Source organism: Pseudomonas fluorescens, from assembly GCF_002837185.1.
GTDB classification, from domain to species: domain Bacteria; phylum Pseudomonadota; class Gammaproteobacteria; order Pseudomonadales; family Pseudomonadaceae; genus Aquipseudomonas; species Aquipseudomonas fluorescens_AM.
In genome coordinates, this window is record NZ_KZ478026.1 from 1 (window position 1) to 45,083 (window position 45,083).

The 45,083-nt window shown below is 60.9% G+C and carries 32 protein-coding genes and 1 pseudogene; 19 read left to right on the forward strand and 14 right to left on the reverse strand.

Annotated elements, in window-relative coordinates; genetic code table 11:
• Nucleotides 1-173: 173 nt before the first annotated feature.
• The 3 genes from glgB to CIB54_RS24820 all read right to left on the reverse strand — a co-directional run bounded on the left by glgB (nucleotide 174) and on the right by CIB54_RS24820 (nucleotide 7,830).
• On the reverse strand, nucleotides 174-2,411 hold the full coding sequence (glgB, locus tag CIB54_RS24810; protein ID WP_101221237.1) for a 1,4-alpha-glucan branching protein GlgB: 2,238 nt from the start codon (nucleotides 2,409-2,411) through the stop codon (nucleotides 174-176).
• A complete protein-coding gene (gene treS / locus CIB54_RS24815) occupies nucleotides 2,408-5,755 on the reverse strand; it encodes a maltose alpha-D-glucosyltransferase (protein ID WP_101221238.1) in 3,348 nt (1,115 codons plus the stop codon). Before treS ends, glgB begins: the two co-directional genes overlap by 4 nt.
• A gap of 86 nt (nucleotides 5,756-5,841) precedes the next feature.
• On the reverse strand, nucleotides 5,842-7,830 hold the full coding sequence (locus CIB54_RS24820) for an alpha-1,4-glucan--maltose-1-phosphate maltosyltransferase (RefSeq protein WP_101221239.1): 1,989 nt from the start codon (nucleotides 7,828-7,830) through the stop codon (nucleotides 5,842-5,844).
• 205 nt (nucleotides 7,831-8,035) lie between these two features.
• Here CIB54_RS24820 and CIB54_RS27520 point away from each other — a divergent pair, with 205 nt between their 5' ends.
• Nucleotides 8,036-8,212: a hypothetical protein gene (locus CIB54_RS27520; RefSeq protein WP_163001629.1), complete on the forward strand. Its 177-nt coding sequence runs from the start codon at nucleotides 8,036-8,038 to the stop codon at nucleotides 8,210-8,212.
• On the opposite strand, the gene CIB54_RS24825 is transcribed toward CIB54_RS27520, so the two are convergent.
• Complete coding sequence (locus tag CIB54_RS24825; protein ID WP_101221240.1) at nucleotides 8,190-8,681, reverse strand: MgtC/SapB family protein; 492 nt, start codon at nucleotides 8,679-8,681, stop codon at nucleotides 8,190-8,192. The two genes, CIB54_RS27520 and CIB54_RS24825, sit on opposite strands and share 23 nt — an antisense overlap.
• Before the next feature lie 121 nt (nucleotides 8,682-8,802).
• On the opposite strand from CIB54_RS24825, the gene CIB54_RS24830 reads away from it, so the two are divergent.
• The 4 genes from CIB54_RS24830 to CIB54_RS24850 all read left to right on the forward strand — a co-directional run bounded on the left by CIB54_RS24830 (nucleotide 8,803) and on the right by CIB54_RS24850 (nucleotide 14,161).
• Nucleotides 8,803-9,042: a DUF3203 family protein gene (locus CIB54_RS24830; protein WP_101221241.1), complete on the forward strand. Its 240-nt coding sequence runs from the start codon at nucleotides 8,803-8,805 to the stop codon at nucleotides 9,040-9,042.
• Between the two features lie 249 nt (nucleotides 9,043-9,291).
• Nucleotides 9,292-10,701: a cytochrome c oxidase accessory protein CcoG gene (gene ccoG, locus CIB54_RS24840; protein WP_101221243.1), complete on the forward strand. Its 1,410-nt coding sequence runs from the start codon at nucleotides 9,292-9,294 to the stop codon at nucleotides 10,699-10,701.
• A 95-nt stretch (nucleotides 10,702-10,796) separates the two neighbouring features.
• Nucleotides 10,797-12,206: a GntR family transcriptional regulator MpaR gene (mapR, locus tag CIB54_RS24845; RefSeq protein ID WP_065950381.1), complete on the forward strand. Its 1,410-nt coding sequence runs from the start codon at nucleotides 10,797-10,799 to the stop codon at nucleotides 12,204-12,206.
• Between the two features lie 113 nt (nucleotides 12,207-12,319).
• Nucleotides 12,320-14,161 (forward strand): AAA family ATPase, encoded by a 1,842-nt coding sequence (locus CIB54_RS24850; RefSeq protein WP_157829753.1) that lies wholly within the window; start codon nucleotides 12,320-12,322, stop codon nucleotides 14,159-14,161.
• A gap of 25 nt (nucleotides 14,162-14,186) precedes the next feature.
• Here the strand turns inward: CIB54_RS24850 and CIB54_RS24855 are convergent, their stop codons facing one another.
• Nucleotides 14,187-16,283 (reverse strand): putative bifunctional diguanylate cyclase/phosphodiesterase, encoded by a 2,097-nt coding sequence (locus CIB54_RS24855; protein ID WP_101221245.1) that lies wholly within the window; start codon nucleotides 16,281-16,283, stop codon nucleotides 14,187-14,189.
• A 322-nt stretch (nucleotides 16,284-16,605) separates the two neighbouring features.
• Here CIB54_RS24855 and proP point away from each other — a divergent pair, with 322 nt between their 5' ends.
• Entirely contained in the window at nucleotides 16,606-18,108 is a 1,503-nt protein-coding gene (gene proP / locus CIB54_RS24860) for a glycine betaine/L-proline transporter ProP (RefSeq protein ID WP_065885310.1), read from the forward strand.
• Between the two features lie 52 nt (nucleotides 18,109-18,160).
• Nucleotides 18,161-18,667 carry a GAF domain-containing protein gene (locus tag CIB54_RS24865; protein WP_065950378.1) on the forward strand — a complete coding sequence of 169 codons (507 nt, stop codon included), beginning with the start codon at nucleotides 18,161-18,163 and terminating at the stop codon, nucleotides 18,665-18,667.
• On the opposite strand, the gene CIB54_RS24870 is transcribed toward CIB54_RS24865, so the two are convergent.
• Nucleotides 18,642-19,565, reverse strand: coding sequence for an AraC family transcriptional regulator (locus tag CIB54_RS24870; RefSeq protein ID WP_101221246.1), 924 nt, complete (start codon nucleotides 19,563-19,565; stop codon nucleotides 18,642-18,644). The two genes, CIB54_RS24865 and CIB54_RS24870, sit on opposite strands and share 26 nt — an antisense overlap.
• A 176-nt stretch (nucleotides 19,566-19,741) precedes the next feature.
• Here CIB54_RS24870 and CIB54_RS24875 point away from each other — a divergent pair.
• Together CIB54_RS24875 and CIB54_RS24880 are read left to right on the forward strand one after the other, a co-directional pair.
• Nucleotides 19,742-20,211, forward strand: a pseudogene (locus tag CIB54_RS24875) (alpha/beta hydrolase).
• A complete protein-coding gene (locus CIB54_RS24880) occupies nucleotides 20,208-21,398 on the forward strand; it encodes an MFS transporter (RefSeq protein ID WP_101221247.1) in 1,191 nt (396 codons plus the stop codon). Before CIB54_RS24875 ends, CIB54_RS24880 begins: the two are co-directional and overlap by 4 nt.
• On the opposite strand, the gene CIB54_RS24885 is transcribed toward CIB54_RS24880, so the two are convergent.
• On the reverse strand, nucleotides 21,391-22,212 hold the full coding sequence (locus CIB54_RS24885; protein WP_065950373.1) for an AraC family transcriptional regulator: 822 nt from the start codon (nucleotides 22,210-22,212) through the stop codon (nucleotides 21,391-21,393). The two genes, CIB54_RS24880 and CIB54_RS24885, sit on opposite strands and share 8 nt — an antisense overlap.
• Before the next feature lie 97 nt (nucleotides 22,213-22,309).
• On the opposite strand from CIB54_RS24885, the gene CIB54_RS24890 reads away from it, so the two are divergent.
• The gene (locus CIB54_RS24890; protein WP_101221248.1) at nucleotides 22,310-23,521 is read left to right on the forward strand and encodes an MFS transporter; all 1,212 of its coding nucleotides are present in this window, start codon (nucleotides 22,310-22,312) and stop codon (nucleotides 23,519-23,521) included.
• A 252-nt stretch (nucleotides 23,522-23,773) separates the two neighbouring features.
• Nucleotides 23,774-25,480, forward strand: coding sequence for an amidase (locus CIB54_RS24895; protein WP_198557220.1), 1,707 nt, complete (start codon nucleotides 23,774-23,776; stop codon nucleotides 25,478-25,480).
• 329 nt (nucleotides 25,481-25,809) lie between these two features.
• On the opposite strand, the gene CIB54_RS24905 is transcribed toward CIB54_RS24895, so the two are convergent.
• Entirely contained in the window at nucleotides 25,810-26,016 is a 207-nt protein-coding gene (locus CIB54_RS24905) for a DUF6434 domain-containing protein (RefSeq protein WP_101221251.1), read from the reverse strand.
• 156 nt (nucleotides 26,017-26,172) lie between these two features.
• On the opposite strand from CIB54_RS24905, the gene CIB54_RS24910 reads away from it, so the two are divergent.
• Nucleotides 26,173-26,604, forward strand: coding sequence for a nuclear transport factor 2 family protein (locus tag CIB54_RS24910; protein WP_065950369.1), 432 nt, complete (start codon nucleotides 26,173-26,175; stop codon nucleotides 26,602-26,604).
• A 29-nt stretch (nucleotides 26,605-26,633) separates the two neighbouring features.
• On the opposite strand, the gene CIB54_RS24915 is transcribed toward CIB54_RS24910, so the two are convergent.
• Nucleotides 26,634-27,959 carry an aminotransferase-like domain-containing protein gene (locus CIB54_RS24915; RefSeq protein ID WP_101221252.1) on the reverse strand — a complete coding sequence of 442 codons (1,326 nt, stop codon included), beginning with the start codon at nucleotides 27,957-27,959 and terminating at the stop codon, nucleotides 26,634-26,636.
• Nucleotides 27,960-28,047: 88 nt separating this feature from the next.
• Between CIB54_RS24915 and CIB54_RS24920 the strand changes: the two genes are divergently transcribed.
• Both CIB54_RS24920 and yghX read left to right on the forward strand, forming a co-directional pair.
• Nucleotides 28,048-28,938 carry a DMT family transporter gene (locus CIB54_RS24920; RefSeq protein WP_065950367.1) on the forward strand — a complete coding sequence of 297 codons (891 nt, stop codon included), beginning with the start codon at nucleotides 28,048-28,050 and terminating at the stop codon, nucleotides 28,936-28,938.
• A 69-nt stretch (nucleotides 28,939-29,007) separates the two neighbouring features.
• Entirely contained in the window at nucleotides 29,008-29,895 is an 888-nt protein-coding gene (gene yghX / locus CIB54_RS24925; protein ID WP_101221253.1) for a YghX family hydrolase, read from the forward strand.
• A 39-nt stretch (nucleotides 29,896-29,934) separates the two neighbouring features.
• Here the strand turns inward: yghX and CIB54_RS24930 are convergent, their stop codons facing one another.
• Nucleotides 29,935-30,807 carry a LysR family transcriptional regulator gene (locus CIB54_RS24930; RefSeq protein ID WP_065950365.1) on the reverse strand — a complete coding sequence of 291 codons (873 nt, stop codon included), beginning with the start codon at nucleotides 30,805-30,807 and terminating at the stop codon, nucleotides 29,935-29,937.
• Nucleotides 30,808-30,931: 124 nt separating this feature from the next.
• Between CIB54_RS24930 and ampC the strand changes: the two genes are divergently transcribed.
• Nucleotides 30,932-32,089: a class C beta-lactamase gene (gene ampC, locus CIB54_RS24935; RefSeq protein WP_420094173.1), complete on the forward strand. Its 1,158-nt coding sequence runs from the start codon at nucleotides 30,932-30,934 to the stop codon at nucleotides 32,087-32,089.
• A gap of 308 nt (nucleotides 32,090-32,397) precedes the next feature.
• Entirely contained in the window at nucleotides 32,398-36,300 is a 3,903-nt protein-coding gene (locus tag CIB54_RS24940; protein ID WP_101221254.1) for a hypothetical protein, read from the forward strand.
• Between the two features lie 31 nt (nucleotides 36,301-36,331).
• Here CIB54_RS24940 and CIB54_RS24945 read toward each other — a convergent pair whose 3' ends face one another.
• Together CIB54_RS24945 and CIB54_RS24950 are read right to left on the reverse strand one after the other, a co-directional pair.
• Nucleotides 36,332-37,618, reverse strand: coding sequence for an ATP-binding protein (locus tag CIB54_RS24945; protein WP_101221255.1), 1,287 nt, complete (start codon nucleotides 37,616-37,618; stop codon nucleotides 36,332-36,334).
• Nucleotides 37,619-38,326: a winged helix-turn-helix domain-containing protein gene (locus tag CIB54_RS24950; RefSeq protein WP_065950361.1), complete on the reverse strand. Its 708-nt coding sequence runs from the start codon at nucleotides 38,324-38,326 to the stop codon at nucleotides 37,619-37,621.
• A gap of 157 nt (nucleotides 38,327-38,483) precedes the next feature.
• Between CIB54_RS24950 and CIB54_RS24955 the strand changes: the two genes are divergently transcribed.
• Nucleotides 38,484-39,683, forward strand: coding sequence for an MFS transporter (locus CIB54_RS24955; RefSeq protein WP_101221256.1), 1,200 nt, complete (start codon nucleotides 38,484-38,486; stop codon nucleotides 39,681-39,683).
• Here CIB54_RS24955 and CIB54_RS24960 read toward each other — a convergent pair.
• Nucleotides 39,639-40,241, reverse strand: coding sequence for a MiaE family protein (locus CIB54_RS24960; RefSeq protein ID WP_065950359.1), 603 nt, complete (start codon nucleotides 40,239-40,241; stop codon nucleotides 39,639-39,641). The two genes, CIB54_RS24955 and CIB54_RS24960, sit on opposite strands and share 45 nt — an antisense overlap.
• A gap of 146 nt (nucleotides 40,242-40,387) precedes the next feature.
• Here CIB54_RS24960 and CIB54_RS24965 point away from each other — a divergent pair, with 146 nt between their 5' ends.
• A complete protein-coding gene (locus CIB54_RS24965) occupies nucleotides 40,388-41,251 on the forward strand; it encodes a universal stress protein (RefSeq protein WP_101221257.1) in 864 nt (287 codons plus the stop codon).
• 134 nt (nucleotides 41,252-41,385) lie between these two features.
• Here CIB54_RS24965 and CIB54_RS24970 read toward each other — a convergent pair whose 3' ends face one another.
• Nucleotides 41,386-41,856, reverse strand: a complete 471-nt coding sequence (locus tag CIB54_RS24970) for a DUF1289 domain-containing protein (protein ID WP_065950187.1) — start codon at nucleotides 41,854-41,856, stop codon at nucleotides 41,386-41,388.
• A gap of 395 nt (nucleotides 41,857-42,251) precedes the next feature.
• Here CIB54_RS24970 and acnB point away from each other — a divergent pair, with 395 nt between their 5' ends.
• Entirely contained in the window at nucleotides 42,252-44,861 is a 2,610-nt protein-coding gene (acnB, locus tag CIB54_RS24975; RefSeq protein WP_065950188.1) for a bifunctional aconitate hydratase 2/2-methylisocitrate dehydratase, read from the forward strand.
• Nucleotides 44,862-45,083 lie beyond the last annotated feature (222 nt).

Here is a 45,083-nt window from a genome sequence, read left to right on the forward strand (position 1 = left end):
TGGCCCAGTGCGGCTAACCCGGCGTCCTGCCGGGTTACCCACGGATTCAAGCCTGCGTTCGGCCAGCGTGGTTTAACGGGGCGCCTAGGATCAAAAGCAGATCAAGATCAAGATCAAGAGCGACTCGCTTCGCATCGTGGTTACGTTTTGGCGTTGCAGCGTTTTGTAGATACCTATGCCTCTTGTGGTCGCAGAATCAGCACGCCCAAGGGAGGCAGGTTCAACGACAGCGACGCCGGTTGCCCGTGACGAGGTTCATCCACGGTCTGTACCGCACCGCCATTACCGTAGTTGGACCCGGCATACATGTCGGCATCACTGTTGATCACTTCGCTCCAGCGCCCGGCAAACGGTACGCCGACGGCGTAGGCCTCACGCGGCACCGGGGTGAAGTTGGCGACCACCAGCACCGGCTTGCCGTCCTTGCTCCAGCGCAGCCAGGCGTAGACGCTGTTGATGGCGTCATCGCCAATCAGCCACTGAAAGCCCTGGGGCGCGTCGTCCTGCTCGTGCAGCGCCGGTTCCTCGCGGTACAAGCGGTTCAGGTCGCCCACCAGCTTTTGCACCCCACGGTGTTCCGGGTATTGCAGCAGGTACCAGTCCAGTTGCTGGTCGTGATTCCACTCGCGCCACTGACCGAACTCGCAGCCCATGAACAGCAGTTTCTTGCCCGGATGCATCCACATGAAACTCAGGTAGGCGCGCAAGTTGGCGAATTTCTGCCAGCGGTCGCCAGGCATCTTGTCTATCAGCGAGTGCTTGCCGTGCACCACCTCATCATGGGAAATCGGCAGGATAAACCGCTCGGACCAGGCATACACCAGGCCAAAACTCAGTTCGTTGTGATGATGGGCACGGTACACCGGGTCTTGCTGGATGTAATGCAGTGAGTCATGCATCCAGCCCATGTTCCATTTGTAGTTGAAGCCCAGGCCACCTTGCTGGGTGCTTTGACTCACACCTGGCCACGCAGTGGATTCCTCGGCAATCACCAGCGCGCCCGGCGCTTCCAGCGCGACCACGTCGTTCAGATGGCGCAGGAAATCGATGGCTTCCAGGTTTTCCCGGCCGCCGTGGCGGTTGGGCACCCATTCACCGGCTTTGCGTGAATAGTCGCGATACAGCATCGAGGCCACCGCGTCCACGCGCAGGCCGTCGATATGGAAGTGCTTGAGCCAGTGCAGCGCCGACGCCAGCATGAAACCGTGCACTTCGGTGCGGCCCAGGTTGTAGATCAGCGTGTCCCAGTCCTGGTGAAATCCCTCCAGCGGGTTGGCGTATTCGTACAACGCAGTGCCGTCGAATTGCGCCAGGCCGTGGGTGTCGGTAGGAAAGTGCGCCGGCACCCAGTCGAGGATCACGCCGATATCCGCAAGGTGGCAGGCGTCGACGAAGTAGGCGAAATCTTCCGGCGAGCCAAAGCGTGCGCTTGGCGCGAACTGGGACAAGGCCTGATAGCCCCAGGAACCGCCGAAAGGATGCTCCATGATCGGCATCAGTTCGATGTGCGTGAAGCCCAGTTGCTGCACGTAGGGAATCAGCCGCTCGACCAGTTCGCGCCAGCCGTATTGGCGTGACACTTCGCCGGCCTCGTCCAGCTCGCACTGCCAGGACCCGACGTGCAACTCATAGATCGACAGCGGCGCGGTGGATTTCTGTTTGTCGCCACGCGCCTGCATCCACTCATGGTCCCGCCAGTCCACTTGCAACGGCGCGGCGACTTTCGAGGCAGTATCCGGCGGCAGTTGGGTGGCCAGGGCCATCGGGTCGGCCTTGAGCGGCAGGATGCCGTGAGCGCCAAGAATTTCATATTTGTAGGCCGCGCCCGGTTGCAGGCGCGGGATGAAGATTTCCCATACGCCTGAGGGATGGCGCAGGCGCATCGGGTGACGGCGACCGTCCCAGATGTTGAAGTCGCCGACCACCGAAACGCGTCGGGCGTTCGGCGCCCACACGGCAAACCGTACGCCCTGCACACCGTCCACCGTGGTGACCTGGGCGCCCAGGCAATTGCCCAGGTCACGGTGGTTGCCTTCGGCAAACAGGTACAGGTCCATTTCACCCAGCAGCAATTGACTGAAGCTATACGGGTCTTCGGTGATTTGCTCGCCGCCGGCCCACTGGATTTTCAGCAGGTAATCCTGGCGCGTGCCAAAGTGCCCGACGAACAGGCCCGGCACCTGGGTCGCGTCAAGGCTGCCGATTGGCTCGCCACTGTCACGCGCCAGGACCTGGACACTCAGGGCTTCAGGCAGGAATGCGCGGATAAATTGCCCGCCCTGTTCATCATCGTGCGGCCCAAGGATCGAGAATGGATCGTGGTGCTCGGCACGCACCAGCGCTTCGACGTCCTTGGACACCGGCATTGCAGTCAACTTGGGCTGCAGCGGTTCTCTATGCGTAAAACTCATGACGTCTCCCCACCGCGTGCAGTTGTCGATTCAGGTGTAAGCCCGCTGAGCAAACCGTGCAACCCTTGCAAGGGCACCGGCAACCAGCTCGGGCGATTTTCCGCTTCGTAGGCCACTTCATACGCGGCCTTCTCCAGGCTGAACAAGGTCAGCGCGGCGTCCTGGCCGTTGGCATCCTGCCAGTCATGCGCCAGTGTAGCCGTCGCGGCCTGATAAGCCTGGGTAAATGCCTGGCGCGCTTCACTCAGGTAGCGCTCGGTCACGCGTCGCCGCGAGGCCTGCGCTTGCGGCGAATGATCAACCCCCTGCACATTCAGGGCCATGGCCGCCGCGTAATCGAAGGAGCGCAACACCCCGCTGACATCCTTGTACGGGCTGTGCTTGCCACGCCGTTCATGCAGCGGTCGCGCCGGCTCGCCTTCAAAGTCGATCAAATAAGCGTCGCCCTTGACGACCAATACCTGGCCCAGGTGCAAGTCACCGTGGACGCGAATGCGTAATCCGCCCAGCGTGGCTTTCGCCAATGCCTGGACGTGGCTGCCGATGGCTTTTTTCTGCGCCAGTAATTCACTGACCAGTGCCTGATCGGCGGGGTTCAACTGGCTTTGATTTAGTTTGAGCAGGTGCAAGGCACGCTCGATCTGCGCGCCCACGTCCTTGGCCCAGGCCTGGGTGTCCCTGGCCGAGGTGACTTCGGGCTTGAAGTCCTTGTTCTGGGTGGGCGCGCCCAGCACCACGTGCATCTCACCCAGTCGCTGCCCCAACAGGCCGGCGAAATCCGCCAGCTCGCCGAGGGCGTTGTAGTGCTGCTCCTGTTCGGAAATCGCTTCGGCCAACTCGTCGCGAATGGCCCGCTCGAGGTTGTTCTGGGTCCAGCTCCAGGCATCGCCCTGGTTGCTCAGATAGCCCTGGGCAATCATCAGCAGGCTGTCCTGGCCCTGTGCGTCGCGCCGGCTCATCGAGCCCATCAGCGGCGAAATGTTCGGGTAGGCGGCTTCGGTCAGATAGGCGCTCATTTCCAGTTCCGGGTGGACCCCGGCGCTGACTTTGCGGATCAGCTTGAGCACCAGGCTCTCGCCGACCACCACCGAACTGTTGGACTGCTCGGCAGACAGGTAGCGCACCGCTGATTCATCGGTCAGTTGCAAGGCGGCCAGGTGCGGGGTCGCTTCGAAGCGCAGGTCACCCTCGCTGCAATTGAGCACGGTAGCGGCCTGCATGCCTTGAATCACACTGCGGACAAAATGCTCGAGGCTGAACGCGTCGGTAACCAGCCCCACCTGGCGGCTACGCCGTACCCGCGCCAATGCCAGTTGCTGCGGCAAGGCGCTGGTGAGCTGGTCTTCGCCGAGGAAACCGAACGGCAACTGATAGCGGCTGGTCTGCCCCGCGCTGGTGACGTCGATCTCGCTGAGCAGCACCGGGTGCTGCTCATCGCCAAAGCGCACGCCGTAGGCAATGTGCACGCTGTCGATGGTGGCGTCCTTGCCGGCAAACCAGCGGCGCTTGGGCAGCCAGGCCGGCAACGAAGTGTGTTCCAGGGTGGTGCGACAGGGTTCTTCGAGCAACTCTTCCATACGTTTTTTCAACACCAATGTCGTGAAGTCGGGAATGCTCTGGGCCGGTTCCACATGCCAGCTGGGCATCTGGTTTTCCGCCGCCAGCACGAACCAATAAAAGCCATAGGGCGCCAGGGTCAGCAGGAAATTCAATTGGCCGATGGGCGGGAATGCGTTACCGCCCAGCATCTCCACCGGCACCATCCCGGCGAATGCCGACAGGTCCAGTTCCGCCGCCTGGGCGCTGCGCGAGACGTTGGCCACGCACAGGATGATTTCGCTGCGACCGTCCTCCCCGGTGTACTCACGGGTATACGCCAGGATGCGGCGATTGCTCGGCGACAGCATTTTCAGGCTGCCGCGACCAAACGCCTTGGACTGCTTGCGCACAGCCAGCATGCGCCGCGTCCAGTTCAGCAATGAATGCGGGTCCTGGGCCTGGGTTTCGACGTTGACCGACTGGTAGCCGTACTGCGCGTCCATGATCGGCGGCAATACCAGGCTGGCCGGGTCGGCGCGGGAGAAGCCGCCATTGCGGTCGATGGACCATTGCATCGGCGTACGCACGCCATCGCGGTCGCCCAGATAAATGTTGTCGCCCATGCCGATTTCGTCGCCGTAATAGAGGGTCGGCGTGCCAGGCATCGACAGCAACAGGCTGTTGAGCAGTTCCACGCGCCGCCGGTCACGCTCCACCAACGGCGCGAGGCGCCGGCGGATGCCGAGGTTGATGCGCGCACGGCGATCTGCGGCGTAGTAGTTCCACAGGTAGTCGCGCTCTTTGTCGGTGACCATTTCCAGGGTCAGTTCATCGTGGTTGCGCAGGAAGATTGCCCACTGGCAATTGGCCGGAATTTCCGGGGTCTGGCGCAGGATGTCGGTGATGGGGAAGCGATCTTCCTGGGCCAGGGCCATGTACATGCGCGGCATCAACGGGAAGTGGAAAGCCATGTGGCATTCATCGCCATCGTCGCCTTTGCGGTCACCGAAGTAGAGTTGTGTGTCTTCCGGCCACTGGTTGGCTTCGGCCAGCAGCATGCGATCAGGATAATTCGCGTCGATTTCAGCGCGGATCTGCTTGAGCACCCCGTGGGTCTCAGGCAGGTTCTCATTGTTGGTGCCGTCACGCTCGATCAGGTACGGAATCGCGTCGAGGCGCAGGCCGTCGATGCCCAGGTCGAGCCAATAGCGCATCACCGACAGCACGGCCTTCATGACCTGCGGGTTGTCGAAGTTCAGGTCCGGCTGGTGCGAATAGAAACGGTGCCAGAAGTACTGGCCGGCCACCGGGTCCCAGGTCCAGTTGGACTTCTCGGTGTCGAGGAAAATGATCCGCGTACCGTCGTATTTCTGGTCGTCATCGGACCAGACGTAGAAGTCCCGCGCCGCCGAGCCCGGTTTGGCCTTGCGGGCGCGCTGGAACCACGGGTGCTGGTCGGAGGTGTGGTTGATTACCAGTTCGGTAATCACGCGCAGTCCGCGTTTGTGGGCCTCGGCGATGAAGCGCCTGGCATCGGCCATGGTCCCGTAGTCGCTGTGGACGCCACGGTATTCGGCGATGTCGTAGCCGTCATCGCGGCGTGGCGAGGGGTAGAACGGCAACAGCCAGATGGTGTTGACGCCCAGGTCGGCAATGTAGTCGAGCTTGGCGATCAGCCCGGGAAAGTCACCAATGCCATCATTGTTGGAGTCAAAATAGGATTTGACGTGCACCTGATAGATCACCGCGTCCTTGTACCAGAGCGGGTCTTGGATAAAGGTGGCTGCCTTGGGTTTCTTCGCCATTGGAAACTCCTGAAATGCTGCAGACGCAAATGCGATCAATGCGGGAGGGGGGGCTTGTCCCCTCCCACACTCTGTTCTCCAGTCGTTTAGGAAGCAGTGATGCGCCAGATCCCGAACGGCATCTGCGGCTCCAGCCGGGTCCACTGGTCCTTGCCGTACCAGGTCCAGCGATGGCCGTTCATCAAGTCTTCACCCTGGGTCTGGGCATCGTCCGGCAAGCCCATCTCCCACAGCGGCAACTCGAAGTGCGCCTCCTGGGCGTTATGCGGGTCGAGGTTGACGGCCACCAGCACGAAATTGCTGCCGTCCTCGCTGCGCTTGCCGAAGTACAGGATGTTGTCGTTCCAGGCGTTGTAGAGCTTGAGCCCCAGGTGCGTCTGCAACGCCGGGTTCTGACGACGGATACGGTTGAGCTGGGCGATCTCGGCAATGATGTTGCCGGGCGCGGTGAAGTCGCGAGGGCGGATCTCGTATTTCTCCGAATCCAGGTACTCCTCCTTGCCCGGCACCGGTGCGGACTCGCACAGTTCGAACCCGGAGTACATGCCCCACAGGCCCGAGCCCATGGTGGCCAGCGCGGCGCGGATCAAGAAGCCCGCCCGGCCGCACTCATGCAGGAAGCCCGGGTTGATGTCCGGCGTATTGACGAAGAAATTGGGGCGGTAGCACTCGCGCCACGGCGACTGGTTCAACTGGGTGAAATACTCACTCAGTTCGGCCTTGGTATTGCGCCAGGTGAAATAGGTGTAGCTCTGGGAATAACCGACCTTGCCCAGGCGCGCCATCATGGCCGGGGTGGTAAAGGCTTCGGCCAGGAAGATAACCTCCGGGTATTGGCGACGCACATCGCTGATCAGCCACTGCCAGAACGGCAGCGGCTTGGTGTGCGGGTTGTCCACGCGAAAGGTCTTCACGCCCTCTTCCACCCAGCCCACCACGATGTCGCGCAGTTCGGTCCACAAGCCGGGAATCGCATCCGCCGCATAGAAGTCGACGTTGACGATGTCCTGGTACTTCTTCGGTGGGTTTTCCGCGTATTTGATCGTGCCGTCCGGGCGCCAGTTGAACCAACCCGGATGCTGTTTGAGCCACGGGTGGTCCTGGGAGCACTGGATGGCGAAATCCAGGGCGATTTCCAGGCCGTGGTCGGCGGCGGCCTTGACCAGGCGGCGGAAATCCTCGCGGCTGCCCAACTGCGGGTGAATCGCCTCGTGCCCGCCCTCCTCGCTGCCGATTGCATAAGGGCTGCCAGGATCATCGGGACCGGCGGTGAGGGAGTTGTTCTTGCCCTTGCGATGACTGCGGCCGATGGGGTGGATCGGCGGGAAATACAACACGTCAAACCCCATGTCGTGGATCATCGACAGGCGTGAATGCACATCGTTGAACGTGCCATGACGGGCCGGATCATCGGTGATCGAGCGGGGAAACAGCTCGTACCAGCTGGCGAACTGGGCACGCTCGCGCTCCACGTCGATCGGGTAGACCGTGCTGATGCTCAAATAGGCGCGGTGGTCGGCCTGGGTCATCAGGTGTGCACTGTCTTCGTGCAGGAACTGCGCAACCTGCTCGGTTTCCAGCAGGCCGGAGAGTTCGTGGTGCAGCAGCATCAAGCGGTCACGCAACTCGTTGTCACTGCGCTCGGCGGCCTGCAACACCAGGCTGCGGCCTTCCTGCAGCTCCAGGCTGACCGGCACCCCGGCTTCATGCTTTTTACGCAGCTCATAGCAGAAGCTGGCGAAGGTATCGATCCAGGCCTCAATGCAAAACTCGTGGGGCCCTTGGGTGGTGACGGTAAATGCACCTTCCCAGCCGTTGTTGCCCACATCATTCATGACCACGCTGTGCCAGTTTTCCTGCCCGAGCGGGCGCCAGCGCACCAACACCGCCAGCTTGTCATGACCGTCGGCGAATACTTTACTGGTGGCATTGACCTGCTGGCCCACCACCGCCTTGACGGCAAATTCACCACCGTCGATCACCGGCATGGTGCTTTCAATGGCGATTCTGGGTAACAGCAGTGCCTGGGACAACGGCAACAAAGAATGTTCTGGAACCAGTGTTTCAGCAGTCATCGAGCATATTCCCCTTACGCCCAGTGGACGCTCTGTGCTTGATCCGAATTCGTAAGATGGCGGCGCACTCCCTGAGCAGGCCCGTATTAGGTCCGAGCCTGGGCTGCGGGCAAAAGTTCAGGCGGATATGTCGCCACCGGGCGGGGAATCAATTCCCTCCCGGGGCTGTCCACCGATAGAGCAAAGCACAAAGGAGGCCACACCCATGACTATCCCGATCCCGGCAGAGACGCCCGATCCGAATATCGACAACCCGACCCTGCCACCCACCGAGCCTGCGCCGATTCCGGAACAGGAACCGCCGGAGAACGAGCCGCCACCGGTGCAGGAACCACCCACCACCATGCCGCCGGTTATCGTCAGTCCTTCTCGAAACGCCTGACGATCTTCGGCATCACACTGAACACCACCAAGGCCAGCAACGTACTCAGGACCGCTGTCGATTCCCGACCCAAACCGGCCGAGACCCCAATCGCAGCGGTCATCCACAGTCCGGCGGCGGTGGTCAGGCCTTTGACGTGGCCGGCGTCCTCATCCTTGCCCTTGATAATGGTGCCGGCCCCCAGGAAGCCGATCCCGGCAATCACGCCTTGCACCACCCGGCTCATCGCATCAGCCTGATTGCCGGACATCTGCGGCACCATCACGAACAGTGCGGCGCCCAGCGCCACCAGCATATGGGTGCGCACGCCAGCGGCTTTGCCCTTGCTCTCGCGTTCAAACCCCAGGATGCCACCGAGGATCGCGGCCATCAGCAGGCGCACCGTAATCTGAGTGAGCTGCCTGGCGTCGCCGATATCGGCAAACTCAGCCTGCAGGGTTTGCCACGCTTCCTCTAGCCAAGCGTCCATGGATGCTGCCCTTTTGTGATTATTGATAAAGGATGGACAGCGGCGACCGTCAGTCAGTTGCGTGGAACCCTCACGCCTGGTTGGCTCCTAAATGATCAGAGCCCATGAAAAGGAGACCGGTATGTCTATCCGTATCGACAACCAACTGTGCTATTTCACGCTTAATGACAATGGCCAGGAACAGAGTGTGCCCGCGACCCGCGTCACTGTCGTGACCGATACCGAGAAGTCCATGTCGTACGTGGAACTGGCGGCTGAACGGATCTACATCACCGAGGCCGAGGCCGATGCACTGACCGTCGCGGGCGCCCATGACGGGCGTCAGCATGTGAAGGCCGACGAACCGGGTTCGGTCATTTAATTGATCTGTATGCCCTGATGCCTCTGTAGGAGCGAGCTTGCTCGCGAAAAACGTCAACGATAACGCGTGCTTTCTGAATCAACGCGGTGCCTGTGAGTTTTTCGCGAGCAAGTTCGCGCCTGCAAGGTCTCGCATCAAGGCTCGGATTGCCCATCTGATCCGCTTTTTAACCGCCAACCTGAGTCTGTTACGCAAACAGCACGCCGCGCATAGTTCATCCGCCTGATCGAGGCTGATGAGCGAATGACCATGAGCGAACGAATCCCCACCGTGGAAACTTTTGAGCCCATTCATCCGAAGAAGGTGAAGGCCGCAGCCCGCGATAACCTGATCCATACCCGCAGCTTCACCGGCCTTTACCGCACCTTGCGCATGAGCGGTGGCGCTTTGCTGTTCCTCGCTTTTTTCGGCACCGTGTGGCTGAACTGGGGCGGGCGCCAGGCAGTACTGTGGGATCTGGCCGAGAGCAAATTCCATATTTTCGGCGCAACGTTCTGGCCCCAGGACTTCATCCTGTTGTCGGCACTGCTGATCATCTGCGCCTTTGGCCTGTTTGCGGTCACGGTGTTCGCCGGCCGTGTGTGGTGTGGTTACACCTGCCCGCAAAGCGTGTTCACCTGGCTGTTCATGTGGTGCGAAAAAATCAGCGAAGGCGAGCGTAACCAACGCATCAAATTGCACGCCGCGCCGTGGGGCCTGAACAAGCTGGCACGGCGTTCGGCCAAACACACACTGTGGCTGGGCATCAGCGTGCTGACCGGGCTGACCTTTGTCGGCTATTTCACGCCCATCCGCCCGTTGGCCGCTGAACTGCTGACCTGGCAACTGGGCGGCGTCAGTCTGTTCTGGGTGCTGTTCTTTACCGCGGCCACCTACCTCAACGCCGGCTGGCTGCGCGAAGCGGTGTGCATGCACATGTGCCCGTACGCGCGCTTCCAAAGCGTGATGTTCGATAAGGATACCCTGGCCGTTGCCTATGACGCCGCCCGTGGCGAGCGCCGTGGCCCGCGTAGACGCGAGGTCAGATCGGCGGATGTCGGCCTCGGCGATTGCATCGACTGCCAGCTGTGCGTGCAAGTGTGCCCCACCGGCATCGATATCCGCGACGGCCTGCAAATGGCATGCATCGGTTGCGCGGCGTGCATCGACGCGTGCGATTCGATCATGGACAAAATGGGTTATGCCCGTGGCCTGGTGAGCTATACCAGCGAACATCAACTGCAAGGTGGCAAGACCCGGCTGCTACGGCCGCGCCTGATCGGCTACAGTGCCGTGCTGCTGGTCATGATCGCCGCGTTGGTGCTGGCCCTGGTCGAACGGCCGATGGTCTCGCTGGACGTGACCAAGGACCGGGGCCTGTTCCGCGAGAACAGCGAGGGCTTGATCGAAAACATCTACAGCCTCAAGGTCATCAACAAGACTCAGCAGCACCAGGATTATCGCCTGGCGCTGGTGGACGCCGAAGGTTTCCGGTTGCAGGGCGAGACCCGAATCAGCCTGGCGCCGGGGGAAATCGTGAATGTGCCGGTCTCGGTAGCCCTGCTGGCGGACACACCGGCGAGCAGCTCACAGACCTTGCGCTTCAAGGTGATGGATGTGGATGAGCCGTGGATTTACAGCGTTGCCGACAGCCGTTTCGTCGCACCACTGAACCGCTGATAATCCCCTGAATGTATAGAGTGCCAATGTGGGAGGGGGCAAGCCCCCTCCCACATTGGCCCGGCGCATACACTGAAAACTGTTCAAGGCTCCCCATGAAACGCTACGAAAAATTCGCCGATGACATCGCAGAACTGATCCGCTCGGGCGTGCTTGGCCCCGGCCAGCGCGTGCCCTCGGTGCGCTACGCCAGCCAGACTTACGGCGTCAGCCCGTCCACGGTATTCCAGGCCTACTACCTGCTGGAGCGACGCGGCCTGATCCGCGCGCGGCCGCGCTCCGGCTACTTCGTCAATGCCCACGCGCCCAGCCCGTTCTCCGAGCCGGTAGTGAGCGAGCAGGTGCACGAATCCACCGAAGTCGATGTGAGTGAACTGGTGTTTTCAGTGCTGGATTCGATCAAGGACCCGAACACCGTGCCCTTCGGTTCGGCCTTCCCCAGCCCGATGCTGTTCCCGCTGCCGCGCCTGGCCCGCTCCCTGGCCAGTGCCAGCCGCGAGATGGACCCGCGCCTGGTGGTCACCGACATGTCTCCCGGCAACCCGCAACTGCGCCGCCAGATTGCGCTGCGCTACATGGTCGGCGGCCTGATGCTGCCCATGGAAGAACTGCTGATCACCAATGGCGCCCTCGAAGCGCTGAACCTGTGCCTGCAAGCCGTGACCGAGCCCGGCGACCTGGTGGCGATCGAGGCCCCGGCGTTTTATGCCTGCCTGCAAGTGCTCGAGCGCTTGAAACTCAAGGCTGTGGAAATCCCCGTGCATCCGCGCGACGGCATCGACCTCAACGCCCTGGCGCAAAGCCTATCGCGTTACCCGATCAAAGCCTGCTGGACCATGACCAGCTTCCAGAACCCGATGGGCGCGACGGTACCGGAAGAAAAAAAACAGGCCCTGGTGGAACTGCTGCGCGGCCACCAGGTACCGCTGATCGAAGACGATGTTTATGCCGAGCTGTACTACGGGCAACACGCGCCAAAACCAGCCAAGGCCTTCGACACCGAGGGGCTGGTGATGCACTGCGGCTCCTTTGCCAAGAGCCTGGCGCCAGGTTACCGCGTTGGCTGGGTGGCGGCCGGTCGCTTCGCGCAGAAGGTCGAGCGCCTGAAACTGATGACATCGCTGTGCCCGTCGATGCCGGCCCAGGCCGCGATTGCCGACTACCTGCAACACGGCGGCTACGATCGGCACCTGCGCAAACTGCGCTACGCCCTGGAAGAACAGCAAAGCGCGATGCTCGCCGCCATCGCCCGTTACTTCCCGGCGCAGACCCGCGTCAGCCAGCCGGCCGGCGGGTATTTCCTGTGGCTGGAACTGCCGGAGCAAACCGATTCATTGAAGCTGTTCCAGATGGCCCTGGCGCAAGGCATCAGCATCGCGCCGGGGCCGATCTTTTCGGCGACCCGACGCTTTCGCAACTGCATCCGCTTGAACTACGGTAGCCCGTGGACCGAAGCATCGGAGAAGGCGATGGAGACGCTGGGGCGGATTGTGCGCTCGTTTTGATAACGAATAGTGGCTTTTCGCCCTTACCCCTAATAAAGTCGAAACCCTGGCTTCTTCTGCTGCCCGCGTGCCCGCGCGGCATGCCAGCTATCGTCGCTAACATGGAGGTAAGGATGAACGACCCGATTATTCTAAAAGGATTGGCACTGTCTAACTACAGAGGCGTGGGCAACACCCTGCAAAAGATGGCACCCTTTGGCAGATTCAATTTCTTTGTGGGTGAGAACAACTCAGGCAAATCTATAATTCTCAACTTCATATCGGAACATGGCAGGCACCTTGACCCGCCCTCGAGACGTAGCGACAAAGATCCCTTCCTGAAGTTGTCGGGTCTGGACATTAATATCAACACCAACAACGCGCACCCTTCACTGGGTGTCGGCTGTTCCGTGCGTGAACTCCTGGAGTTTACATCAACCTCCAGTTCCAGCCTTTCAGAACATTCCAGCCACCCAGACTTTATCGCCACCTGCAAGCAACTCCTCGCGCCCTTGAGTGACAACGGATGGGTGTGGGTCAGCCCCTATAAAACTGACAACAACACACGACGGCCCTTGCAAACCAATATCAATACCGCGGCCGCCAGCATTCCAGTAACTGTCGCGCAGCGCATCCATGACATCGTGAAGGCATCCTACGGGAAAGACCACACGCCCGGCCCGCACAATACGGTTGAGCGTTGGATGGAACGTCTGCTTGAAGGCGTCAATGTAAAAATAAAAAAACAACCCATACTTATTCCCGCGCTGCGAAAGATAACCAAGGACGAAAGCGTCACCGACCAACACTCCGGCGCAGGCCTTATAAATAAAATCTTTGAGCTTCAGCTCCCCGACACGCATGGACTGCAAACCCACGCCGACTTCAACAAACTAAACAAGCTTTTAAAATCTGTGCTTCGCAACGACTCGGCGCAGATCCATATCTCACACAAGCTGAATATATCGGTGAAAATCGATGGCAAAATGCTTCCCTTGCATCTGCTAGGGACGGGCTTGCACGAGATTATCATCATCGCCGCCTCCTGCACTTTAATGGAGCATCAAATCATCTGTATTGAAGAGCCCGAGCTTCATTTGCACCCCACATTGCAGCGCAGGCTAATGCAATACCTCCTCGACGAAACGACAAATCAATATTTTATCGCGACTCACTCCGCCTCGATTATGGACATGAGTAACGCCTCGGTCTTTCATGTCAGGACCCAGAAGACAATGCATCAAGACGGCTCGTACTCCGCGACTGACGAGACCTCTATTTCCCATGCGTTCTGCGCCTCATCAAAATTCAGCGCCATTCAGAACCTCGGCTATAAAGCATCTGACATACTTCAGTCAAATTTTGTGATATGGGTAGAAGGCCCGTCGGACCGAATCTACTTGAAACACTGGATAAAACACTACACCGCCGAACACAACATCGAGATCAAGGAAGGCATTGACTACTCCATCATGTTTTACGGCGGAAGACTTTTAAGCCACCTCAGCGCAGATGAAGCGGAGGATGCGAGCGAAGATATCAAAGCCCTGATCGATGTTAAAAAACTCAATCGCCACTTGGCCTTTGTTATCGACAGCGACAAAAAAACGGCAGACGACCCCATCAACCTCACCAAAACCAGGATTCAACAGACGCTCGAGAATAATCAGTACGACACCCATAGTGACTTATGCTGGATCACCGCCGGTAGAGAAATTGAAAACTACTTGGACCCGGAGAGCGTACTGGATGCCTTGAAGAGCACCTACGCCTCAACATTCAAAGACCGGCCAGCGTCCAACGCTTTTGTCCATCCGCTGTATTTCACGCGAACAGATGACGTCTTATTCAAAAAAGCCGACAAAGTTAAAATTGCCAACTTTATATGCGCCAAGGATGCCAACCTCGACATCCTTGATTTGCGAGAAAGAATAACTGAGCTGGTGGACAGAATCACGCTAACCAAGCATCACTAGGTGCGCGCTTTTTCCCTATGACTCGTTACGCACGGCCCTTGTCAGGCGCCTGCGCGCCCTGGGCGCGCTGGATATCGGCCATGAACCCGTCGGCCGGCAGCGGATGGCCCAGCAGATAGCCTTGCAGCGAGTTACAGCCCAGGCGGGTCAGGAAGCGCTGCTGCGCATCGGTTTCCACGCCTTCGGCGACGATCCGCAAACCCAGGGCCTGGCCCAGCGCAACGATGGCCGACACGATGGCGGCGTCGTCGCTGTCGTGCTCCAGGTCGCGCACGAAACCACGGTCGATCTTCAGCTCATTGGCCGGCAGGCGCTTGAGGTACATCAGGCTGGAATAGCCGGTGCCGAAGTCATCGATGGACAGGTCGACGCCCATGTCCGAGAGCCGTTGCAACACCGTCATGCTCGCGTCTGCATCGCTCATGGCGGTGGTTTCGGTGATCTCCAGGGTCAGGCTGTTGGCCGGCAATTGGTGCCGCTCAAGGGCGGCGGCCACGCTGGCGACCAGCCCGGCGTGGCAGAACTGCAACGCCGACAGGTTCACCGCAATGCGCCAGTCTTCGTAGCCCTGGGCGTACCACAGGCGCATCTGGCGACAGGCTTCATCGAGTACCCACTCGCCGATGGGAATGATCAGCCCGGTTTTTTCCGCCAGTTCAATGAACGTGGCCGGCAGCAACAGGCCTTGCTGTGGATGCTCCCAGCGCAACAGCGCCTCTGCCCCTACCGCAACGCCGCTGATCGCGTCGAACTTGGGCTGGTAGTACAAACGAAATTGCGCGTTGTCCAGAGCGTTGCGCAGGTCCTGCAATAACTGCAGCTGTTTGCGCGCGTTGGTGTTCATCGACACATCGAAGAACCGGTAGCCGTTCTTGCCCATGCCCTTGGCGTGGTACATCGCCGCATCGGCATTCATCAACAGCTCCTGGGGGTTGCTACCGTTGCCCGGGAAGATGGCAATGCCGATGCTGGCGGAGATTTTCAGCTCGTGTTCGGCGACCGTGAATGCACGGTTGATCAGGCCGACCTGGCGTTCGGCCAGGCCCATGGCGTCGTCCGGCTGGGTCAATTGCACCATCAATACAAACTCGTCACCGCCGATGCGCGCCAAGGTGTCCTGGCTGCGCAGGTCCTCGCGCAAGCGCAGGCCGACCTCGCGCAGCAACTGGTCACCCATGTGGTGACCAAAGGCATCGTTGACCGGCTTGAAGCCATCCAGGTCGATAAACATCAGCGCAAAGCAACCGCCCTGCTCCTTCACCGCCTGGATACCTTGTTGAATTCGGTCTGCCAGCAGCGTGCGATTGGGCAGGCCGGTGAGCATGTCGTGCAGGGCCAGGTGGGTCAGTTCCTGGTTGGCCAGGGTCAGGGAGTCAGCCAGCACGGCGGTACGCGCTTCCAGCCGGGCGTCGAGCAGCGAGGTCAACAGGGCGATGACCAGCACGGCCAGCGAAGTCACCAGCACCAGGTTATCCAGGCCCTTGCCGCTCAAGCCGGTCTGTGCGGCGGTGCAGAAGCTGTCGTCGGCAAAACGCGCGGCGGCCATGCCGGTGTAATGCATGCCGACGATAGCCACGCCCATCACCACCGCCGCGCCACTTCGCGCCAGGCGCACATAAGGCGTATGGCGGCGCAGGTTGAAGGCGATCCACAGCGCCGCGCCGCAAGCCAGCACCGCGATCAATAACGATGCGCCGAACAATGCGGGATCGTAATCAATGCCCGGCGTCATGCGCATCGCGGCCATACCGGTGTAGTGCATGCTGGCGATGCCCGCGCCCATGACCAACGCGCCGAATGACAGTTGCCAGGCCGGCAGGCGCGGCTGGCTGACCAGCCATAACGCAAACCCGCTGGATAACACGGCAATCAGCAATGACAGCGCGGTAAGGTCCAGGTCGAAACCGAGGGCGAACGGCAGGCGCAGGGCCAGCATGCCGATAAAGTGCATCGACCACACCCCTACGCCCATCGCCACGGCACCCCCGGTGATCCATAGATAAACCGTACGTCCCTGGGCGGTGGCGATCCGGCCCGCCAGGTCCAGCGCGGTGTAGGACGCCAGGATGGCGACACACAGGGACATCACGACAAGGGAGGTGGTGTAGCTACCAGTGAGCATGGGGTTTCTCGCGGTTTGACAGCCCGGGCCGGGTGGCAAAGCGGCGGATTGTAGCGAGAATATTTCTGGACAGGTGATTAATTGCTTGCTGGATACGGGCGAGTTTCCAGGGTCAAAATAAGTGGCTTTGCCAGGCGCTGTGCAACGCTGGATTGCCCAGCACAGCGCGCACATTTTCGCGGCGCTGCTGACGCATGCGGTGCCCGCCGTGAGAAAAAATCTGCCGAAGGGTGAATTATTTCGTGTCCGCTTGTATCTGAAGTGACAGAGCGGTGCCATCGCCACGATGGCACCTCCCCGTTCAGCTTCTAGAGTGGCCCGCATGAAATTACGTAAGAAACGCGTCAGTCCGATCGGATTGAACGACATCACCATTGTCGACGATAACAAGATGCGCAAGGCGATCACCGCCGCCGCATTGGGCAACGCCATGGAATGGTTCGACTTTGGCGTCTATGGGTTTGTCGCCTATGTGCTGGGCAAGGTGTTCTTCCCGGACGCGTCCCCCAGCGTACAAATGATCGCTGCACTGGCCACGTTCTCCGTCCCCTTCCTGATCCGCCCACTGGGTGGCCTGTTCTTCGGCGCCCTGGGTGACAAATACGGGCGGCAGAAAGTCCTCGCCGCCACTATCGTGATCATGTCCCTGAGCACCTTCGCCATCGGCCTGATTCCCGGCTACGCGTCCATTGGTATCTGGGCGCCGATCCTGTTGCTGCTGTGCAAAATGGCCCAGGGCTTCTCGGTGGGCGGCGAATACACCGGCGCGTCGATTTTCGTCGCCGAATATGCCCCGGACCGCAAGCGCGGCTTTTTGGGCAGTTGGTTGGATTTCGGCTCGATTGCCGGCTTCGTGCTCGGTGCGGGCGTGGTGGTTCTGATTTCCACGGTGCTCGGCGAGGCGGAATTCGAGGCCTGGGGCTGGCGCCTGCCGTTCTTCCTGGCGCTGCCGCTGGGCATTATCGGCCTGTACCTGCGCCACGCCCTGGAAGAAACCCCGGCGTTCCAGCAGCATGTCGACAAGCTCGAACAGGGTGACCGCGAAGGTCTCAGCCATGGCCCCAAGGTGTCGTTCAAAGAGATCGCCACCAAGCACTGGCGCAGCCTGCTGACCTGCATCGGTATCGTCGCGGCCACCAACGTGACCTACTACATGCTGCTCACGTACATGCCCAGCTACCTGTCGCACAACCTGCATTACGCCGAAAACAGCGGCGTGCTGATCATCATCGCGATCATGGTCGGCATGCTGTTCGTGCAACCGTTCATCGGTTTTGTCAGCGACAAGATCGGGCGCAAGCCGTTCATCATAGCCGGCAGCATCGGCCTGCTGTGCCTGTCCATCCCGGCGTTCATGCTGATTACCAGCGGCAAGACCGGGCTGATCTTCAGCGGCCTGCTGATCCTGGCGATCGTGCTGAACTTCTTTATCGGCGTGATGGCCTCCACGCTGCCCGCTATGTTTCCGACACATCTGCGCTACAGTGCATTGGCCAGCGCGTTCAACGTCTCGGTGCTGATTGCCGGCGTCACGCCCACCGCAGTGGCGTGGCTGGTGGAAAGCACCAACGACCTGTACATGCCGGCTTATTACTTGATGGTATTCGCCGTGGTGGGCCTGGTTACCGGCCTGACCATGAAGGAAACCGCCAATAAGCCACTGCGCGGCGCGGCCCCGGCAGCTTCCGATATGGAAGAAGCCAAGGAATTGCTGCAGGAGCATCATGACAATATCGAGCAGAAGATCGAGGACATCGATGCCGAAATTGCAGCCCTCCAGGCCAAGCGCGAAAACCTGGTGCAGCAGCACCCGCGGATTAATTAAGACCTGACTGTGCGTGGTCGCGGCCCGCGGCCACGCACATTGGAGTGATCACATGGTTCCAAGCGTCAACTACGCACAATCGCTGCTGAGCGCCGATGAACGCGCGGCCATCGCCGAAATCGAAGCGAGCACCAATATTCTCAAGCTGGTCACCCGCCTGACCGGCATGCGCTTTGCCGGCATCGCCAAATTCACCGACCTGGAGTGGGTGGTCTGCTCGGCCTACGACCCTATGCAAATGGGCATCCACGTCGACGACGTACTCGACCTGGAAACCACCCTGTGCAGTGAATTCTGCGTCAATCCCCAAACCCTGTTCGTGCCGCAAATCAGCGTCGACGGCCGCTTTGCGTCGCGCCCGGTGGTCAAGCAATACGCGATCGAAAGCTATGCCGGTGCGCCGATTTTCCTGCCCGACGGGCGCCTGTTCGGTGCGCTGTGTGCGCTCGATTCACGCGCCACGCTGTTCGACGATCCCAACCTGCCGGAAACCCTGAGCCTGTTTGCCCGACTGATCGGGTGCATCTTCTACGCTAACCTGGCCCCGGCAGATCAGTGACAGCTACCCCGCCCCGCAGCGCAGCGATGTCGCGCCTGGGTGGCACGCCAAACAGCCGACTGTACTCACGGCTGAACTGCGACGGGCTTTCATAGCCAACCTTGAACGCGGCACTGGACACGTCCTGGTGCTCGTTCAACATCAATCGTCGAGCCTCGTTCAAGCGCAGCCATTTCTGATACTGCAACGGGCTCATCGAGGTCAGTTGCCGAAAGTGATGATGAAAGGTTGCCGCGCTCATTTGCACGCGCGCCGCCAGTTCTTCCACGCGCAATGGGCTATCGAAATTCAGTTTCAGCCAATCGATGGCCTTGGCGATCCGATAGCCCTGCCCGTCCACCGAGCAGATCTGGCGCAGCCGGCCGGCCTGGTCGCTCTGCAATAAGCGGTAGTGAATCTCGCGCTGGATCAACGGCGCCAATACCGCTATCGCTTCGGGCTCATCGAGCAGCGCCACCAGGCGCGCGAAGGCCGCCAGCATGCCACCCGTCACCGAGCCGATGCCAACGCCCTTCATCATCGCGCGCTCACGCGTGGGCGGCAGGTCGCCCTGGGCGATCAGCTCGGCCAGCATGCGCAGGTCGAGTTTGAACGTCAGCCCCAGGCACGGCTGCTCGACGCTGGCGGCCAGCACTTCGGAGTTGGCCGGGATGTCCAGCGAAGTCACCAGAAATCGTGACGTGTCGTAGGGATAGCCCTCACCGCCGACCCACAACTGTTTCTTGCCCTGCACCACCAGCACGATGCTCGGTTCGACCATGCACACCACCGGTGCGGCCGGCTGTTCACGCCGATAGAAGCCCAGGCCGGGTATCGGCATTGGGCAATCCCCTGGCGCCTGGATGCGCGAGTCAATGGACTGGATCAGCGTGTCCAGCGCCGGTGGATTGATCGTCATGGCGGGCTCTTCCAATGCATCAATGAATGTCTTGACAGGACTGTACCCGCACCGGCTACCGACGTCTGCGCCACAGCATGAAACTCAGAGGATCAGGCAAGTAATCCGTTCAAATGCACTACAGAAGCTCTGCTGGCACCGGGAAAATGCTCGGACACTTCGCAAGGAACTTCCCGATGAAACGCCTTCTGCTTGCTCTGGGTTTGCTGGTGACCTCCCTGTCCTCATCAGGAGCCGATATGTCCAACGGTGCTGATAACTTCTACACAAGCGATAAGGTGACCGCCGAGAACGTCACCTTCAATAACCAATATGGGATGCAGGTCGCGGGCACGTTGTTTGCGCCAAAAAATCGGGTTGCTGGTTCAAAGAACCCGGCCATTGTCGTCGGTCATCCAATGGGCGCCGTCAGGCAACAAAGCGCTAACCTCTACGCCACCAAAATGGCCGAACACCACGTCCACTGTTGTTGATTGCCGGGGCCGACGCGCATTCCCGTGAATTCAGCGAAGACGCCTTTGAGCGCGCTGCCGAGCCCAAGCAATTGCTGATCATCCCGAATGCGGGGCACGTCGATCTCTATGACCGGATCGACGTGATCCCATTCGCCACACTCACCACCTTCTTCCAGAGCCATTTGAAATGATCCCGGCCTCCCCTCACCCCCAACGCTGGGGCGCCGTACTGGCCATGTCGCTGGCGGCATTCGCCCTGGTCGCGTCCGAGTTCATGCCGGTCAGCCTGCTGACCCCACTGGCCGCTGACCTGCATATCACCCAAGGCCAGGCCGGCCAGGGCATTTCGGTGTCCGGGGTGTTTGCCCTGCTCACCAGCCTGGTGATCGCCTCGATTGCCGCGCGTGTGGATCGCAAACGCCTGCTGATGGCGCTGACGCTGCTGATGATCGTCTCAGGCAGCGTGGTGGCATTCGCCCCCAATTACCTGGTGTTCATGCTTGGGCGTGCGTTGATTGGCGTGGCGATTGGCGGCTTCTGGTCACTCTCGGCAGCCACGGCGATGCGCCTGGTACCGGAGCCTCAGGTGCCACGTGCCTTGGCCATCGTCAACGGCGGCAATGCGCTGGCAACGGTGATTGCGGCGCCGCTGGGCAGCTTTCTCGGCGGGATCATCGGCTGGCGCGGCGCGTTTTTCTGTGTAGTGCCAGTGGCCGTGATCGCATGGCTATGGCTGCTGATGAGCCTGCCCACCCTGAAAAACCGGGCCGAGGCAAAAACCGGCAATGCACTGCGCTTGATGAAAAACCCAACGCTGGCATTGGGCATGGCGGCCATCAGCCTGTTCTTCATGGGCCAGTTCATGCTGTTCACCTATCTGCGCCCGTTCCTGGAAAGTGTCACCAGGGTCGAGGTGTCCACACTCTCGTTGATGCTGCTGGTGCTCGGCCTGGCGGGTCTGGCGGGGACGTTCCTGATTGAACGCTTGCTCAAGCACAACCTGTACCCGACGCTGATTGCCATCCCGCTGATCATGGCAGGCATCGCGCTCGGATTGCTGGAGTTCGGCGAATCAACCCACATGACCGCTGTATTGCTGGGCAGCTGGGGCCTGGTGGCGACCGCCGCACCGGTGGGCTGGTGGACATGGTTGTCGAGAACCTTGCCGGATGACGCCGAGGCCGGCGGCGGGTTGATGGTTGCCATTATCCAATTGGCGATTGCCGCGGGCGCCACGGTCGGCGGCGCGGCCTTCGACCTGAGCGGCTACCGGGCAACCTTTGAGCTCAGCGCAGGATTGCTGGTGGCCGCCACGTTGCTGGCCTACCTGGCATCACGTCGCCCACTGCATGCTCGTGTTGTCAACAGCGCTACTTGAAGAAATGACTCGGCGTCTTGCCAAACTGTTTCTTGAACATGCTGGTAAAGGCGCTCGGGCTGTCATAGCCCAACTCGAGGGCCACATCGATAATCTTCTCGCCCACTGCGATGCGCTCCAGCGCCAACAGCAAGCGTGCCTGTTGGCGCCACTGGCCGAAGGTCATGCCGGTTTCGCGACGAAACAGGCGCTGGATGGTCGTTTGATCCAGGTCCAGGCGCGCGCTCCAATCGGCGACCGTGGACGCATCACCCGGGTCTTGCTGCAAGGTCAGGCAGATGCGGTTGATACGCGGGTCGGCGGGCTGCGGCAGGGATAATGGCAGCGCAGGCAGGATCGCCAGCTCATCCAGCATCAGGCGCATGATCCTGGCGTCGCGCGAGTTCTCGGCATAGGGCGGTTTCAAGCTGACCGAGGCTTTGATCAATTCCCCGAGCAACGGCGAAACCGTCACCGTCTTCGGCTCGGTCGGCAGGTTCGCAAAGCTGTCCGGGCGCACGAAGACGCTGCGCATTTTCAACGTGCCCACACAGCGCAGCGCATGCACATGCCCACAGGGCATCCAGAAGCCCCGATTGGGCGGCACCGTCCATTGGTTCAGCGCCGAATGCACCACCATCACGCCCTCGATAGCGTAGAGCAGCTGATGTTTGTTGTGGCTGTGTTCGGGAATCACCCAGTTTTGCGGATAATCAGTGGCCGAGCTGATGACGGCCCAATCGCCTTCATCGATCTCGTTTAGGAATTCGTCGAGGGATTTGATGGTTTCGCCCTTTTTGCGATGTTTTCTGCCCGAATTTCGCGAGACAGGCATTTTTGTCGACTCTAGCATAGTGCCCGAAACAATTAGAAATGGGCCGTCAGCTCAAGTACTGTCTGCCTCTGTTAGCTGCCTTGTATGGAATGCATGAATGTCGACCCTCACCGCGACACCCGCCGCTGCAACCACTACGCCCCAAATAAGCCCGCTGGTCATGCGCGTGCTCGGCGCCTGTGCCCTGGCGCACCTGATCAATGACTTGATCCAGGCCGTGCTGCCGTCGATCTACCCGATGCTCAAGGCCAACTATGGCCTGACGTTTACCCAGGTCGGCCTGATCACCCTGACCTTCCAACTGACCGCATCCCTGCTGCAACCGTGGATCGGCTACCACACCGACCGTCACCCCAAGCCCTGGCTGTTGCCGGCGGGTATGGTCTGCACCTTGATCGGCATCCTGATGCTGGCATTTGTCGGCAGCTTCCCGGCGATCCTGCTGGCGGCGGCGCTGGTGGGTGTCGGCTCATCGACGTTTCACCCGGAAACATCCCGCGTGGCACGCCTGGCCTCCGGCGGCCGCTACGGTTTGGCGCAATCGACGTTCCAGGTCGGCGGCAACACCGGCAGCGCCTTCGGCCCGTTGCTGGCGGCGGCCATCATCATTCCCTACGGCCAGTCCCATATCGCCTGGTTCGGCCTGTTCGCGGTGTTCGCAATCGGGGTGCTGTACGGTTTGAGCCGCTGGTACCGTCACCACCTCAACCTGTTCAAGCTCAAGCAAGGCAGTCAGCCGACCCACGGCTTGTCCAAAGGCCGCGTGACCTTTGCCCTGGTGGTACTGGCGCTGTTGGTGTTCTCCAAATACTGGTACATGACCAGCCTGACCAGCTACTTTACGTTCTACCTGATCGAAAAATTCCAGCTGTCGGTCGCCAGCTCCCAGATGTACCTGTTCCTGTTCCTCGGCGCGGTGGCCGTGGGCACCTTCGCTGGCGGGCCGATCGGCGACAGGATCGGCCGCAAGAAAGTCATCTGGTTTTCGATTCTCGGCGCCGCGCCGTTCACCCTCGCCCTGCCCTACGTCGACCTGTTCTGGACCGCCGTGCTCAGCGTGGTCATCGGTTTTATCATCGCTTCGGCGTTCTCGGCCATCGTGGTGTTCGCCCAGGAGCTGGTGCCGGGTAATGTCGGCATGATCGCCGGGATATTCTTCGGCCTGATGTTCGGTTTCAGCGGAATCGGCGCGGCGTTGCTGGGCTTGCTCGCGGATCACCACGGTATCGAATACGTCTACAAGCTCTGCTCGTTCCTGCCGTTGGCGGGTATCCTGACGATCTTTTTGCCCTCGACCAAAGGCGTCTGAGCCTGCCGCTGACCAGTGGGTGCACACTTGAACAATGTGGGAGGGGGCTTGCCCCCGATAGCGATGTGTCAGTCGACATCTACTTGACTGAAACACCGCCATCGGGGGCAAGCCCCCTCCCACATTGGTATGTTTCTCCTCTTTGGGGCGCGATGTGGATGATCAGGCCGCTTACCTTAGCGGTAAGCTGGCACTGGCAAATATCTGTACGTAGACTGCCGCCATACCCCCATTTGAAGGCGGCGAAAAAACGTGATGCAAGTTACCGAAGTCTCCATTGCCCAATTGCGCGCTGCGCTTGAATCCGGCCACACCACTGCCGTTGAACTGGTCCGCGCCTACCTGGCACGGATCGAGGCCTATGACGGCCCGCAGACCGCTACTGCGCTGAACGCCGTGGTGGTGCGCAATCGCGAAGCCTTGAAGGAAGCCCAAGCGTCCGATGCACGCCGGGCACAAGGCCAGACCCTGGGGCCGCTGGATGGCATTCCCTATACCGCCAAGGACAGTTACCTGGTCAAGGGCCTCACCGCCGCGTCCGGCAGCCCGGCATTCGCCAGGCTGATCGCCCAGCGCGATGCCTTCACCATTGAGCGCTTGCGCGCCGGCGGTGCCATCTGCCTGGGCAAGACCAATATGCCGCCCATGGCCAACGGCGGCATGCAACGGGGTGTATATGGCCGTGCCGAAAGCCCGTACAACGCCGCTTACCTCACCGCACCGTTCGCCTCGGGTTCGTCCAACGGCGCCGGCACGGCGACAGCGGCAAGCTTCGCCGCGTTTGGCCTGGCCGAAGAAACCTGGTCGAGCGGTCGCGGCCCGGCCTCCAATAACGGCTTGTGTGCGTACACGCCTTCGCGTGGGGTGATTTCGGTGCGCGGCAACTGGCCGCTGACCCCGACCATGGACGTGGTGGTGCCCTATGCGCGCACCATGGCCGACTTGTTGGAAGTGCTCGACGTGGTGGTCGCCGACGACCCCGACACCCGCGGCGACCTGTGGCGCCTGCAGCCCTGGGTGCCGATCCCCAGCGTCAGCTCGGTACGCCCGGCGTCTTATCCCGAACTCGCAGAGGGCAGTACGGCCCTCGCCGGCAAACGCTTCGGCGTGCCGCGCATGTACATCAACGCCGACCCCGAGGCCGGCACCAGCGAAAAACCGGGAATCGGTGGGCCGACCGGCCAAAAGATCCACACCCGCGCCTCGGTGATCGAGCTGTGGCAGGCCGCGCGCCAGGCCCTGGAAGCCGCCGGCGCCGAAGTCATCGAGGTGGATTTCCCCTTGGTGTCCAATTGCGAAGGCGACCGCCCCGGCGCGCCCACGGTGTTCACCCGTGGCCTGGTGTCCAGGCAATTTCTGCACGATGAGTTATGGGAACTCTCGGCCTGGGCTTTTGATGATTTCCTGCGCGCCAACGGCGACCCGGCCCTGAATCGCCTGGCGGATGTCGATGGCGCGAAAATTTTCCCCCACGACCCCGGCACCCTGCCCAACCGCGAAGACGACCTGGCCGCCGGCATGGACGAATACGTGCGCATGGCCCAGCGCGGCATCACGCCGTGGAACGAGATCGGCACCTTACCCGATGGCTTGCGCGGTCTTGAGCAAACCCGTCGCCTGGACCTGGAAGACTGGATGGAGACCCTGGGCCTCGACGCAGTGCTGTTCCCGACGGTGGCTGATGTCGGCCCCGCCGATGCGGATGTCAACGAAGCCTCTGCCGATATTGCCTGGAGCAATGGCGTATGGGTGGCCAACGGTAACCTTGCCATCCGCCACCTCGGCGTGCCCACCGTCACTGTACCGATGGGCGTGATGGCGGACATCGGCATGCCGGTCGGGCTGACGTTTGCCGGGCGGGCCTATGACGATTCGGCGCTGCTGCGCTTTGCCGCGGCGTTTGAAGCCACTGGCAACAAACGCGTAATCCCGCCGCGCACACCGCCGCTGCAAGCCTAACAGCCAACGTGTATCCAGCTGATGCTCCGAGGTCCAAATGTGGGAGGGGGCTTGCCCCCGATGGCGGTGTGCCCTCTCTGCGGCCAGCGTGGTTTGACGGGGCGCCTGAGATCAACAGCGACTCGCTTCGCATCGTGGTTACGGGTGGGCGCTGCAGCGTTGTGTAGGAGCGAGCTTGCTCGCGAAAAATTCACAGGCACCGCGTTCATTCAGGAAGCACGCGTTATTGTTGACGTTTTTTGCGAGCAAGCTCGCTCCTGCAGTGGGCGCTGTACGTTAATCGAGTGGTACCAGGGCAGGCCCCCTCCCACACGCGTGCTGTATTCACCTCAAGCAGCGCGACGCTGCCACTCGTCCACCACATCGCCCAGCGTCTTGGGCACGCCATTGCGTATCCAGGCCATGAATGGGCGGTTGAACTTGAACGCCGGGCCGCAGTGCTCAAGCATGAAGCGGCGCACGTTCTGGGTATTCCTGTAGCTTGGGGTTACGGGTGTAGCGCGGGTGATAACGCCACTGTGCCAGTCAACATCCATTTTATGCCTCGCGAGTGGGGATGCTGGTCACCCACATAACCGCAAAGGCGACCAGATCTCTGCAAAATTTCACTTTCCTTCTCCCTCGCACTTAATGCATGGTTGTACGACGACATACCTCGTCGTATTTACACCCACAAAAACAAGGAAACACTCATGCCCAACTTCAAAGTGCTGATCGCTTTCCTGTGCCTGTTCTGCGGTTACGTCACAGCCGCGCCGGCTCCCGCCGAGAAGGATGTGGCCCAGGCGGTCGATCAACTGACCCAGGCCATGTTGCACCTGGATCTCAAGCAACTGCAAGCGCTGACCTCGGACACCCTCACCTACGGCCACTCCAGCGGTAAGGTGCAGAACAAGGCGCAGTTCATCGCTGATCTGGAAAGCCATACCAGCGCGTTCAAGACCCTGGAAATGCAAAACCAGACCATCACCCTGAACGGCGACACCGCGCTGGTGCGCAACCACTTTCACGCCCTGGCGGTGAACAGTGGCGTGGAGGTGCCGACCGATATCGACAACTTCCAGGTCTGGCAGAAGCAGCAAGGCAAATGGCTGCTGATCGGTCGCCAGGCTTATAAATACTGATCCTCGCCGGTGAGCCGTTCAGCCGCGGCTCACCATTGCACCACCTTGCGCACCGTGATCAACGCCTGGTGTAACGCCGTCATCGACACCGACCCCAAGGCCAGGCGCAGGGCATGGGGCACCTGTGCGCAGACGGCAAACGGTTCGGCGGTGGAGACGCAAATACCCTCGTGCTGCAAGCTCATGGCCACCTGATCGGCGCGGGCGTCTTCGGTCAGCGGTAGCCACAAGAAATACGATGAGGGGTGACTGATATAGCTCAGCCCCGCCAGCACTTGCGCCGCCAAACGTTGCCGCGCCTGGGCATCTTCGCGTTTTTGCGCCTCCAGCCGCGCAACAGTGCCATCTTCGATCCAGGCCACCGCGATCGCACTCATCACCCCCGGTACATTCCAGGTGGTTGCCATCAGGGTGCGCTCCAAACGCTTGACCCAAGCCAGGGGCGTCGCGACAAAACCCACGCGCAAGCCAGTGGCGACACTCTTGGAAAACCCGCCGACGTACACCGTGCGCTCAGGCGCCAGCGTCGCCAGCGGCGGCGGTGCGTGTTCGGCGAGAAACGCGTAGGCGGCGTCCTCTATGATCATCAGCTGATGCTGTCGGGCAATCGCCACCAAGTGCTCGCGTTGCGCCAGGCTCATCACCCAGCCCAGCGGGTTATGCACGGTCGGCATGCTGTAGACCGCGCGTACCGGGCGCTTGCGGCACAGGGCCTGCAGGTGATCCAGGTCCGGGCCGATGGCGCTCGCGGGGATTGCGACGATTTCCAGGTGCAGGGTTTCGGCCAGCACTTTCAAGCCCGAATAGGTCAACGCGTCCACGGCAATCACGTCGCCGGGTTTGAGCAGCGCCATCATCGTGACTGCCAAGCCGTGCTGGGCGCCGCTGACCAGCAACACCTGTTCGGCCTGCACCGCCAACCCGCGATGCAACAGGTGCCGCGCGACCACCGCACGCTCATGCAGGCGGCCGGCATGGGGTTGATAACGCAACAGCGCTTCGAGGTCGCCCGACAACGCCAGCTGGCGCAGTGCGTTACGTAACAGGTCTGTCTGGCCGGGCAAGGACGGGTAGTTGAAATTCAGGTCGAGCATGCCCGCCGCCACAGGCATCTGCCCGCTGCCCTGCCCCGGCGGCAACGCTATCTCGCGCACGAAGGTGCCACGCCCGGTCTCACCACTGACCAGCCCCATCGCCTCCAACTCGCTGTACACCCGGCTCGCCGTAGCCAGCGCCAGCCCATGGTCGGCGGCGAGCTGGCGGTGCGTAGGCAGGCGTGTGCCGGGCGGCATGTTGCCCGAGCGAATGCCTTCGGCGAACGTATCGACCAGCGATTTGTAACGAGCGCGCGGCATAGTGGATGTATCCATGACAATTTTTTGATTGCCCCAATCTTCAGCCCTAGGATGGCGCCTACGCAACTACCCTTTTCTGGACCGCCCCATGGCACGCAGCTCGTTTCTCGGCACTCTGGACACCCGCACCCAGGGCTGGATCAACGGTTTTATCGGCGTGCTGATTTTCAGCGGATCGTTGCCGGCCACGCGCCTGGCGGTGATGGCGTTCGACCCGGTGTTCCTGACCATGATCCGCGCGACGCTCGCGGCCATCCTGGGGTTGTGCCTGCTGCGGCTGTTCAAGGAAAAACGCCCTACCCGCCAACAATGGGCGCCCTTGGCCATCGTCGCACTCGGGGTGGTGATCGGGTTCCCACTGCTGACCGCGCTCGCGCTGCAATACGTGACCTCGGCGCACTCCATTGTGTTTATCGGCCTGCTGCCACTGGCAACGGCGATTTTCGCCGTACTGCGCGGCGGTGAGCGGCCAAGGCGGGTGTTCTGGTTGTTTTCGGTGCTGGGCAGTGCGCTGGTGATGGGATACGCCTTTGCCCAGGGCCTGAGCGCCGCGCCCGCCGGGGATGTGCTGATGCTGTTGGCGGTGCTGGTCTGCGGCCTGGGCTATGCCGAAGGCGCCACGCTGTCACGTAGCCTCGGCGGCTGGCAGGTGATTTGCTGGGCCCTGGTGGTGGCGCTGCCCATCGTCGCGCCGTTGAGCCTGCTGCTGGCGCCCGCCTCGTTCGCAGGCATCAGCCTGCCGGCCTGGCTGAGCCTGGGTTACGTAGCAGTGTTCAGCATGTTAGTCGGCTTCGTGTTCTGGTATCGCGGCCTGGCCCAGGGTGGCATCGCCGCAGTCGGCCAGTTGCAGCTGCTGCAACCGTTCTTTGGCCTGGCCCTGGCGGCGGGCCTGCTGCGTGAGCAGGTGAGCCTGGGGATGCTGCTGGTCACGGTGGCGGTAATCGGCTGCGTGGCCGGGGCCAAAAGGTTCGCACGCTAGCGCGACGGCCCAAGGCCTGCTAAACAGAAGTGTCGTCCCCCGCCCTATTGCCAATCGAGGACTGCACCGATGACGCGTCTCACCGCCAAAGACTTTGCGCCCGAACTGCTGGAACTCTACGACGGCTACGCCCACGGCACGCTTAACCGCCGCGAATTTCTCGACCGCGCCGCGCTGTTTACCTTGGGCGGCCTGACCGCCTCGGCCCTGCTCGCAGCCCTGAGCCCCGACTATGCGCTGGCCGAACAGGTGAAATTCACCGATCCGGATATCGTCGCCGACTACATCACTTACCCATCACCCAAGGGCAACGGCACGGTACGCGGCTACCTGGTGCGGCCGGCCAAGGCCGTCGGCAAGTTACCTGCAGTGGTGGTGGTGCATGAAAACCGTGGTCTGAACCCCTATATCGAAGACGTCGCGCGGCGCCTGGCCAAGGCCGGCTTTATCGCCCTGGCGCCGGATGGCCTCACCTCGGTGGGCGGCTACCCCGGCAACGATGAAAAAGGCGTGGCCCTGCAGCAGACCGTCGACCCGACCAAGCTGATGAACGACTTCTTCGCCGCCATCGAGTGGCTGATGCACCACGACAGCAGCACCGGCAAAGTCGGCATCACCGGTTTCTGTTATGGCGGCGGCGTAACCAACACTACGGCGGTGGCCTACCCCGAGCTTGGCGCAGCCGTGTCGTTCTACGGACGCCAGCCTGAGGCCGGGGACGTGCCGCGCATCAAGGCGCCGATCATGCTGCACTACGGTGAGTTGGATGCGCGCATCAATGAGGGTTGGCCGGCCTACGAGCAGGCGCTGAAGGCCGCGGGCACGACGTACGAGGCGTATATCTACAAGGGCGCCAATCACGGTTTCCATAATGATTCGACGCCACGTTATGACGATGCGGCGGCGAACCTGGCCTGGGAACGCACCCTGGGATGGTTTCGCAAGTACCTCGCTTAGACACAATCAAACTGTGGAAGGGCAACTGCCCCTTGCGCATCAGCCAGCACTCGTCTGCAACCAGCCTTTGAACGCCAGCATTGCCGGCGTTTCGGACCGTGACTGCAAGCGCGTCAGCCAGTAACTGCCGGTGCTGATCTGCACCTCGAAGGGCTGGCGAATCCTGTCGTTCTCCAACTGCCGCGAAAACATCCGTGCCGGCGCCAATGCCACGCCGATGCCCTGCAGCGCCGCGTCCATCATCGCCAACGACGAATCGAACACGATGCTGCGCGGCACCAGCGTGTCTGACGGCAGGCCGGCGGCCCGGAACCACAGACTCCATTCATCGGCGCGGTAAGAGCGCAGCAACGTATGTTTCAACAGGTCGGCCGGCGTGTGCAGCTGTTCGGCAAGGTGCGGCACGCAGAGCACGCTCAGCGGTGCTTCCAGCAGTTGGCAGGCCTCGGTACCGTGCCAGGCGCCGGCGCCGAAACGGATCGCGTAGTCCAGGCCTTCAGCGGCGACATCGACACGGTTGTTGTGCGTGGACAGGCGCAGGTCGATAAACGGGTAGCGACTCTGGAACTCCGGCAGGCGCGGCAACAGCCAGCCCACCGCGAAGGTACCGACGGCGCCGACCGCCAGCACCTCACGGTAATGCCCGGCCTCGAACTGGCCTAGCGTATGGGCAATGCGATCGAACGATTCACGCAGCACCGGCAACAGGGTTTCGCCTTCGCGCGTGAGCATCAGCCCGCGCGGCAAGCGTTTGAACAGTGTGACATTGAGTTGCGCTTCCAGGCTTTTGACCTGGTGGCTGACCGCCGCCTGAGTAACGCATAACTCAATAGCTGCCCGGGTAAAGCTCAAGTGCCGGGCGGATGCCTCGAACGCTCTTAACGCGTTGAGAGGCAAATGAGAACGCAACATGGTGACCCCAAATTTTCTAATGGCTGACGCGAGATATGATCCTTTGTCCAATGTCGACAAACTGTATAGATTTGCCCCGCCTGCGCAGGCTGCTCATTGATTCGATCACATTCATGGAAGCGCTATGATGCCCCAACACAACCTGTCCGCAGTGCGTAAATTCACCGCCCTTGCGTTATTTATCGCCACCGGCGACTGCCTCGCCGCCACCGACTTGCGTGCCGTGGTGGATGCCGGGGTCAAGCCCTTGATGCAGCAGCAGTCCATCCCCGGCCTGGTGGTCGCCGTGGTGCAAGATGGCAAGGCGCAATACTTTAGTTACGGTATGGCCGACAAGGATGCCCAACGCGCCGTGACCGAAAACACCCTGTTCGAGGTGGGTTCGGTCAGCAAGACGTTTACCGCCACGCTGGCCGGGTACGCCGTGGCGCAGGGCAAGCTCAAGCTGGCAGACCCTGCCAGCCACTACCTGGCAGCATTGCGTGGAACCCCATTCGATCGCATCAGCGTACTCAACCTGGGCACTTACACCGCCGGCGGCTTGCCGCTGCAATTTCCCGCCGAGGCGGACACTGCGCAGCGCATGATCGGTTACTACCAGCAGTGGAAACCCGACTTCGCGCCAGGTGCCCGGCGTTTGTATTCCAACCCAAGCCTCGGGCTGTTCGGCTACCTGGCCGCACAAAGTCTCGGGCAACCGTTCGACACGCTGATGCAGGACACGCTGCTGCCCAAGCTCGGACTCAACCACACCTTCCTCCATGTGCCCGCCGAGCAGCGCGGCCTGTACGCACAGGGCTACAGCTCTGACGGCAAACCGGTGCGGGTCAGTCCGGGCGCCCTGGACAGCGAAGCCTACGGTATAAAGACCAGTGCCGCGGACCTGCTCCACTACGTTGAAGCGAACCTCAACCCGGCTGGCCTGGAAAAACCGGTGCAACAGGCCATTGCGAACGTCCAGACCGGCTACTACCAAGTCGGCGCCACCACCCAGGCACTGGGCTGGGAGTACTACGCGTACCCGGTCAAGCTGCAAACCCTGATCGACGCAAACTCCACGCCGATGGCCATGGAGCCGCACCCAGTCACCTGGTTGCCGACGCCGCAGGTACAACCGGCCAATGTGCTGTTCAACAAAACCGGTTCGACCCGTGGTTTCGGCGCCTATGTGGCATACGTACCGAGCAGGAAAATAGGCGTAGTGATCCTGGCCAATAAAAATTACCCGAATGAAGAACGCGTGAAAGTGGCCCATTCAATTCTGCGTGCCATGGACCACTGAAACCGAGTGGCTGAGCAAGGCCTCGACTCGCTGATGTCTAACCAGGCCGCACGAGCCGGCGTCGCCGGGGAAGCAAGCTGAAATAACTGAGCCTGGAACGTCGCGCTCGACTCCTGCAACGAATCTCGCTGCTGCACGTACGAAGCGTGCAGAAGCGATCGTCGTCTTCCTGGAGTTCATTTATGCCGGCAGTTTCTCCCGCTCTGATTCCCAGCCCCGCCGTACAAGCGCCCCCCCAGTCCCCGCCGGTAACCGCTGTGACGGTACCCGCCCCTGCACCAGTCCCCAGCGCCGATGTGCCTGCGTGGGTGAACCTGATCAAGAAAAACCCGGATTACAAAGCTGACATGGCGCTCTCGGCCGCTTATGCCGATGCGCTGGTGGAGGCTGCGACCGGCACAGATACCAATGCCTATGACACGCCGCACTTGCCCGTGTCTCCAGACTCGACGTTCGGGCAATGGCGCCAGCAACTCGACGCCCTGCTGGCGAGCCACGACTTTGGACAGTGGGCCGACGCCCAGCATATCGATCAATCCAAACCCATCCGTATCGCCCCTGCCAATGGCACCTCACAGGCGCATATCGTCGCCTCGCTCAAGGCAGCCTCACCCCGCGAGAAGGCGCCCTTGGTGTTATTCGCGGCCGGCCAGGGCAAGACGCTGCCGCACACGTGGCCACTCATCATGCAGGCCGCCAGTACCTTGTCACCCAACGGTCATTCACTTGAGGTGCCTGCGGTCGGTCGGGCATCGTCCAGCGTGCACGCCGAACGCCCCGCCTCAATCAGAGAGATCGCCAGCTTTTATGGCGAGGTGCTGCCCTCCACCGTGCAAACCGCCGCGCAACGAGCCACTCAGCTCAAACAGGCAGATTCGTTTCCCGCCGGTGATAGCTCACTTTCGACGGCGCAGCTCGACACGCGCACCGGGGATCGGCTTGAGCACCAACAGAAAACCCTGGGCGACATACGTAATGACAACCGATTGTTCCAACAGTTGAGCAATGTTCTGCACCTGATCGACGCCGACACCGAGCCAGACGAAACCCGCCCCTACTCCATCACCACACTGCCTACAGCCGAAGCGATCGAAGGGGCTGAAAAAGCCAAGATCAAAGACCTGCTCAAAGGCACTCACCTTGAAATAGATCCTTCGTCCTGGTACTTCCAGGATGAGCAACTCATGCCCGAAGACAACGTGACGCTGGAGCAATTCATCCATGACAAGTTCGGTAAGATTCCCGAGACAAGAGCAGAAATCCTCAACCTGATAGGCCTTCTCAAACAAACGGAACCCGCGACGCCCCCCCATGGCAATTACACCGGAGCCTTGGGGTGGGAAGCGCCCGTCAGCGCGTCCGAGCAACAGGAGCTTTATTCCCACATTGCGTACAACAACCTGCAATTGCCAGGTCTCAGCGCGGGAAAAAAAACAGATGCTTTCAATTACCTGACCAAAAATCGACACTGGACAAGCACCGAGCTGCGCAACCCTGCCCATGTGCTGCGGGAGATACTTGCATCGCCAAAGGCCAGGGAATTGGAAGCCTCGCTGCAGAAAAAAATGGGCGCCGCCGAAAACCCCGACAGCTGCGACTGGGTACTGGCCGCCATGCTATTGGGGCTGGACGCGCCAACCTGGCTGCGCACGCCTAAAAAAGCCAATCAAACCGCAGGCTTCGACCTGGCCGACAAAGCCTTTCACGGAAAACCGCTCGACACCATCAAACATGCGCTGGTCGAGCATCTGGTGCAGACCCGGCGCGCCTCGCAAGAGATGGCGCCCGTGGCCGCGCATCTGCTGCTGGCGAGCGCGGCGCCGGAGCTTCAGGTCAAGGACATCCCCAAAGACGTGACCTATGGCTCACCGGCCTGGTTCAGCCTGAAAGCCACGGTGGCCTACATCGAAGCGAAGCACCCGGGAAGCAGTTCATTGATGAGCTTTGCCGAAGTGGTCAAGTACGGCAACGTCAACCCGATCAGCGACGCCGACCAAACCTTGCTCAATGAGGTCAAGCAGGCTGCAGTCATTGACTGGGCCTTGGCCTATGGCGTACTCAAACCCTCGGCGACGGGTGAGTATTCGGCCGAACAGCTGAACGCTGCGCACACGACGTTCACTGAAGTCATGACCGGGCTGAAAAAGATCAAGCAGGATGTGAACGCACCTGTGCCCCTGCAAAAGTCGATGGCACTGGAGGTACTGGGACAGCACATAAAAAATGTCCCGCTTGAAGCAGCGGTCATTACAAACCCCCAGTCAAGAACCAATAACGCACTCAACGACGGGCTTTTGCACGTCAATACCGGCCCTTATTCGTTGTTGGACATGTACCTCTCCGAGCATGCGCCTAACCTCAAGGACGATAACACCTGGTATTCACTCGACCCCTCAAAGGTGCCGGACGCCGCGATCAAACTGCTGGGCGATCTGCCTGACATCAAGTCCCGGCATCGCGACGCGGTGGCCAACTTTCAGCAAAGCCGGGCCAGCGGCCTGGTCAACCTGACCAAACACCTGATCGCGCAACTGCCGATAGAGGACCGTCAGCACCTTGAGTTCGGCAAACTCGACCTCTTTATCGAGGGCACCGTCATCAAACATACCAGCTACACCCGGGCGGGCGATATCAATCACGACCAGCCATTCCCGAAACAGGCGAGCGACAAGCGCTCATTGATCGTCAGGGCCACCCATGGCGACAGCGTCAAGGCCTATGAATTCTGCCCGCAACAGAACACGTTGAAACCACTGAGCGACTTCAAGCCCGGCCTGCAAGGCGACTGGGCCCGCCAGCCAGCCGGCATTATCGGCGGCGACAAATTCTCCAACACCGCCATCGAGCCCTTTGACGTGCCGGCGGGCGTGTCCGGCAGTCTCGACGCCACCCCACCTGGCGACGGGGCTGTCCCGGCCTCGTATACCAGCGCCCGCAGCCAGTTTCTCGGTGAGCTTCTGGCCCGGCACACCTTTGGCAATCGCCCGCTCGACGGGTGGGTGAGCGCAACCGGTCACACCACGCGTTTCAGTGAAGAAGATCAAGACTTCGAACATAGCAAGGAGCTGTTGCTGGGATCGATACCTGGCGTGAACCTGGTCAGGAACGTGGTCAAGGGAGACTGGCTGGCCGTGACATCCGGGCTTATATTTGATGGGGTGATGTATGCCACCACCGCCGGCCTGGGAGGTGGGCTCAAGGGGGTTAAAACCCTGGGGGCCGCCACAAAGCGTACACCTCAGACCTTTGGCAACCGCTTCTTCAATCGCACGCGGGCATTGACGTCATCGACACCAGCGACTGACGTCGACCGGCTATTGCGCGGGCGTACGGGGCGCAACGATCTCTCGAAATTCGCCACCCGCCCCGATGTCGCAGAGGGTACTTACAGGAAAAACGGTGCGACTTTCTCAGTGCAGGCGAAGCTGGACAAAAAAACCGGGAAAATCCACGCATTCGACCCGGTGAAAAACCGCACCTATGGAAAACCGCTGGAGAACTTCACGCCCCACGCGCACGTTGATAATGCTCTCCCCGGCACCAGTCGCAGTAGCCTTACGGGCAGGGAGCGTGCGCTGGATACCGCGTTGGGGCGCGATAACGTGATTCAGATGGGCGGCCCGATGGAGGATTTGAAAATGCTGGGCCATGAAATGCACACGTTCTCCGATAAAGGCAAGACGCGACTCAACATCGTCGCACACGGCCGTAAGCCCAGTGCGATGGACCAGGGATTCGGTACGGGTACACGTGCTTATGTGGATAATGTTCCTTATGACGCCCCTGGGTTGGTCAAATTGCTGCGGAGCAAAGGGGTCGATCCGGCCAAGTACAAAAGTGTACGTCTTTTGATTTGCTACTCGGCAAATGGGCGCCACAGGCCCTTCGCACGTCTATTTCAAAAAGAAATAAAACGGCCGGTCAAAGCTTTTGAGGGACCGGTGTTCATGAGTCACGGCTCGACGCCCATGGCGAACTTTCATAAAAAGGCCCAAGAGATAGTGACGCGAAACTCGCCGCACCTGGGCCCGCACGCGGTGAATAGAGAAGCCGACAAGCTGATGGACGCCATGTTCGGCAAGGGTCAGGTCACTCCCCATATAGAAAAAGCTCATGGGAGCACAATTCGCGTCAACATAGCCCCTATGGATGCTCCGGAAGTCTGGCGGGACACGGTCATCACTTACCAGCCACGCCAGTTCAAACGCTAAGCCAATGCCAGTCCTTTAGAGGCTGGCATGTCTATTTCTCCTGTTCGGCATACGCCCACGTCATCCTGAACGACGCCCCGCCCCACTCCGAATCCAGCACTTGCACCTGCCCGCCATGCCATTGGCTGACCCGTTTGACCAGCGCCAGGCCCAAGCCAAAGCCGCCCGTGCGACGGTCGCGGCTGGTATCCAGGCGCAGGAAGGGCTCGAAGATCTTGGTGCGCCCCTCCAACGGCACGCCCGGGCCGTCGTCATTGACTCGCACTTCATAGCCGCTGCCGAACGTCACCAGCGACACTTCCACGCGGTGATCGGCATAGCGGATCGCATTGCGCAGCAGGTTGATCACCGCCCGCGCCATGAAGCGCGGTTCGATCTGGATAAAATCGACTTCACAGGCGCGCAGCGACAAGTGCACGCCTGCGGCCTCGGCCTCCAGCGCTACGCTGCCGATCACGCTGTCCAGCCAGCTATGGGCCTCGATAGTTTCGCGGGTAACCTGGGTCGCGCCGCGCTCCAGGCTGGCGTAGGTCAGCAGTTCGGAGACCATGTCTTCGAGCTCGCCAAGGTCGCCGTACATATCGGCGATCAACTGGCGGCTCTGGCGCGGATCGGACTGCTGCTTGAGCTGATCCAGTTCAAAGGACAAGCGTGCAATCGGCGTGCGCAGTTCGTGGGACACCGCGTTGGTCAGTTCGCGCTGGTTGGCGATCAGGCTTTCGATGCGCTCGGCCATCTGGTTGAAGTGCCCGGCCAGTGCGCGCACGGTGGAGCGGCGCGGCAGCAGGATGCGCGAACCGAGGTCGTTGTCGCCGAAGCGCTGCGCCGCCAGGCGGATGAGCTCCAGGTCGCGCCAGTGCGGGCGCACCCAGAAATACAGGACGATGGCCAGGCTTACGCCGAGGAAGCCATAGGCCCACAGGTACAGCCACTTGGGCTCTTCCGGCAGTTGGATCTCAAGCAATTGCCCGCCGTCGTCGATAGGCGCGAGAAACTTCATGAAGTCCTCGCGCACCACCACCTGATCATTGGCCAGGAGCGTGTGTTCGCGCTCGCTCAGGTGCTGGGCGCCGCGCTGCACCAGTTTCAGGCGCAGGCCATAATGCGGTTGCAGTTCATCCAGGCGCGCCTGGCGCGCCGCGCCCTGTACCGGCCGCAGTTGCTCCACCAGGGCCCACGCCGGACCGCGCAAGGCCTCTCGGTTATAGGTCTCGTTGGACTCGGGCATGTACGCGTCCAGGCCGTAGTTGACCAGCCAGATCGACCCGGCCAGGCCGAGCGCGAGGATCACATAGAGGCGCAGATACAGGCGCAGCACCTAAACCTCCCACGCGAACGGATTGAACAGGTAGCCCTTGCCCCAGATGGTCTTGATGCACACCGGCTCACGCGGGTTGTCATTGAGCTTGCCGCGCAGCTTGCTGATATACACGTCGACGCTGCGGTTCAGGCCATCGAAGGCAATACCGCGCATTCGGTTGAGAATGTCGTCGCGCGAAAGGATGGTTCCGGCGTTGCTCGCCAGCAGCCACAGCAACTCGAACTCCATGGTGGTGAGGTCGATCTGTTCATCGCCCAGCCTGACCACCCGACAACTGCGATCGATCGACAACCGGCCAAACGCCAGGGCGCCGCGCACCACGGGCTCGGGCGCCTGGCGCCGTTGCAACGCGCGCAAACGGGCGAGCAGCACCGGCGGCTTGATCGGCTTGATCACGTAATCGTCAGCGCCGGACTCAAGGCCGAGGATGTGGTCCAGATCATCTTCCTTGGCCGTCAGGATCACGATGGGCGTGTCCGACACATTGCGAATCTCGCGGCACACATGCAACCCGCTCTGGCCCGGCAGCATCAGGTCCAGCACGACCATTTTCGGCTTGAATGCCAGAAACGCGGTCAAGGCCTGATCGCCCCGGTGCACCACGCGCACGTCGAAACCATGCTGCGACAGAAAATGTGCGATCAGCCCTGCCAGCTTCTCGTCGTCCTCAACGAGCAGGACCTTGCCCAGACCCAGGTTTTCCATAAGTTCTCTGTGTGCGAATGCAGATTGAAAGGCCGGCATTATAGGTGGCAAGCTGGTCGAGGAGAGCAGCGTCCGTGTACCGTGCCAGGAAGCTTCATGCTTTTAAGAGTTTTTAACAAATAGCCTGCAATCTTTTACGCCATTCACAGGGAGTCATATGCGCAGGGATTACCTGGCGTTCTTCGTTTCGCTGTTCCTGTCGCGGCTGGCGGACCAGATCCTGCTGTTCATCGTGCCGCTGGTGGTGTTCCAGACGACCCAGAGTGTGTCGTGGGCAGGCCTGGCATTCTTTGTCGAATCACTGCCGCGCTACCTGGCATTTCCCATATGCGGGGCCTTGTGCGACCGGTTTTCCCCCGTGCGCATCCTGCACATCAGCCAGGTGTATCGGGCCTTGGCCTGCGCAATGGCGGTAGCGCTGTACGGGCTGTTCGACGGTATCCAGTGGCTGGTGATCCTGTCCGCGGTATGCGGGATATTGACCACCCAGGGCATCATGGCGCGGGAAGTGGTGATGCCGCATATCTTCCAGCATTACACCTACGCCAAGACCTTGTCCTATTCTCAGATCGCCGACCAGAGCGGCCTGGTACTCGGGCCTTTGGTGGCGGCGCTGATGCTGCAAGTCTGGCAGTGGCCTTGGGTGGTGCTGGGAATCGCTGCGCTGTTTGTGCTGGCGGACCTGGCGATGCTGGTCTGGCAGCGCCACACCACGGTGGACCTGCCGCTGCACGAACAACGCGCAGGTATCTGGCTGCAACCCTTGCGGACCGCCTTCGGCCACATCCGCAACCGGACGGAGTTGAAACGCATCATTACCCTGGCGGTCGGTGTGAACCTGATTGTCGGGGTCACGCTGGCTACATCGGCGGCGATGGTCACCGGGCAATACGCGGCCGACAAAGACGCCTACGCCTTGCTGCAAGCCGCCGGCGCAGTGGTCACCCTCGTGATGCTGTTTTACCTGGCGCGTTCGACCCTGGCGCTGAAGCTGCTCGGCGGGCTGTCGTATTCGATGATTGCCGTCGGCGCGCTGATCACCGCCATCAGCCCCGGCCTGTGGGCATACGCCGTGGGCTTTCTGCTGGTGACCGGCTTCGACAAGATGTTCAACGTGTACATGCGCAGCCTGCGTCAACGGGTCATTCCGGTGCAGGATTTCGGCAAGACAGTGGGCGTGATCACCTTGCTCAACAATCTGGCCCAGCCCTTGGCAGGCCTGATGATTGCCGTGCTGGCCGCGCCCGTCGGCACGCAAACGGTGATCCTGCTGCTGAGCGCAATCAGCGCCTTGATCGGCGTGGCCGTGGCCTCAGGCTGGCACGCCACTGTGAAAGCGGAACTCGATGTCGGGTGACTCGATCAGCGCCTGCTCGGCCGCCCTCACCCGCTCGATCACCTGGGCGATGTCCTTGGCGTCACCGTACTGGTACGCCAATTTCAGGTAACCCTGGAAGTGCCGTGCTTCGCTTTTGAGCAAACCGAAGTAGAACTTGCCGAGTTCTTCGTCCAAATGTGGCACCAGCGCTTCGAAACGCTCGCAACTGCGCGCTTCGATGAAGGCACCCACCACAAGTGTGTCCACCAGTTTGACCGGTTCATGGTTGCGCACCACCTTGCGCAGACCCGAAGCGTAACGGCCGGCGGACAACTGACGCAGCTCGACCTTGCGTTTCTTGATCAGGCGCATGACCTGTTCGTGATGCACCAGCTCTTCACGGGCCAGGCGCGACATCATATTGATCAGGTCGACGTGGCCATGGTATTTGGCGATCAGGCTCAGGGCGGTGCTGGCAGCTTTGAATTCACAGTTCTTGTGATCAATCAGCAGGGTGTCCTGATCGGCCAACGCGGCCTGCACCCAGGCATCAGGGGTGCGGCAGCCGAGGAATTCGTGGATTTCGGGCAGGATCATCGGGCTCACGGGCAAAGGATCACAAAAGGGCGCCGATTATACCGACCCCGCCGCAGACCGCCAGCCATGGGCCTTGATGTACATCAAGATGACGCCAGGCCAGCAGCAACTATAGTTGTTTGAGCCCCCTTCCTGGAGATCCGACCATGCAAGCCATCCGCAGCATCCTGGTGGTCATCGAGCCCGAGCATTCCGAAAGCCTGGCCCTCAAGCGCGCCAAGCTGATCGCCGGGGTAACTGACGCACACCTGCACTTGCTGGTATGCGACAAGAAACATGAGCATTCGGCGCTGTTGAGCGTGCTCAAGGAAGGTTTAAAGAACGACGGCTACAGCGTCACCACCGAACAAGCGTGGAACGACAGCCTGCATGAAACCATCGTCGAGGTGCAGCAGGCCGAAGGCTGCGGGCTGGTGATCAAGCAGCACTTTCCCGACAGCCCGTTGAAAAAAGCCCTGCTGACCCCGGCGGACTGGAAACTGCTGCGCTACTGCCCAACGCCCGTGCTGCTGGTCAAGACCGCTACGCCATGGGCCGAACGAGTGATTCTGGCAGCCATCGACGTGGGCAATACCGACGGCGAACACCGCTCGCTGCATAACGCCATCATCGACCACGGTTTCGATATCGCCACCCTGGCCAAGGCGCAGTTGCACGTCATCAGCGCGCATCCATCGCCGATGCTGTCGGCGGCGGACCCGACCTTCCAGCTCAGGGAAACCATCGAGGCGCGTTATCGCGAGCAATGCAAAGCCTTCCAGGCCGAATTCGACGTGGATGATGCACACCTGCATATCGAGGAAGGGCCGGCGGATGTGCTGATTCCCTTCGCGGCGCATAAATGGCAAGCGGCCGTGACCATCATCGGCACCGTGGCGCGTACCGGGATGTCCGGGGCGTTGATCGGCAATACAGCGGAGGTGGTGCTCGATGCGGTGGAAAGCGACGTGCTGGTGCTCAAGCCGCAAGCACTGATGGATCACCTTGAAGAACTCGCCATCAAGTCCTGACATCGACCCTTCAGGCACAGAGGACGCAATGTGGGAGGGGGCTTGCCCCCGATTGCAGTGTGTCAGTCACTCTAGGTGATGCTGATACACCGCCATCGGGGGCAAGCCCCCTCCCACACTTTGGATTTGTATTATCAGTCAGCGAATGCGTCCTTCAGGAAGCCCGGCGCGATATAGCGCTGGTAATGCGCCTCGGAAAGGATAAAGAACTCCCGGTCAATGGCATCGCGCAACTGCGGCAGCGTCCAATCGCGAAACTCCGGTAGCAGCACCATGCCGTAGGCCTCCAGGTTATTGATCACGCGCGCCCCACGCGCAATCAATTGGTAGGCCCAGCAATATTCGGACTGGTGCGGCACAAAGCGAATCTTGCGCTGCTCCAGTTGCCCGCGCAGCGTCTTGGGAGCGAAAACTTCGACTTTGCCGGCCATCACCTGCACCAGCAACTGTTCGAGCCTGAGCCACACCGCGCGCTTTTCTTCTTCGTTATAGCCATTCCACTGGATCACCTCGTGGTGAAAGCGCTTGCAGCCGCGGCACACGAGATCGCCGTAGACCGTGGAGCACAGGCCGACGCAGGGGGTCTTGATGGTTTGGTTGGGCATGGGCGAAACACGCAAATCAGTGAAAACAGTGCGCCATGTTAGCCCTTTGTCTAAGGTTGATCACCCTGCAAACTTGGCAACGCAACTTACCTTTAGATTTTTTTTGCCGTAGAATCACCCGGCCTTGTAAGGCGCCAATAATCCGCTGGAAGCTGTTTTCAAAGCGTCACGAGCACAGTCGTTCCTTCAGAACGGTGTTGGCGCAGGTTTGACCCGGTAGGTCAACGCTTGCGCCAACCCTCATCAGCTCCGTTCTGCAGGCGTAAAACTTTGAAAGCAGCTTCTGTAAGGAATGCCGGCAGCGCTGGCTTTGCGGCCCAAAAAGCCCCCGAGCGCACGCGTGCCGGTCATTCCTGGATGAGCGTCCCGTGGGACCACTGATGAGGGTAATAACTGTGCTTGAAGCCTACCGCAAACATATCGAAGAGCGTGCCGCCCTGGGTATCGTTCCCCAGCCGCTTAACGCCGAACAAACCGCAGGCCTGGTCGAGCTGCTGAAAAATCCTCCGGCTGGCGAAGAAGAATTCCTCGTTGACCTGATCACCAACCGCATTCCACCAGGCGTTGACGAAGCTGCCTATGTCAAGGCCGGTTTCCTGTCCGCCCTGGCCAAAGGCGAAGCCACCTCCCCCCTGATCGACAAAAAGCGCGCGGTTGAACTGCTTGGCACCATGCAAGGCGGCTACAACATCGTGACGCTGGTCGAGCTGCTGGACGACGCCGAATTGGCGCCTGTCGCGGCCGCCCAGCTCAAGCACACCCTGCTGATGTTCGATGCGTTCCACGACGTGGCGGAAAAAGCCCGCAACGGCAACGAACACGCCAAGGGTGTAATCCAGTCCTGGGCTGACGGCGAGTGGTTCCGCAACCGCCCAACCCTGGCCGACAAGATCAGCCTGCGCGTGTTCAAGGTCACCGGCGAAACCAACACCGACGACCTGTCCCCTGCCCCGGACGCCTGGTCCCGCCCTGACATCCCGCTGCACGCCCTGGCCATGCTGAAAATGGCCCGTGAAGGCATCGTGCCGGACGAGCAAGGCAAGACCGGCCCGATGAAGCAGATCGAAGAAATGCGCGGCCAGGGCTTCCCGATCGCCTACGTCGGTGACGTGGTCGGTACCGGTTCGTCGCGTAAATCGGCAACCAACTCCGTACTGTGGTTCTTCGGCGACGACGTGCCTTACGTGCCGAACAAGCGCGCCGGCGGCTTCTGCTTTGGCAGCAAGATCGCTCCGATCTTCTACAACACCATGGAAGATGCGGGCGCACTGCCTATCGAGTTCGACGTCACCAACATGAACATGGGCGACGTGATCGACCTGTACCCGCATGCTGGCAAAGTCTGCAAACACGGCACCGACGAAGTCATCACCACCTTCGAAATGAAGACCCCGGTGCTGCTGGACGAAGTGCGCGCCGGCGGCCGTATCCCGCTGATCATCGGGCGCGGCCTGACCGACAAGGCCCGTGCCGAACTGGGCCTGGGCCCTACCGACCTGTTCAAGCTGCCTGAAGCGCCTGTCGACACCGGCAAAGGCTTCACCCTGGCACAGAAAATGGTCGGCAAGGCGTGCGGCCTGCCGGAAGGCAAAGGCGTTCGTCCAGGTACTTACTGCGAACCGAAGATGACCACCGTCGGTTCCCAGGACACCACCGGTCCAATGACCCGTGATGAACTCAAGGACCTGGCGTGCCTGGGCTTCTCGACCGACCTGGTAATGCAGTCGTTCTGCCACACCGCAGCCTATCCAAAGCCGATCGACGTGACCACCCACCACACCCTGCCTGACTTCATCATGACCCGTGGCGGTGTATCGCTGCGTCCAGGCGACGGCATCATCCACAGCTGGCTGAACCGCATGCTGCTGCCAGACACTGTCGGTACTGGTGGTGACTCCCACACCCGCTTCCCGATGGGCATCTCGTTCCCGGCCGGTTCGGGCCTGGTGGCGTTCGCCGCAGCCACTGGCGTAATGCCACTGGACATGCCGGAATCGATCCTGGTGCGCTTCAAAGGCAAGATGAAGCCTGGCATCACCCTGCGTGACCTGGTGCACGCCATTCCTTACTACGCGATCCAGGCTGGCCTGCTGACCGTAGAGAAGAAAGGCAAGAAAAACGCCTTCTCCGGCCGCATCCTGGAAATCGAAGGCCTGAACGACCTGACGCTGGAGCAGGCGTTCGAGCTGTCCGACGCTTCGGCTGAACGTTCGGCTGCCGGTTGCACCATCAAGCTGTCCAAAGACTCCGTCACCGAGTACCTGAACTCCAACATCACCCTGCTGCGCTGGATGATCGGCGAAGGCTACGGCGATGCTCGCACCCTGGAACGTCGCGCCCAAGCGATGGAAGCCTGGGTCGCCAATCCGGAGCTGATGGAAGCCGATGCCGACGCCGAATACGCCGAAATCATCGAGATCGACCTGGCGCAAATCAACGAGCCGATCCTCTGCGCACCGAACGACCCGGACGACGCCCGTCTGCTGTCCAGCGTTGCCGGTGAGAAAATCGACGAAGTGTTCATCGGCTCGTGCATGACCAACATCGGTCACTTCCGCGCAGCCGGCAAGCTGCTGGAGCAGGTCAAGGGCCAGCTGCCAACCCGTCTGTGGCTGTCACCGCCGACCAAGATGGACGCTCACCAGCTGACGGAAGAAGGCTACTACGGCATCTATGGCAAGGCTGGCGCACGCATGGAAATGCCGGGCTGCTCGCTGTGCATGGGTAACCAGGCACGCGTAGAACCGAATTCGACCGTCGTGTCGACCTCGACCCGTAACTTCCCGAACCGTCTGGGCGATGGCGCGAACGTCTACCTGGCTTCGGCTGAGCTGGCGGCAGTAGCTTCTACCCTGGGTCGCCTGCCGACTGTCGAAGAGTACATGGGCTACGCAGCGAAACTGGACACCATGGCCAGTGACGTCTACCGCTACCTGAACTTCGACCAGATCGCCGAGTTCCGCAAGATCGCAGCAAGCGCCAACATCCCGGTGATTCAAGCCTAAGATGTTGATGTAGGAAACGCCGCGTATCGCAAGGTACGCGGCGTTTTTTTTATGCCTGGAACAAAGTATCAGCAACACCGCAAAACACATGTGGGAGGGGGCTTGCCCCCCGATGGCGGCCGATCAGCCAGACATCTATCACTGACACACCGCTATCGGGGGCAAGCTGAACTGGCCTAATGATTTTGGACACTTCAATCGGGCGCTATGATAGCGCCCAAA

Excerpts from the sequence above, each read along its gene's own strand:
- ampC (WP_420094173.1), top strand. The coding sequence starts at position 30,932 with ATGATGCCCCAACACAACCTGTCCGCAGTGCGTAAATTCACCGCCCTT.
- CIB54_RS24910 (WP_065950369.1), top strand. The coding sequence starts at position 26,173 with ATGCCCAACTTCAAAGTGCTGATCGCTTTCCTGTGCCTGTTCTGCGGT.
- ccoG (WP_101221243.1), top strand. The coding sequence starts at position 9,292 with ATGAGCGAACGAATCCCCACCGTGGAAACTTTTGAGCCCATTCATCCG.
- CIB54_RS24865 (WP_065950378.1), top strand. The coding sequence starts at position 18,161 with ATGGTTCCAAGCGTCAACTACGCACAATCGCTGCTGAGCGCCGATGAA.
- CIB54_RS24880 (WP_101221247.1), top strand. The coding sequence starts at position 20,208 with ATGATCCCGGCCTCCCCTCACCCCCAACGCTGGGGCGCCGTACTGGCC.
- CIB54_RS24950 (WP_065950361.1), bottom strand. The coding sequence starts at position 38,326 with ATGGAAAACCTGGGTCTGGGCAAGGTCCTGCTCGTTGAGGACGACGAG.
- CIB54_RS24820 (WP_101221239.1), bottom strand. The coding sequence starts at position 7,830 with ATGACTGCTGAAACACTGGTTCCAGAACATTCTTTGTTGCCGTTGTCC.
- proP (WP_065885310.1), top strand. The coding sequence starts at position 16,606 with ATGAAATTACGTAAGAAACGCGTCAGTCCGATCGGATTGAACGACATC.
- CIB54_RS24970 (WP_065950187.1), bottom strand. The coding sequence starts at position 41,856 with ATGCCCAACCAAACCATCAAGACCCCCTGCGTCGGCCTGTGCTCCACG.
- glgB (WP_101221237.1), bottom strand. The coding sequence starts at position 2,411 with ATGAGTTTTACGCATAGAGAACCGCTGCAGCCCAAGTTGACTGCAATG.
- yghX (WP_101221253.1), top strand. The coding sequence starts at position 29,008 with ATGACGCGTCTCACCGCCAAAGACTTTGCGCCCGAACTGCTGGAACTC.
- CIB54_RS24965 (WP_101221257.1), top strand. The coding sequence starts at position 40,388 with ATGCAAGCCATCCGCAGCATCCTGGTGGTCATCGAGCCCGAGCATTCC.
- CIB54_RS24915 (WP_101221252.1), bottom strand. The coding sequence starts at position 27,959 with ATGCCGCGCGCTCGTTACAAATCGCTGGTCGATACGTTCGCCGAAGGC.
- CIB54_RS24870 (WP_101221246.1), bottom strand. The coding sequence starts at position 19,565 with ATGACGATCAATCCACCGGCGCTGGACACGCTGATCCAGTCCATTGAC.
- CIB54_RS24825 (WP_101221240.1), bottom strand. The coding sequence starts at position 8,681 with ATGGACGCTTGGCTAGAGGAAGCGTGGCAAACCCTGCAGGCTGAGTTT.
- CIB54_RS24905 (WP_101221251.1), bottom strand. The coding sequence starts at position 26,016 with ATGGATGTTGACTGGCACAGTGGCGTTATCACCCGCGCTACACCCGTA.
- CIB54_RS24920 (WP_065950367.1), top strand. The coding sequence starts at position 28,048 with ATGGCACGCAGCTCGTTTCTCGGCACTCTGGACACCCGCACCCAGGGC.
- treS (WP_101221238.1), bottom strand. The coding sequence starts at position 5,755 with ATGGCGAAGAAACCCAAGGCAGCCACCTTTATCCAAGACCCGCTCTGG.
- CIB54_RS24855 (WP_101221245.1), bottom strand. The coding sequence starts at position 16,283 with ATGCTCACTGGTAGCTACACCACCTCCCTTGTCGTGATGTCCCTGTGT.
- CIB54_RS24890 (WP_101221248.1), top strand. The coding sequence starts at position 22,310 with ATGTCGACCCTCACCGCGACACCCGCCGCTGCAACCACTACGCCCCAA.
- CIB54_RS24955 (WP_101221256.1), top strand. The coding sequence starts at position 38,484 with ATGCGCAGGGATTACCTGGCGTTCTTCGTTTCGCTGTTCCTGTCGCGG.
- CIB54_RS24850 (WP_157829753.1), top strand. The coding sequence starts at position 12,320 with ATGAACGACCCGATTATTCTAAAAGGATTGGCACTGTCTAACTACAGA.
- CIB54_RS24960 (WP_065950359.1), bottom strand. The coding sequence starts at position 40,241 with ATGATCCTGCCCGAAATCCACGAATTCCTCGGCTGCCGCACCCCTGAT.
- mapR (WP_065950381.1), top strand. The coding sequence starts at position 10,797 with ATGAAACGCTACGAAAAATTCGCCGATGACATCGCAGAACTGATCCGC.
- CIB54_RS27520 (WP_163001629.1), top strand. The coding sequence starts at position 8,036 with ATGACTATCCCGATCCCGGCAGAGACGCCCGATCCGAATATCGACAAC.
- CIB54_RS24885 (WP_065950373.1), bottom strand. The coding sequence starts at position 22,212 with ATGCCTGTCTCGCGAAATTCGGGCAGAAAACATCGCAAAAAGGGCGAA.
- CIB54_RS24830 (WP_101221241.1), top strand. The coding sequence starts at position 8,803 with ATGTCTATCCGTATCGACAACCAACTGTGCTATTTCACGCTTAATGAC.
- CIB54_RS24930 (WP_065950365.1), bottom strand. The coding sequence starts at position 30,807 with ATGTTGCGTTCTCATTTGCCTCTCAACGCGTTAAGAGCGTTCGAGGCA.